General features: G+C 68.7%; 53 protein-coding genes (1 of these 53 only partly in view). 21 read left to right on the top strand and 32 right to left on the bottom strand.

All coding sequences use genetic code 11. The features are described 5' to 3' along the window. On the top strand, window positions 1–993 hold the end of the coding sequence (locus BRO63_RS13795) for a rhodanese-like domain-containing protein (RefSeq protein WP_256943302.1). The gene continues 1,152 nt to the left of window position 1, outside the view; 993 of the gene's 2,145 nt are visible here — the last part of the coding sequence; its start codon lies beyond the left edge, outside the window; the stop codon is at window positions 991–993. 25 nt (window positions 994–1,018) lie between these two features. Here the strand turns inward: BRO63_RS13795 and BRO63_RS13790 are convergent, their stop codons facing one another. From BRO63_RS13790 to BRO63_RS13765, 6 genes are all read right to left on the bottom strand, one after another. Next, window positions 1,019–2,392, bottom strand: coding sequence for a 3-deoxy-D-arabino-heptulosonate 7-phosphate synthase (locus BRO63_RS13790; protein ID WP_088140343.1), 1,374 nt, complete (start codon window positions 2,390–2,392; stop codon window positions 1,019–1,021). Between the two features lie 65 nt (window positions 2,393–2,457). Beyond that, a complete protein-coding gene (locus BRO63_RS13785) occupies window positions 2,458–2,943 on the bottom strand; it encodes a GlcG/HbpS family heme-binding protein (RefSeq protein WP_088140342.1) in 486 nt (161 codons plus the stop codon). Window positions 2,944–3,063: 120 nt separating this feature from the next. After that, the gene (locus BRO63_RS13780; RefSeq protein WP_373557777.1) at window positions 3,064–3,672 is read right to left on the bottom strand and encodes a response regulator transcription factor; all 609 of its coding nucleotides are present in this window, start codon (window positions 3,670–3,672) and stop codon (window positions 3,064–3,066) included. Window positions 3,673–3,689: 17 nt separating this feature from the next. Then, window positions 3,690–5,123 carry a sensor histidine kinase gene (locus BRO63_RS13775; RefSeq protein ID WP_088140340.1) on the bottom strand — a complete coding sequence of 478 codons (1,434 nt, stop codon included), beginning with the start codon at window positions 5,121–5,123 and terminating at the stop codon, window positions 3,690–3,692. 63 nt (window positions 5,124–5,186) lie between these two features. Continuing rightward, window positions 5,187–6,347, bottom strand: coding sequence for an HPP family protein (locus BRO63_RS13770; RefSeq protein ID WP_373557776.1), 1,161 nt, complete (start codon window positions 6,345–6,347; stop codon window positions 5,187–5,189). A 92-nt stretch (window positions 6,348–6,439) separates the two neighbouring features. Beyond that, complete coding sequence (locus tag BRO63_RS13765; protein ID WP_088140339.1) at window positions 6,440–6,892, bottom strand: MarR family winged helix-turn-helix transcriptional regulator; 453 nt, start codon at window positions 6,890–6,892, stop codon at window positions 6,440–6,442. Between the two features lie 80 nt (window positions 6,893–6,972). Between BRO63_RS13765 and BRO63_RS13760 the strand changes: the two genes are divergently transcribed. After that, window positions 6,973–8,760, top strand: coding sequence for a chloride channel protein (locus tag BRO63_RS13760; RefSeq protein ID WP_088140338.1), 1,788 nt, complete (start codon window positions 6,973–6,975; stop codon window positions 8,758–8,760). Here the strand turns inward: BRO63_RS13760 and BRO63_RS13755 are convergent. Then, window positions 8,746–9,639, bottom strand: coding sequence for a LysR family transcriptional regulator (locus tag BRO63_RS13755; protein WP_088140337.1), 894 nt, complete (start codon window positions 9,637–9,639; stop codon window positions 8,746–8,748). The two genes, BRO63_RS13760 and BRO63_RS13755, sit on opposite strands and share 15 nt — an antisense overlap. Before the next feature lie 130 nt (window positions 9,640–9,769). On the opposite strand from BRO63_RS13755, the gene argC reads away from it, so the two are divergent. Next, window positions 9,770–10,702 (top strand): N-acetyl-gamma-glutamyl-phosphate reductase, encoded by a 933-nt coding sequence (gene argC / locus BRO63_RS13750; protein WP_088140431.1) that lies wholly within the window; start codon window positions 9,770–9,772, stop codon window positions 10,700–10,702. Window positions 10,703–10,721: 19 nt separating this feature from the next. Here argC and BRO63_RS13745 read toward each other — a convergent pair whose 3' ends face one another. After that, window positions 10,722–11,621 carry a LysR family transcriptional regulator gene (locus BRO63_RS13745; protein ID WP_088140336.1) on the bottom strand — a complete coding sequence of 300 codons (900 nt, stop codon included), beginning with the start codon at window positions 11,619–11,621 and terminating at the stop codon, window positions 10,722–10,724. Between the two features lie 80 nt (window positions 11,622–11,701). Here BRO63_RS13745 and BRO63_RS13740 point away from each other — a divergent pair, with 80 nt between their 5' ends. The 4 genes from BRO63_RS13740 to BRO63_RS13725 are packed head-to-tail and all read left to right on the top strand — an operon-like array spanning window position 11,702 to window position 16,139. Next, window positions 11,702–13,324 carry an ATP-dependent acyl-CoA ligase gene (locus BRO63_RS13740; protein ID WP_256943311.1) on the top strand — a complete coding sequence of 541 codons (1,623 nt, stop codon included), beginning with the start codon at window positions 11,702–11,704 and terminating at the stop codon, window positions 13,322–13,324. Window positions 13,325–13,360: 36 nt separating this feature from the next. Further along, entirely contained in the window at window positions 13,361–14,674 is a 1,314-nt protein-coding gene (locus BRO63_RS13735; protein ID WP_059379722.1) for an MFS transporter, read from the top strand. After that, entirely contained in the window at window positions 14,671–15,819 is a 1,149-nt protein-coding gene (locus BRO63_RS13730) for a thiolase family protein (protein ID WP_088140334.1), read from the top strand. The genes BRO63_RS13735 and BRO63_RS13730 overlap by 4 nt, the downstream gene beginning before the upstream one ends. Further along, window positions 15,816–16,139: a hypothetical protein gene (locus BRO63_RS13725; RefSeq protein WP_088140333.1), complete on the top strand. Its 324-nt coding sequence runs from the start codon at window positions 15,816–15,818 to the stop codon at window positions 16,137–16,139. The genes BRO63_RS13730 and BRO63_RS13725 overlap by 4 nt, the downstream gene beginning before the upstream one ends. Before the next feature lie 12 nt (window positions 16,140–16,151). Here the strand turns inward: BRO63_RS13725 and BRO63_RS13720 are convergent, their stop codons facing one another. Both BRO63_RS13720 and BRO63_RS13715 read right to left on the bottom strand, forming a co-directional pair. Next, window positions 16,152–16,982: a TlpA disulfide reductase family protein gene (locus tag BRO63_RS13720; protein WP_088140332.1), complete on the bottom strand. Its 831-nt coding sequence runs from the start codon at window positions 16,980–16,982 to the stop codon at window positions 16,152–16,154. A gap of 29 nt (window positions 16,983–17,011) precedes the next feature. Then, window positions 17,012–17,776 (bottom strand): IclR family transcriptional regulator, encoded by a 765-nt coding sequence (locus tag BRO63_RS13715; RefSeq protein WP_256942906.1) that lies wholly within the window; start codon window positions 17,774–17,776, stop codon window positions 17,012–17,014. A 219-nt stretch (window positions 17,777–17,995) separates the two neighbouring features. On the opposite strand from BRO63_RS13715, the gene BRO63_RS13710 reads away from it, so the two are divergent. From BRO63_RS13710 to BRO63_RS13670, 9 genes are all read left to right on the top strand, one after another. After that, window positions 17,996–19,540, top strand: coding sequence for an acetolactate synthase large subunit (locus BRO63_RS13710; RefSeq protein ID WP_088140330.1), 1,545 nt, complete (start codon window positions 17,996–17,998; stop codon window positions 19,538–19,540). Between the two features lie 31 nt (window positions 19,541–19,571). Then, the gene (locus BRO63_RS13705) at window positions 19,572–20,366 is read left to right on the top strand and encodes an SDR family NAD(P)-dependent oxidoreductase (protein WP_088140329.1); all 795 of its coding nucleotides are present in this window, start codon (window positions 19,572–19,574) and stop codon (window positions 20,364–20,366) included. Window positions 20,367–20,396: 30 nt separating this feature from the next. After that, window positions 20,397–21,437 (top strand): WD40/YVTN/BNR-like repeat-containing protein, encoded by a 1,041-nt coding sequence (locus BRO63_RS13700; protein ID WP_088140328.1) that lies wholly within the window; start codon window positions 20,397–20,399, stop codon window positions 21,435–21,437. A gap of 19 nt (window positions 21,438–21,456) precedes the next feature. Then, window positions 21,457–21,942: a VOC family protein gene (locus tag BRO63_RS13695; RefSeq protein WP_088140327.1), complete on the top strand. Its 486-nt coding sequence runs from the start codon at window positions 21,457–21,459 to the stop codon at window positions 21,940–21,942. Between the two features lie 49 nt (window positions 21,943–21,991). Then, entirely contained in the window at window positions 21,992–22,594 is a 603-nt protein-coding gene (locus tag BRO63_RS13690; RefSeq protein ID WP_088140326.1) for an amino acid synthesis family protein, read from the top strand. Window positions 22,595–22,606: 12 nt separating this feature from the next. Next, complete coding sequence (locus tag BRO63_RS13685) at window positions 22,607–23,449, top strand: alpha/beta fold hydrolase (protein WP_088140325.1); 843 nt, start codon at window positions 22,607–22,609, stop codon at window positions 23,447–23,449. A gap of 57 nt (window positions 23,450–23,506) precedes the next feature. Beyond that, window positions 23,507–25,192: a bifunctional 3-(3-hydroxy-phenyl)propionate/3-hydroxycinnamic acid hydroxylase gene (locus BRO63_RS13680; protein ID WP_088140324.1), complete on the top strand. Its 1,686-nt coding sequence runs from the start codon at window positions 23,507–23,509 to the stop codon at window positions 25,190–25,192. Further along, on the top strand, window positions 25,189–26,784 hold the full coding sequence (locus BRO63_RS13675) for a sulfatase-like hydrolase/transferase (RefSeq protein ID WP_088140323.1): 1,596 nt from the start codon (window positions 25,189–25,191) through the stop codon (window positions 26,782–26,784). Before BRO63_RS13680 ends, BRO63_RS13675 begins: the two co-directional genes overlap by 4 nt. Window positions 26,785–26,916: 132 nt before the next feature. Beyond that, entirely contained in the window at window positions 26,917–27,879 is a 963-nt protein-coding gene (locus BRO63_RS13670; RefSeq protein ID WP_256943301.1) for a Bug family tripartite tricarboxylate transporter substrate binding protein, read from the top strand. Window positions 27,880–27,939: 60 nt separating this feature from the next. Here BRO63_RS13670 and argE read toward each other — a convergent pair whose 3' ends face one another. The 7 genes from argE to BRO63_RS13635 are packed head-to-tail and all read right to left on the bottom strand — an operon-like array spanning window position 27,940 to window position 33,481. Further along, window positions 27,940–29,091, bottom strand: a complete 1,152-nt coding sequence (gene argE, locus BRO63_RS13665) for an acetylornithine deacetylase (protein WP_088140321.1) — start codon at window positions 29,089–29,091, stop codon at window positions 27,940–27,942. Between the two features lie 12 nt (window positions 29,092–29,103). Next, the gene (locus BRO63_RS13660) at window positions 29,104–29,514 is read right to left on the bottom strand and encodes a RidA family protein (protein ID WP_088140320.1); all 411 of its coding nucleotides are present in this window, start codon (window positions 29,512–29,514) and stop codon (window positions 29,104–29,106) included. Between the two features lie 44 nt (window positions 29,515–29,558). Further along, window positions 29,559–30,302, bottom strand: coding sequence for an amino acid ABC transporter ATP-binding protein (locus tag BRO63_RS13655; RefSeq protein ID WP_088140319.1), 744 nt, complete (start codon window positions 30,300–30,302; stop codon window positions 29,559–29,561). After that, complete coding sequence (locus BRO63_RS13650) at window positions 30,299–31,258, bottom strand: agmatinase (protein WP_088140318.1); 960 nt, start codon at window positions 31,256–31,258, stop codon at window positions 30,299–30,301. Before BRO63_RS13650 ends, BRO63_RS13655 begins: the two co-directional genes overlap by 4 nt. Window positions 31,259–31,285: 27 nt before the next feature. Continuing rightward, window positions 31,286–31,948, bottom strand: a complete 663-nt coding sequence (locus BRO63_RS13645) for an amino acid ABC transporter permease (RefSeq protein ID WP_088140317.1) — start codon at window positions 31,946–31,948, stop codon at window positions 31,286–31,288. Continuing rightward, complete coding sequence (locus BRO63_RS13640) at window positions 31,938–32,618, bottom strand: amino acid ABC transporter permease (RefSeq protein ID WP_088140316.1); 681 nt, start codon at window positions 32,616–32,618, stop codon at window positions 31,938–31,940. The genes BRO63_RS13645 and BRO63_RS13640 overlap by 11 nt, the downstream gene beginning before the upstream one ends. A gap of 11 nt (window positions 32,619–32,629) precedes the next feature. After that, a complete protein-coding gene (locus BRO63_RS13635; RefSeq protein ID WP_088140315.1) occupies window positions 32,630–33,481 on the bottom strand; it encodes a transporter substrate-binding domain-containing protein in 852 nt (283 codons plus the stop codon). Between the two features lie 185 nt (window positions 33,482–33,666). Between BRO63_RS13635 and BRO63_RS13630 the strand changes: the two genes are divergently transcribed. From BRO63_RS13630 to BRO63_RS13615, 4 genes are all read left to right on the top strand, one after another. Then, window positions 33,667–34,539, top strand: a complete 873-nt coding sequence (locus BRO63_RS13630) for a LysR family transcriptional regulator (protein WP_054454549.1) — start codon at window positions 33,667–33,669, stop codon at window positions 34,537–34,539. 116 nt (window positions 34,540–34,655) lie between these two features. Further along, the gene (locus BRO63_RS13625; protein ID WP_054454547.1) at window positions 34,656–35,447 is read left to right on the top strand and encodes an amino acid ABC transporter substrate-binding protein; all 792 of its coding nucleotides are present in this window, start codon (window positions 34,656–34,658) and stop codon (window positions 35,445–35,447) included. A 144-nt stretch (window positions 35,448–35,591) separates the two neighbouring features. Then, entirely contained in the window at window positions 35,592–36,245 is a 654-nt protein-coding gene (locus BRO63_RS13620) for an amino acid ABC transporter permease (RefSeq protein ID WP_054454544.1), read from the top strand. Window positions 36,246–36,267: 22 nt separating this feature from the next. After that, entirely contained in the window at window positions 36,268–37,020 is a 753-nt protein-coding gene (locus tag BRO63_RS13615) for an amino acid ABC transporter ATP-binding protein (protein ID WP_088140430.1), read from the top strand. A gap of 63 nt (window positions 37,021–37,083) precedes the next feature. On the opposite strand, the gene BRO63_RS13610 is transcribed toward BRO63_RS13615, so the two are convergent. From BRO63_RS13610 to BRO63_RS13550, 13 genes are all read right to left on the bottom strand, one after another. Next, window positions 37,084–37,494, bottom strand: coding sequence for a hypothetical protein (locus BRO63_RS13610; RefSeq protein ID WP_143219473.1), 411 nt, complete (start codon window positions 37,492–37,494; stop codon window positions 37,084–37,086). Between the two features lie 16 nt (window positions 37,495–37,510). Then, a complete protein-coding gene (locus BRO63_RS13605; RefSeq protein WP_218824095.1) occupies window positions 37,511–38,296 on the bottom strand; it encodes an ABC transporter ATP-binding protein in 786 nt (261 codons plus the stop codon). An 8-nt stretch (window positions 38,297–38,304) separates the two neighbouring features. Further along, a complete protein-coding gene (locus BRO63_RS13600; RefSeq protein ID WP_088140312.1) occupies window positions 38,305–39,339 on the bottom strand; it encodes an iron chelate uptake ABC transporter family permease subunit in 1,035 nt (344 codons plus the stop codon). Then, the gene (locus BRO63_RS13595; protein ID WP_088140311.1) at window positions 39,336–40,325 is read right to left on the bottom strand and encodes a FecCD family ABC transporter permease; all 990 of its coding nucleotides are present in this window, start codon (window positions 40,323–40,325) and stop codon (window positions 39,336–39,338) included. The genes BRO63_RS13600 and BRO63_RS13595 overlap by 4 nt, the downstream gene beginning before the upstream one ends. Next, window positions 40,318–41,367 carry an ABC transporter substrate-binding protein gene (locus BRO63_RS13590; protein WP_256943300.1) on the bottom strand — a complete coding sequence of 350 codons (1,050 nt, stop codon included), beginning with the start codon at window positions 41,365–41,367 and terminating at the stop codon, window positions 40,318–40,320. The genes BRO63_RS13595 and BRO63_RS13590 overlap by 8 nt, the downstream gene beginning before the upstream one ends. 41 nt (window positions 41,368–41,408) lie before the next feature. After that, window positions 41,409–43,625 carry a TonB-dependent alcaligin siderophore receptor FauA gene (gene fauA, locus BRO63_RS13585; protein ID WP_088140309.1) on the bottom strand — a complete coding sequence of 739 codons (2,217 nt, stop codon included), beginning with the start codon at window positions 43,623–43,625 and terminating at the stop codon, window positions 41,409–41,411. A 104-nt stretch (window positions 43,626–43,729) separates the two neighbouring features. Further along, a complete protein-coding gene (locus tag BRO63_RS13580) occupies window positions 43,730–44,920 on the bottom strand; it encodes a multidrug effflux MFS transporter (RefSeq protein WP_088140308.1) in 1,191 nt (396 codons plus the stop codon). A gap of 177 nt (window positions 44,921–45,097) precedes the next feature. Continuing rightward, a complete protein-coding gene (locus tag BRO63_RS13575) occupies window positions 45,098–46,069 on the bottom strand; it encodes a helix-turn-helix transcriptional regulator (protein WP_179215094.1) in 972 nt (323 codons plus the stop codon). 102 nt (window positions 46,070–46,171) lie between these two features. Next, window positions 46,172–47,338, bottom strand: coding sequence for an aromatic ring-hydroxylating oxygenase subunit alpha (locus BRO63_RS13570; RefSeq protein WP_088140306.1), 1,167 nt, complete (start codon window positions 47,336–47,338; stop codon window positions 46,172–46,174). Window positions 47,339–47,375: 37 nt separating this feature from the next. Continuing rightward, complete coding sequence (locus BRO63_RS13565; protein WP_256943299.1) at window positions 47,376–48,161, bottom strand: siderophore ferric iron reductase; 786 nt, start codon at window positions 48,159–48,161, stop codon at window positions 47,376–47,378. Then, the gene (locus tag BRO63_RS13560; protein WP_088140304.1) at window positions 48,119–49,975 is read right to left on the bottom strand and encodes an IucA/IucC family protein; all 1,857 of its coding nucleotides are present in this window, start codon (window positions 49,973–49,975) and stop codon (window positions 48,119–48,121) included. The genes BRO63_RS13565 and BRO63_RS13560 overlap by 43 nt, the downstream gene beginning before the upstream one ends. After that, window positions 49,972–50,577 (bottom strand): GNAT family N-acetyltransferase, encoded by a 606-nt coding sequence (locus BRO63_RS13555; RefSeq protein ID WP_088140303.1) that lies wholly within the window; start codon window positions 50,575–50,577, stop codon window positions 49,972–49,974. The genes BRO63_RS13560 and BRO63_RS13555 overlap by 4 nt, the downstream gene beginning before the upstream one ends. A gap of 17 nt (window positions 50,578–50,594) precedes the next feature. Further along, entirely contained in the window at window positions 50,595–51,962 is a 1,368-nt protein-coding gene (locus BRO63_RS13550) for a lysine N(6)-hydroxylase/L-ornithine N(5)-oxygenase family protein (RefSeq protein WP_088140302.1), read from the bottom strand. A 307-nt stretch (window positions 51,963–52,269) separates the two neighbouring features. Here BRO63_RS13550 and gcvA point away from each other — a divergent pair, with 307 nt between their 5' ends. After that, complete coding sequence (gcvA, locus tag BRO63_RS13545) at window positions 52,270–53,187, top strand: transcriptional regulator GcvA (protein ID WP_088140301.1); 918 nt, start codon at window positions 52,270–52,272, stop codon at window positions 53,185–53,187. Here gcvA and BRO63_RS13540 read toward each other — a convergent pair. Together BRO63_RS13540 and BRO63_RS13535 are read right to left on the bottom strand one after the other, a co-directional pair. Next, complete coding sequence (locus BRO63_RS13540; protein ID WP_088140300.1) at window positions 53,120–54,655, bottom strand: efflux transporter outer membrane subunit; 1,536 nt, start codon at window positions 54,653–54,655, stop codon at window positions 53,120–53,122. The genes gcvA and BRO63_RS13540 overlap by 68 nt on opposite strands. A gap of 1 nt (window position 54,656) precedes the next feature. Next, window positions 54,657–56,595: efflux RND transporter permease subunit (locus tag BRO63_RS13535; RefSeq protein ID WP_179215093.1), on the bottom strand; the 1,939-nt coding region annotated here is incomplete at its 5' end.

Raw genomic sequence — 56,595 nt, 5'->3', positions numbered from 1 at the left:
CTGATCGACGCCGGCATACCCAACCGTGTCGCGTCGCTGCACAACGGCACCATGGAATGGCTGTTGTCGGGCCGCGAATTGGCCTATGGCAGGCATGCCGCGCTGCCCGAACCCGAAGGCCAGGCATTGAGCGCGGCCCGCCAGCAGGCGGCCGATGTGGCGCGCCGCGCGGGCATCGCGCATATCGATACCGCCGCCTTGCAGGCTTTCGAGGCGGAACAGGGCGTGCGCACGCTCTACAAGTTCGATGTCCGCACCCGCGAGGAATACGAGACTGGCCATCTGGAGGGCTGGCGCTGGGCCCCCGGCGGCCAACTGGTGCAGGCCACGGACGAGTACCTGGCCACGCGCCGCGCCCGCGTGGTGCTGGCGGATTGGGACGGCGTGCGTGCCCTGACCACCGGCGCCTGGCTGGCCCAGCTGGGCGCGGTCGAGGTCTATCTGTACCGGCCCGTGGCATCGGCTGCGTTGCAGGGTGGGCCGGAGCCGCGGCGCGTGCTGCGCCACCGCCCGGATGCGCCCGCGCTGCGGCCGGATGCATTGCGGACCGCGCTGGAGCGCGGCGAAGCCGTGCTGTTCGACGTGGATTCCCGGGTTGCATACGAGCGCGGCCACGTGCCGGGCTCCCGTTACACCGCGCCCGATCGCCTGGCCGAGTTCCTGCCCGAAGACCGGGACCGGACGATCGTGCTGACCTCCGCCGACGGCGTGCTGGCAAGCGTCGTGGCGGCCGAGCTGGCGTGGCGCAGCCAGCGGCCGGTGCGCTACCTGCTGGGCGGCACCCGCGCCTGGAAGGAACAGGGCCTGGAACTGGCGCGCGGCGCGCAAGGCGTGCTGACCGCGGACGACGACCAGAGCATCAGCCCCTATCTGTTGGACGACCTGGCTGCGCGGGATCAGGGCTTCCGGGACTATCTGGACTGGGAACTGGGGCTGGTGGCGCAGCTGGAGCGCGAAGGCAGCCAGGATTTCCGGTTGATCGCGCGGGAGTGAGCGGATCGGCCAGCGGGCGCAGGCTTCAGCGTGCGGCGCCTTCGATCGCGGCCATCAGGTCATCCGGGTGCGCCATCAGTTCGCGCGCCTCGCATAGCGTCGGGTACTGCTGCAGCACGCCGGCCCATTGGGCCGATTGCAGCAGCTGTTGCCAGACGGGGTCCAAGGTATCGGGGGCTGGGGCCAGGCCCTGCGTCAGCAGGCCGGCGTATTCCAGGCTGGGCGGCGCGGACAGCAGCTGCATGCGGCTGGCGGCGCTGAGCAGGCGCGGGATCGCGTCGGCCGGGCCGTCGCAGATATAGAGCACGGTGGTATCGAGCCGCGGGCCTTCGGCGGGCAACGCGCGCAGCGTCGCGCCGCGCAGGGGGAACTGCCCCTGGCGTGTACTGAAGGCGTAGTCGGTCTGGGGATCGGCCTGCGCCAGCAGGCGCAGCCCGCGCAACAGCCGCGGGAAGTCGGTGGCGGCTGCGTCGGCCGAGGCCTTGGCTTCGAGCAGCAGGCACAGATCCCAGGCCGGCGGCCCGCCATCGCCTTCGGCCCGGCGTAGCAGCGCGGCATCCCACTCGGTCTTGGCGCGGTCGGCGTTGGCGGGCATCGAAGGCGGTACGCGCATGGACGACACGGCCTGGTAGGCCTGGCTGCCATCGGCGTCATTGAGACGGTGCGCCAGGGCCTGGAGCGCCTGCAGCGCCTGCGCCTCGACGGCGTCGCCGCGCAACCGCGAGGCGTTGCCTTCGGCCAGGGCGGTGGCGCTGCCCGGGCGCGGGCCTTGCTGTTCCCACAAGGCGCGGTAGCGGCGCACGTCGCTGTCGGCGGTCAGGACGTCCAGGCGTTGCAGATGATCCAGCGCGGGGCTGGCGAGCAGACGGTCGAGAGCGGCGGAGGCCGGCTGGGCGTCAGCGGACAAACCGAGAAGCTGGCGCGCGGCTTCGGGCAGCGCCGTCCAGGACTCGGAAGCCGCCGCCGCTTGCAAGGCGGCCATCGCGTCGCGTGCGGGGCCTGCGGCCATGCGTTCAAGCTTTGCGGGATGGGCGATGGCGTTGGCGGCGGCGATGATCTCGCGGCGGTCCTGGGCGGCGCGCGCGGCCAGGGAGGCATATTCGCGCACGAGCGGCAGGCGGTGCCGCAGCAGCATCGCCTGGAACACGGGATCGCCGTCGGACTCGCGCAAGGCGTCGCGGATCAGGCGTGCTAGCGCGTCGAGAAAGGCCTGTTTGACCGCGGTCGGCGGCGCGGCGCCGGCTTCGAGCGACTGGCGCGCCTGTTCGATGGCGATGGCCAGCGCGGTCGCGGGCATGGCGCCCTCGGTAGGTATCTGTGAAATGGCCGGCACGCGATAGCGCCGGGCGGTGCGGCGCAGGATGGCGGCGAGCAGGGAGAGGGAGGGCGGCTGGGGCATGGCGCCCCAAGCCTACCGCGATGCCGCCGGCGCGGCAAACGCGCCGCGCCCAGGCCGGCAGCGGCTTACTTGAACAGCGCGGCGTTCTCTTGCAAGGCGGTGTCGGCGCATTGCGCGTCGAGGTTGCCACCGGGGGCGCCCGCCACGCCGATGGCGCCGATCACGGCCGAGCCGGCCTTGACGGGAACGCCGCCGCCCAGCACCAGGAAGCCCGGAATATCGGTCAGGGTGGCCGCGGCCGGGTTCTTCTGGACGTTCTCCAGCATCGTCAGCGTCGGGGTCTTGGCCGATGCGGCGGTGTATGCCTTGGCGCGGCTGGCCTCGACGGTGTGCGGGCCGGCATTGTCGGCGCGGGCGAAGGCCTTGAGCAGGCCGGCGCGGTCCACCACCGAGGCGCTCACGTTGTAGCCCTTGGCCTGGCAGGCGGCGACGGTGTCCGTGGCCAGCTTCTGCGCGTCGGCCATGGACAGGTTGCTCTCGTTGAGCACGGCGGCGTTGGCGGCGCCAGCGCAGGCGAACAGGGCGGCGAAAGCGATGAATTTGGGCGACATGTCTGGGTCCTTTGTGGGTCGGTGACAGGAACAGACAGATTAAAGAGGACGGCCGATCGGCGGTATTCGGTCGGCTACGCTGGGGCCTCCGTAGGGCTACGGAGGGTGCCTGCGCAAGTCCTAGCCCAGCAGCCCCGCATACTCGCGGATCAGCCCGGCCAGGTTGTCCGCTTCCAGCTTGGCGAAGACGTTGGCGCGGTAGGTTTCCACGGTGCGCGGCGACAGGTCGAACTCGCGCGCGATCTCCTTGTTGCTCAGGCCCTGGACGATGCGTTCCAGCACGTCGCGCTCGCGCCCGGACAACTTGTCCAGCCGTTCCTGCGCGGCCTGGGTCACGGCGAGCCTCTCGCGGCTGGCGATGTGGGTGCGCACGGCCGCCTGCACGGCGTCCAGGAAGACGTCGTCGTCCACGGGCTTTTGCAGGAACTCCATGGCGCCGCCCTTGAACGCGCGGCGGCACAGGTCCACGTTGGCGTGGCCGGTCAGCATGACCACGGGCAGGTCGGATTGCTCGGCCAGCCGGCTCAGCACGTCCAGGCCGCTGATGCCGGGCATGCGGATGTCCAGGACCACGCAGCCGATGGCCTGCGGATGCAGCTGGGCCAGGAAGGCCAGCGGATCGCCGTGGCCCTCGCTGCGCAGGCCGACGCTGCGCAGCAGCAGCGCCAGGCCGTCGCGCACGGCGTCGTCGTCATCGACCAGATAGACCAGCGGGGATTGTTCGAACATGGGAGATTCCTGCGTCGTCATGCGGCGGCGTGCGGCAGGCTTATCGTGAAGCAAGCGCCTGCCGGACTGAGATTGCGCACGGCGATGCGGCCGTCCATTGAGCCGGCCAGCGTTTCGCACAGCGCCAGTCCCAGGCCCATGCCTTGCGGCCGCGTGGTGTAGAAGGGAGCGAACAGGCGCGGCAGCGCGTCGGCGGCGATGCCGGGGCCGGTGTCGCTGACGCTGAACAGGTAGTCGTCGCCGTCGGCGCGGCCCTCCAGCGAGATCTGGCGCGGCCCGGCAACGTCGGCCAGCGCGTCGGCGGCGTTCTGCACCAGGTTGTGCAGGATCTGCTCCAGGGCCACGCGGTCGCCCAGCGGACGCACGCCGGGGCTGGCGTTGTGCCAGCTCAGCCGTATGCCCAGCCGCGCCAGTTCCGCTTCGCGCAGAAAGCGCAGCGACGCCACCAGCGCGTCGGGATCCAGCGCCACGCGCCGGGTGGGCGAACTGGGCTGCACCAGGGCGCGCATGCGGCTGATGATGTCGGCCGCGCGCTTGGCCTGTTCGGCGCTGGCCAACAGCGCGTGGCGCACCGCGGGGCGTTCGTCTTCGTCGTCCAGCAGCCGCTCGGCGGCGCGGGTCTGGGCCAGGATGGCGGTCAGCGGCTGGTTCAGTTCGTGGGCGATGCCGGCGGCCATTTCGCCCAGCGTGCTCAGGCGCGCCATGGCGCCCAGGCGTAGTTGTTCCCGTTGGCGGCGGGCTTGGGCGCGCGAGCGCTGCCAGGCCGCGGCGCCGGCCACCAGCAGCGCGCTGGCCAGGCCCCAGGCCAGCCAGGTGGCCCAGGGCCAGACGCCTGGGGTCAGCTTGCGCGTGCTGCGCATCTGGAAGGGCTGGCTGGCCGCGCCCAGCGGCTTTTGCAGGGCCAGGGGCCAGCCGAGGACGGCGGCATCGGGCTGCTTGTCCAGGAGGGGTAGCGGCGTCTGGTCCACGGTCAGGGTCAGGTTGGCCAGCCCGGGAGGAAAATCGGCCGCCGGAATCAGTTGGCTGGCGTCCAGCAGCAGGCTCCAGCCGGAAGGCGCCACCAGCCAATAGCGGGCGCTGTCCACGGGCAGCGTCACCGGCCGGGCCAGGCCGCGCGCGCGTTCGACGGCGGCCGCGAGGCCGGGAGGTTCCGCCATGCTGCCGCTCCAAGCGCCGCCAGGCAGGTAGCCCAGCCCCAGCAGTTGCGGCATGGCCGGCCGCAGGCTGGGATACAAACGTTCCGGCGCGGGGGGATGGGACAGGGCGGCCAGGGTCGCCAGCACGGCTTCATGCTGCACCGTCTTCTGGCTCAGCATGCGCTGCGCCACGCTGGTGCTCTGGGTGAAGCGTTCGTACTGGTCCACATAGTCCTGCCGCCCGATCCAGAAGGCGCCAAGGGCGAACAGGACCAGCCAGCAGAAGAAGGCGCGAGCGCGCGATAGGGGATTCACGCCTGAAATTATGCCTTGCGGCCGGTGCGGGCAGGAATCCGTAGGGCTACGGAGGGCTGGCGCTCAGGCCGCCAGCTTCTGGGCGTCCGGGTCCGGCGCCTGCGAACTGGCCGCGAGCGCGATCTGGTACAGCGCCGCCACCAGGTCCGATTGCGTCACCAGTCCGACCAGGTTGCGCGCTTCATCCAGCACCGGCACGCAATGCAGGCTGTCCGACATGGGGCGCGCCAGTTCGATGACGGGCAGGCCCGGGGTGGCGAAGGGGACTTCGCTGCGCATGCAGTCGGCCACCAGCAGGTCGGGCGCGGCATCCGCGTCGACGGCGACGGCGGCCAGCCGGGTCCGGCGCGCCAGCACGTCGCCCTGGCTGACCATGCCGGCGTAGCGGCCGGCCGAATCCAGCACCGGCAGGGCCTGCAGGCGATGCTTGTCGAACAGGCGCACGGCGTAGTCCAGCGGGTCCTGCGCCTGCACCGCGACCACGTCGCGCGACATGATGTCGGCGCAATGCACGTCGCCGAAGCGGCGCACGCTGGCGCGCATTTCCGCGGCCAGGACGATTTCTTCCAGGTCTTCCTTGCTGATGTCCAGCAGCTCGCCGCGCTGCGTGAGCGCGTCGTCCAGGTCGGCCAGGCTGAAGCCCAGGCGGGCGCTGGGCGCGAGGTCGCGGGTGTTGTGGCCCGCGGCCGGGTCGGCGTGGCGGCGCGGGTAGTTGCGCTTGAGCGCGCCATTGAAGACGACCGCGATGCACAGCAGGATGGCGGAGTTCAGCGCCACGGGCCAGAGCGCGAAGCCGTAACCCAGGCTGGCGACCGCGGGGCCGCCCAGCACCGCGGTCAGCGCCACCGCGCCGCTGGGCGGATGCAGGCAGCGCAACGAGAACATGGCGCCGATGGCCAGCGCCACCGCCACGGCGGCGGCCACGCCGGGCACGGGGATGAACTGGGCGCAGAAGACGCCGATCAGGGCCGAGACCAGATTGCCGGCCATGATGGACCAGGGCTGGGCGAGCGGACTGGCGGGGGCGGCGAACAGCAGCACGGCGGACGCGCCCATGGGGGCGATGAACCAGGGGCTGGCGTCGCCCAGCGCGTGGCGGCCCACCCATTCCGTGCAGAACAGGCCAAGCAGCGCGCCCAGCACGCCGTAGAGCTTCTCGCGTCCGTTGACGCCCACCGGCGCTGGCGCGAACGAGCCCAGCCAGCGCTTGATTGCTACACCCAAAACGATCTCCTCGCGCATCGATATGTCGCGGGGCGACAATTTATCACGCGAGGCAAAGCTGCGCTGCATAAGCTTATGCAGCAGAGCGTGGATCAGGCGTTGCCGGATTCGTCGCCGATGCGCGTGAGCAGGCGCGTGAGCAGCGGGCGCATGGCGCGCAGTTCTTCCAGATGCGAGGCCGACAGGTCTTCGAGCATGCGTTCGGCGCGGGCGGTCAGCACCACCTCGACGCGGCGGCCGTCCTCGGGATCGGCTTCGCGGCTGACCAGGTCCAGGCGCGCCAGCCGGCCCACCAGTTCGGCGGCCGTGTGGGGCCGGATCAGGAGGCGTTCGGCGATTTCGCCCACGTACAGGCCGCGGCGGCCGGGGGCGTTCTTGCGGGTGCCTTTGATCGCGAGCAGGGCCTGGTGCTGCTGCGGCATCAGGTCCAGTCCGGCGGCGGCGTTTTCGCTGAAGGCGGCAAAGCGGCGCAGCGCATAGCGGAAGTCGGCCAGGAGCTCGTAGTCCGTGGCGGTCAGCTGGGGTGGGGGCGAGGGCGGTTTCACCCGATCGATTCTAATATATGTCGTGATACGATATATATGACGTTTCGCAAATCCCTGCGCAATTCTTCCCCTCTTCGAACATGCCTCCCACTTCTTCCTCCGCCCGGGCCGCGCTGCGTCTGGGCGACTTCACCACGGACAAGCGCGTCGTCCTGCTCATGGGCCTGGCCGTTCCGGTCGGCCTGGCCAGCGTGGCCGCGGCCTGGGCCTTGCTGCGCCTGATCGCGCTGTGCACCAATCTGGCCTACCACCATCAGTTCTCGTTCGAGGACCAGCCCATCACGACAGGCCACCTGGGCCTGGCTTCCGTCGCCATTCCGGTGGTGGGCTGCCTCATCATCGGCCTCATGGCGCGCTACGGTTCGGAAAAGATCCGCGGCCACGGGATTCCGGAGGCGATGGAGGCCATCCTGATCGGCAAGAGCCGCATCCAGCCCAAGGTAGCGGTGTTGAAGCCGGTGTCGTCCGCCATCTCCATCGGCACGGGCGGCCCGTTCGGGGCCGAGGGCCCCATCATCATGACGGGCGGCGCCATCGGCTCCCTGCTGGCGCAGACCATCCACCTGGACGACGGCGAGCGCAAGACCCTGCTGGTGGCCGGTGCCGCCGCGGGCATGACGGCCATCTTCGCCACGCCATTGGCGGCGGTGCTGCTGGCGGTGGAACTGTTGCTGTTCGAATGGAAGCCGCGCAGCTTCCTGCCCGTGGCGATGGCCGCGCTGGTGGCCGCGGCCACGCGCGCCTTCATGCTGGATGGCGGGCCGATATTCGCGTATGCCGGTTCGCTGACGTTCACACCCGCGCATCTGCTGGCCTGCGCCGCCGTGGGCGTGCTGGCCGGGCTGGGATCGGGCGTGCTGACCTCCATGGTCTATGCGGCCGAGGACCTGTTCGAGAAACTGCCGCTGCATTGGATGTGGTGGCCGGCCTTTGGCGGCCTGGTCATTGGCCTGGGCGGCCTGATCGAGCCGGCGGCGCTGGGCGTGGGCTATGACAACATCCGCCATTTGCTGGCGGGCGACCTGGCTTTCCAGGCCGTGCTGCTGCTTCTGGCGGTCAAGGTCGTGATTTGGTCCGTGGCGCTGGGTTCGGGGACTTCGGGCGGCGTGCTGGCGCCGCTGCTGATATTCGGCGGCGCGCTGGGCGCGCTGGCCACGCCGCTGTTGCCGCAGGCCGATCCGGGCTTCTGGGCGCTGCTGGGCATGGCGGCGATGATGGGCGGCACCATGCGCGCGCCGCTGACCGCGACCCTGTTCGCGGTGGAGCTGACCGGCGACATGGGCGCGCTGCTGCCGGTGCTGTCGGCCTGCGTGTTCGCGTATGGGATGACGGTGCTGCTGCTCAAGCGCTCCATCCTGACCGAGAAGATCGCGCGGCGCGGCCACCACATCAGCCGCGAGTACCGCGTGGATCCCTTCGACCTGCTGCGGGTCAGCCAGGTAATGACCACGCCGGTCCAGACCCTGCCGGCCGACTGGACCGTGGCGCAGGCCATTGCGCATTTCACGACGGCGCAGCCGGTGCACACCAGCTATCCCGTGCTGGATGCCGAAGGCGTGGTGGTCGGCGAAGTCACGCGCGCCGACACGCTGGCCTGGGCCATCGACGACGAGCAGACCGGGCGCACGCTGGGTGAGGCCCTGCAAGGCCGCGACCTGGTGTACGGCCATCCCGAGGAACTGGCCAGCCAGATCGCCGACCGCATGGCCCTGACCGGCGCGGGCCGCGTGCCCATCCTGGACCGGGCCAACGGCCGGCTGGTGGGCATCGTGGGGCGCAAGGACCTGTTCCGTTCGCGCGCGCGCCGGCTGCGCGAGGAAAGCCAGCGCACCGCGTATTTCCGCCGCACGCCCTCAGCGGGCAGGTGAGGCGCGCAGCTCCCACAACACGTCCAGCACATGCCGGGTGGCTTGCTCGACTTGCCCGGCGCGGTGCGCGATACCCAGCGGGCGCCAAAGGGCTGGCCGCAGCACGCGCATCTCGATGCGCGGATCCGGCTGCGGCGCGGTGGCCTCGTGCGGCAGCAGCGTGGCGCCGTAGCCCGCGGCCACCAGGCTCTTGATGGCGTCGTTGTAGTTCAGCTGGATGCGGGCGCGCGGGTTCAGGCCGGCGGCGGCGAACCATTCGCCCGTCAGGCGCGAGAGCCGCGTGCTGGCATCGTTCAGGATCAGCGGCCGTTCGGCCAGCCAGGCCGGCGTCAGGCGCGCGGGCGCTTTCCAGCTGGCGGGCAGGAAGGCCATGACCGGGTCGCGCCGCCAGGGGCGCAGCACCAGGCCTTCCAGCGGCGGCTGGGGCAGGGCCACCAGGCCCAGGTCCAGCGAGCCGTCGGCCAGGCGCAGCAAGGTTTCCTGCGACGTCAGCACGGCCACCTGCACGTCGATGCCGGGATGGTTGCGCCCCAGCGTTTCCAGGGCCTGCGGCAGCAGATGGGCGATGGCGCCGGTGGAGGCGCCCAGCCGCACGCGCCCGGACAAGCCCTGTACCTGCCGCTGCACATCGTCCAGCGCCTGGTCGGCATCGGCCAGCAGCCGGCGCGCGCGTTCCAGCAGGGTTTCGCCGATGGCGGTGGAGCGGACCTGGCCGCGCTTGCGCGTGAGCAGCGGCGCGCCGATGCGCGCCTCCAGGTCGGCCACGTGCAGGCTGACGGTGGGCGGGGCCAGATGCAGGGCGCGCGCCGCGTCGGCGAACGAGCCCAGGTCGGCGATGGCAACCAGGGTGCGCAGGCGGTCCAGGCTGATTTCACGCATGTCGGTTTCGTTCAGGAAAGCTGAATTGGATAGTCATGATATTCGACTTTTGTTATCTAGCAGTCCGGCCGATGATGGAGTCCTGCGCCCGGAACCTTCCGGCGCCCCTTTGATCCAGGACGCAAGCGCCATGACCCAACCTTTAGTTTTCATCGACGGCGACCAGGGCACCACCGGCCTGCAGATCCACGAACGCCTGCACGGGCGCACGGATCTGCGGCTATTGACGCTGCCCGAGGCCGAACGCAAGGACCCGCAGCGCCGCGCGCAGGCGATCAACGGCTGCGATATCGCCATCCTCTGCCTGCCCGATGAGCCGGCGCGCCAGGCCGCCGCTTCCATCGTCAATCCCGCGGTCCGGGTGATAGACGCCAGTTCCGCCCACCGCACGGCGCCGGGCTGGGTCTATGGTTTTCCGGAAATGAACGCGGAGCAGGCCGGGCTGATCGCCCAGGCGCGGCGCGTCAGCAACCCCGGCTGCTATCCGACGGGCGCGGTCGCGTTGCTGGGGCCGCTGGTACGGGCCGGGCTGGTGCCGGCCGACTATCCGTTGGTCGTACACGCCGTGTCCGGCTATTCGGGCGGCGGGCGCGCGGCGGTGGACGCCTATGAAGCCGCGGACGGCGCGCCGGGACCGGCGTTCCAGCTCTACGGCCTGGGCCTGGCGCACAAGCACACGCCCGAGATCGAACGGCATGCGGGCCTGACGCAGCGGCCGGTGTTCGTACCGGCCTATGGCGCCTACCGCCAGGGCATCGTCCTGAGCGTGCCGCTGCAGCTGCGCCTGCTGCCGGCGGGCGTGGACATGGAGCGCCTGCACGCCTGCCTGCAGCAGCACTACGAGGGCGCAAGGCATGTGCAGGTCGTGGCGCCGCAGGACGCGGCCGCCCATACGCACCTGGATCCGCAGGCGCTTTACGGCACCAACGATCTGCGTCTGGCCGTCTACGGCAATGCGCAACACGGCCAGGTGCTGTTGACGGCGGTGTTCGACAACCTGGGCAAGGGTGCGTCGGGCGCGGCGGTGCAGAACCTGGACCTGATGCTGGCCGCGATGCGATAAGCGCCGCGCCCGCGCGGGCTCAGGCCGGGTCCGCCAGCGTCTCCACCACCAGGCGGCGCAGCCAGACGGTGCCCGGGTCGCTTTCGAAGCGGGCGTGCCAATGCACGGTCACGGACAGCGGCGGCAGGGCGATGGGCAGCGGGCGTATCTGGAACGCGTCGTCGTGGTTGAACCAGATCGCGGCCCGCAGCGGCAGCGTCATGGTGAGATCGGTGCGCCGCACGATCTCGGCCGCCGCCGAGAAATGCGGCAAGGTCAGATACGGCCTGCGCGGCAGGCCGGCTTCGCTCAGCACATCGTCCAGCAAGCGGTGCGCGCTGGCGCGCGAGGCCACCAGGATGTGGTCCAGGCGCTTGTACTGGCTGCGCGTCAGGCCCGCCGACAACACCGGATGGCCGCGCCTGCCCATGCAGGTGTAGCGTTCGCTGAACAGTTCGGCGTGGCAGGTTTCGCTGCCCAGCCCGGCCAGGTTGCCGATGGCGAGATCGACCTCGCCGTCTTTTAGCGCCTGCGGCAGCCGTTCCAGCGGGATCTCCAATACTTCCACCTGCAGGCGCGGCGCCAGGGCGTGCACGCGTTCCATCAGCGACGGCAGGAACACCATTTCACCGATATCGGACATGGACAGGCGAAAGCGGCGGGTGCTGCTGGCCGGCTCGAAGCGCTGCCGCAGGTTGACGGCTTCGGCGAAGCTGTTCATGCCGCGCTCTATGGGTTCGGCCAGGGCAAACGCGACCGGCGTGGGTTGCATGCCGGAGGCCGTGCGCACAAACAGGGGATCGTCGAATTTTTCGCGCAGACGCGCCAGCGCATAGCTCACGGCGGGCTGCGTCAGGTTCAGGCGCTGCGCCGCGCGCGTGACGCTGCGCTCGTGCAGCACGGTCAGGAAAACCCGCATGAGGTTCAGGTCGAATTCCATGCACGCCTCTTATATCAGCCTGATTTATAAGATAAATAATAGCCATAAATTTGACATATAAATAGTTGATTCCTAGATTAATTTCAAAGGGCTGGGGCAACGCTTGCCGATGGCCGCAACACAGGGGAAGCACCGCCATGCATGCGTTGACACTGCCGTCGTTGTTGCTGGAGCAGGGCGCCCGATGGGGCGAGCGCACATGGGTACAGGCGCCGGGCGGCGCGCTGCGCTACGGCGACGCGCCCGGGCATGCGGCGGCCTGGGCCGCGCGCCTGGCTTCGGCCGGCGTCGCCCGCGGCGACCGGGTCGGGCTGATGGCCGGCAACCGCCATGAATTCCTGTCCATCGTGCTGGGCTGCGGCTGGCTGGGCGCGGTGGTCGTGCCCATCAACACGGCGTCGCGCGGCATGCAGCTGCAGCACATCCTGGCCAACAGCGGTTGCCGCTTGCTGGTGGCCGACGCCGCGTCCTGTCCGGCGCTGGCTGCGCTGGACATGCAGTCCCTGGCCTTGAACCGCATCTGGCTGCTGGACGGCAACGCCGACGCGCTGCCGGTGCGCGCGTGTCCGCCACCGCCCGTGCCGGACACGCCGCTGCCGCCGGCGGCCGACGTCGGTCCGGGAGATACGCTGGCCATCCTGTACACCTCGGGCACGTCCGGCCTGTCCAAAGGCGTGTGCTGTCCGCACGCGCAGTTCTATTGGTGGGGCAGGATCGCCGCGCGCAATCTGGAAATCGCCGAGAGCGACGTGCTCTACACGAGCCTGCCGCTGTTCCATACCAATGCCCTGAACGCCTGCTTCCAGGCGCTGGTCACGGGCGCGACCATCATCTGCGACGAGCGCTTCTCGGCCAGCCGTTATTTCGATCGCCTTGAGGCTACGGGCGCCACGGTGACCTATCTGCTGGGCGCCATGGTGCCCATGCTGCTGGCGCAAGCGCCTGCCGCGGCCGAACGGCGCCACCGTGCGCGCATTGCGCTGGCGCCGGGAGTTCCCGAACGTTTCCATGCGGCGTTCGCCGAACGCACCGGCATCGCGCTGCTGGAAGGCTACGGCTCCACCGAAACCAATTTCGCGTTGGGCGGCACGCTGGCCGAACAGCGCCCGGGCACGATGGGGCGCGCCGCGCCTGAATTCGACGCGATGGCGGCCGACGAACATGACGCGGCGGTGCCCGACGGCACGCCGGGCGAGCTGCTGCTGCGTGCCCACGAGCCGTACGCCATCGCCACCGGCTATTTCGGCATGGACGACAAGACGGTGCAAGCCTGGCGCAACCTCTGGTTCCACACGGGCGACCGGGTGGTGCGCGATGCGGACGGCTATTTCCGCTTCCTGGACCGCACGAAGGACGCCATCCGCCGACGCGGCGAGAACATTTCCTCGTACGAGGTGGAGCAGGTGCTGCTGGCGCATCCGGCGGTTGCCGCGGTGGCAGTCTATGCGGTGCGTTCCGATCTGGCCGAGGACGAGGTCATGGCGGCGCTGGTCTACAAGGCCGGACAAGCCATTGCGCCCGAGACGCTGCTGGATTTCTGCCAGCCTCGCATGCCGTATTTCGCCGTGCCGCGCTATCTGCGCGTGCTGGACGATTTGCCGCGCACCGAGAACGGCAAGATCCGCAAGTTCCATTTGCGGGACGAGGGTATCACCGGCGACGCCTGGGACCGGGACGCCGTCGGCTATCGCGTGGCGCGCTGAGCGCCGCAGGTTCTTTCAAACAGACTAGGGGCGGCAATGACGATGGCATACAAGGGGGCGGCCGCGGCCGCTGGCGACGACGCGCGCAGAAAGCGCACGCGGCGCGTGGTGATGGCGTCCGTCGCGGGCAACGCGATGGAATGGTATGACTTCTTCATCTACGGCACGGCGGCGGCGCTGGTGTTCGGCGAACTGTTCTTTCCCAAGGGCACCGACCCGCTGCTGGGCACCATGGGGGCGTTTGCCGGCTTTGCCGTCGGCTTTCTGGCGCGGCCGCTGGGCGGCGTGATTTTCGGCCATATCGGCGACCGCTACGGCCGCAAGCTGGCGCTGGAATGGACCCTGGGCCTGATGGGGGCCGCGACTTTCCTGATCGGGCTGTTGCCCACCTATGACCAAGTTGGTTTCTGGGCGCCGGTAGCCATGGTGGTGCTGCGTATCCTGCAAGGCGCGGCCGCGGGCGGAGAGTGGGGCGGCGGCGTGCTGCTGATCAGCGAGGCGGTCGGAGGCAAGCGCCGCGGCTACTTTTCGTCCTTCAGCCAGTTGGGCGTGGCGGGCGGCTTCGTGCTGTCCTCGGGCGTCTTCATGCTGGCGCAGCAGCTGCCGCAGGAAGCCTTCATGAGCTGGGGCTGGCGCCTGCCGTTTCTCTTGAGCGTGCTGATCTTCGGCGTGGGCCTTTACATCCGCAAGCACATCCCGGAAAGCGATGAGTTCGTGCAAGCCGCCAAGACCGCCAAGCGCGGCATGCCGGCAGTCGAAGTGTTCCGCCGCTATCCGCGCCAGGTCTTTACCGCGATGGGGCTGCGCGTGGCCGAGAACGGCGGTTCGTACATCTTCCTGGCGTTTGCGCTGGCCTATGGCAAGTTCCTGGGCATCCCCAACGACGTCATGCTGGGAGGCGTGCTGGTGTCCATGTTCATCGAGCTGGGCACGCTGGTCTGGTTCGGCCACCTGTCCGACCGCATCGGCCGGCGCACGGTGTACCTGATCGGTTCGGCCGGCCTGGTGCTGGTAGCGTTCCCGTTCTTCTGGCTGGTGCAGACCAAGGAACCTGTGTGGATATTCCTGGCCTTCTTCCTGGGCAACACGGTCTGCCACGCCGCGATGATCGGCACCCAGCCGGCGTACTTCGCCGAACTGTTTCCCGCGGAAGTCCGCTATACCGGACTGGCGCTGGGGCATGAACTGGCTTCTGTTTTCGCCGGCGGCCTGTCGCCGCTGATCGCCATGGCGCTGCTGCGCAAGTATGAATCGGCAACGCCGGTGGCGTGGTTCCTGGTAGGGATGGCCGCGGTCACGGTGTTGACCTTGCTGCTGACGCGCGAACCGCCGCGGCAGGAATCGGCATGAGCGCGGCGCGCGGCCCGGGCATCGTCGGCGTGGGTGAAACGCCTGCGCTGCGCCATCCCGGCCCCGAGATCAGCACGGCCGGCCTGATGGCCGACGCCATCGCCCAGGCACTGGGCAGCGCGGGGTTGACGCCAGGCCGTGTGGACGGGCTGGGCGTGGCGTCCTTCACCTTGCGGCCCGACCGCGCGATCGATCTGGCGTGGCGGCTGGGACTGCGGTTGAACTGGTGCATGCAGGACGAAATGGGCGGCGCCAGCGCCATCAATCTGCTGCGCCAGGCGTGGCTGGCGTTGCAGGCCGGCCAGGCCGAGACCATCGTGCTGGTCGCGGGAGACCACTTCACGGGCGCCGATTTCGCGGGGCTGGTGCGCGGCTACAACCGCAGCGCGCAGGACTATCTCAGCCCCCTGGGCTGCGAGGGGCCGAATCCCTTGTTCGCCATGCTCACGCAACGGCAGATGGCGCATACCGGCCTCACGCGGGAAGACTATGGCGCGCTGTGCGTCGCGCAGCGGCTATGGGCGGCAGGCAACCCCAACGCGGCGTATCGCGAGCCCATGAGCCTGGCGCAATACCTGGCCGCGCCCATGGTCGCGCCGCCGCTGGGACGCCTGGATTGCGTGCCGGTGGTCAGCGGCGCTTGCGCGCTGGTGCTGAGCGCGCGTCCGGCGGGAGTCAACGTGCGGCTGCTGGCCAGCGATGCGCGTTACAACGGCGACCAGCAGGAAGGCGACGGATTGCAGACCGGCATCGCGGCGTTTGCGCCAGCGCTCTGGCAGGGCGCGGGCCTGGGACCGCAGGATATGGATGTACTCAGCGTCTACGACGACTATCCCGCCATGGCGCTGGCGCAGCTCTGCGATCTGGGCTTGGCCCGCGAGGACGATCTGCCGGGCTTCATCGCGCGCCGCCTGGCCACCCGCGACTTGCCGGTCAACACAGCGGGCGGCCAGTTGTCCGCCGGGCAGGCGGGCACGGCCGGCGGCATGCATGGCCTGGTCGAAGTGGTCCGCCAGTTGCTGGGGCAGGCCGGGGAAAGGCAGGTGCGCGGCGCGCGCCACGGCGTGGCTACCGGCTACGGCATGGTGCAGCTGCGTTACGGCATGTGCGCCAATGCGGCCGTGCTGGCGCGGGAGGAAGCATGAGCGTCGACGTCAGCCTATGTTGCAGCTGCGGCCATCTGGTCTATCCCCTGCGGCTGTGGTGCCCGGCTTGCGGCCATGGTCAGGCGCGCGCGGCGGCGGTGGAGCAGGCGGAGTTGCAGGCCTGGACCGAGTTGCCGTCGCGGGACGGCGCGCCTGCCGCAATCATCGCCACGGTCCGGGCGCTGCCCGCAGGACCGGTCCTGGTCGTGCGGCTGGAAGAGCCGCCCACCCATGCGGGCCAGCGTTTGTGGCTATTCGAACGCGATATGGACGGGCAGCCTTTGCCTTGGGCCCGCGTCGCGGCAGAACCGCAGATCTGAAACGTCCACGCCTCAATCGCCGCTGGCCGGCGCCTGGATCGCCTCCAGGCGCTGTGCCAGCGAAGCCGCCGACAGCTCGCCCACGCGCAGGTCCACCAGCCGTCCCTGGGCGTCCAGGAACAGCGTGGCGGGCAAGCCGCGGTTGCTCATCTGGCGCGAGGCCGCGCCTGCGGGATCGAGCAGCACGTTGCGCAGCGACGGCGCGTGCTGCGCCAGGAACGCCGTGACGTCCGGCGGCGCTTCGGCCTGGTTCAGGAAGACGAAATTCACGTCGGGATGCGCCGCTTGCGCCGCGGCGAAGGCGGGCATTTCGCGGCGGCAGGGCGGACACCAGCTCGCCCACAGATTGATGACGGTGGGCTTGCCCTGGTAGGCCGCGAGCGCCGCGGGCGCGCCGTCCAGCTGGCGCAAGGCCAGCGCGGCCAGTTCGGGCTGGGCCTGCGGCGCGGGCGCCAGCCAGCGGCCGCCGCCTATCCAGACCGCGCTGGCCAACGCCAGCGCGCCCAGCAGCGCGGGCCGCGGCGCCTGGCGGCGCAAGGCCGCGTACAGCGTGTAGAGCCATGCCGCGGCAAGCCCGGCCATGCCGGCCCAGCCGCCATCGCGCAGGTCCAGGATCCGGAGCGGATTCTCGATGAAGTGGTCCTGGAACTGCCAGACGAAGCCGAGCCGGGCAACCACCAGGCCGATGATGAGCGCGCGCCACAACACCGTGCCGGTGTCGGGCCGGGACTGCTGCCTGCGGGTCAGCAACCTGGCGGCCAGCAGCCCGACGGCGGCGGCAACGATGAGGACCAGCAGGTCCGAGGGAAAGACGAGGGGACCGATGCGGATAGCGGGTGTCATGCGTGAACCTGGAACTGGCGCGGCGGGGATCAGGCCGCTTGCTGCAGCTTGGCCGGCGCCTGGGCGATGCGGCGGGTGATTTCGGTGGCAGCGCGGCAGACCAGGCCGGCCAGGTAGTCCTCGCGGAAGGCCGCGAAGGCGTCCTGCATGCCGATGAGCGTGATGCTGCCCAGCACATGGTTCTCTTCATCGAAGATAGGCGCGGCGATCCCGGTCTTGCCGGAATCCAGTTCGCCCGACGAGATGCAATAGCCGGCCTTGCGCACTTGCAGCATGGCCCGGGAAAAAGACTTCCAGTCCTGCCCCAGCCGCTGCATGTCGGGCGCATCGGCGTGCTCGTCGTAGACGCGGCGCAACTGGCGCGGCCCCAGATTGGCCAGGATCACGCGGGCGGTCGCGCTGCGCAGCAGCGGCATGTGCCGGCCGCGGCCGAAGTTCAGGGCCTGGGTATTGCGCCCCGCCTGCTGGTGCACGTTGATCACCTTGTCGTCGTAGCGCGCGCTCAGCAGCACGTCCAGCCCGGTCTGGCCGGACAGTTCCTCGATCAGGTCGCGGCTGACCGTCAGCATGGGGTCGTACTCCCGCATCTGCAGGTCCAGCGCGATGATGCGCGGACCCAGCGCGTAGCCGGCGGGCAGGCGCACCAGCAAGCCGCAGGCGCACAGCTCGCGCACGTAGCGGTAGGCGGTGGCGGGCGCGTAGCCCTGCAACTGGCAGATGGCGTCTACGTCCAGGACCGGCCGGTCGGGCTGAAAGAGGTCCAGGACATCGAGCATGCGGCGAAGACTGTTCATGTGTGTGAGGCGTGGGAAGGCAGACGTGCTGCGAGGGTGCACCAAGGGGCGCGTATTGGCAAATCGCCCCGCCGCGCGCGGCGCGCACGCGTGTGCATAGGACTTTCCTGCAGATCTATCAAATAGATAATTCTAATAAATTATCAGACATCAATCCGCCAAAAGAAATTGCACATTTATCAAATTACGATAAAGTAGCAAAAAAAGGAGGCGGTAATCATGACCGGAGCTAGTGCCTTGCTGGAGGCTCTGCGCAAGCAGGGCGTGGAAGTCTGTTTCGCCAATCCCGGCACCACCGAGCTGGATCTGGTGCGTGCGATGGAGGAGGTGCGCGGCATGCGCTGCGTGGTCGGCCTGCAGGAGAACGTCTGCACCGGCGCGGCCGACGGCTATGGCCGCTTGGCGGGCAAGCCGGCCGCGACGCTGCTGCATCTGGGGCCGGGCTTCGCCAATGGCATCGCCAATCTGCACAATGCTCGGCGCGCCCGCACCCCCATCGTCAACATCATCGGCGACCACGCCAGCTGGCACCTGGAATGCGACGCGCCCCTGACTTCCGACATCGAGTCGCTGGCGCGCCCAGTGTCCGGCTGGGTGGAGCGCATCGCGTCCGCCCAGGACGCCGCCGGCGCTGCGTGCGCCGCCGTGCGGGCCAGCCTGGCCGATGGCGGCCAGGGCGCGACGCTGATCTTTCCCGCCGACTTCCAGGCGGAAAGCGTGACGCCGGATTCGGCGGACGCTGCCGCCGAGGCTGCTGCGCAGCCCGAGACCTTCGACGCCGCCGCCGCATGGCAGCGCCTGAGCCGCGCGCAAAAGCCGCTGTTCCTGCTGGGCGGGGGCGGTCCCGCCAGCGGCCTGGGAGGCCGCGCGCAGATTGCCGCCGCGCGCCTGTGCGCGGCGCTGGGCGGTAAGGCTTACGCCGAAACCTTTCCTGCCAGATCGGAACGCGGGCAGGGCCTGCCGGACTTCGACCGGCTGCCGTACTTTCCTGAACCCGCGCGCGCCGCGCTGGACGCCGCCGATCTGGTGGTGCTTGTTGGGGCACTGCCGCCCGTTACCTACTTTGGCTATGCCGGCCATCCCAGCCGTCTGGTGCCGGCGGAACGCCTGCTGGAACTGGCGGCTCCCGGCCAGGACGCGGCCTCGCGCCTGGAAGCGCTGGCCGAATTGGCGGGCGCGCCGGCCTTCGAATCCGCCGCCGCGCCGCTGCCCGAGCCTGCACCAGGCGCCTTGACGCCGCAATCCATCGCCGCCGTGGTGGCACGGGCCTTGCCCGCAGACGCCATCGTCTCGGTCGAAGGCGGCACCTGCGGCTATCCGCTGTATGCCGCGTCCGCCGGCGCCGCGCCGCACACCGTGCTGACCAATACCGGCGGCGCCATCGGCCAGGGCTTACCGGTCGCCATGGGCGCCGCCATCGCCTGCCCGCAGCGACGCGTGGTGGCGGTGCTGTCCGACGGCAGCACCCAATACACGATCCAGGCGCTGTGGTCGCTGGCGCATGAAAACCTGCCGGTCACGGTGCTGATCGCCGCCAACCACCAGTACGCGATTCTGCGCAACGAGCTGCGCCGCGGCAACGCCGTGCTGGGCGAACGCGCCGCCGAACTGACCGCGCTGGACCGCCCGCGCATCGACTGGGTGGGGCTGGCTTCCAGCTACGGGGTGCAGGCCAGCCGCGCCGCGACCTCTGAAGAACTGGCCGCGCAGCTGGAATCCGCGCTGCGCCAGCCGGGACCGGTCCTGATCGAGATGGCGCTGTAGGCGCCGCCATATATACAAGGAGCATCAAAGCATGGACTTGCAACTCAAGGGGAAGGTCGCGGTGGTCACGGGCGGCAGCCTGGGCATCGGGCGGGCGGTGACCGAAGCGCTGGCGGCCGAGGGCGTGCGCGTGGCCATCGTGGCGCGCCGCCAGGCGCAGCTGGACGAAGTGGCGGCTGAAATCACCCGCGCCACGGGGGTGGAAGTGCTGGGCGTGGCGGCCGACGTGTCGGACACGGCCCAGGTCAACGCCATGATGCGGCGCGTGGCCGAACACTTCGGCCGCATCGACATCCTGGTCAACGGCGCTGCCCACCCGGGCGGCCTGGTGCGCAGCGAGATCGACGAGGCCGATCCCGAGGGCCTGCTGGAAGACATCAACATCAAGGTGGTGGGCTACATGCGCTGCGCCAAGGCGGCCGCGCCGCACATGCGCCAGGGCGGCTTTGGCCGCATCGTCAACATCGGCGGGCTGACCGGGCGCGGCAGCAAGCAGCTCTCGGGCATGCGCAACGTGGCCATCTGCCACATGACCAAGACGCTGTCGGACCAATTGGGTCCGCACGGCATCACGGTCAACGTGATCCATCCGGGCGTGGTCGAGACGCCCCACATCCATGAACTGTACGAAAAAGAAGCCGCCAAGCAGGGGCTGACTCCCGCCCAGGTCGAGGCCAACTATGCCAAGGCCACGCCCATACGCCGGGTGCTGCAGCCGGCCGAGATCGCCGACGCGGTGCTGTTCCTGGCGTCGCCGCGGGCAGGGGCCATCACCGGCGAATCGCTGGGGGTGGACGGCGGCATCACGCGCGGCATTTTTCTTTGAACCGCTGAACCTCATTCGGGGAGTCTGGATATGCAAGGCACGATACTGGTCGGCACGGCCGGCCAAGGAATACTGCGCAGCGTGGACGACGGCGCCACCTGGCACCGCCTGGGGCTGAAGGAAGCCATCGAGTTCGACGGCACGGTGCGCAGCCTGGCCGTGGACCCGGCCGATCCGCGCCGCGTGTTCGCCGGCGCCGACGCCGGCATGTGCGTCAGCACCGACGGCGGCGCGCATTTCACGCGGGTGGACAGCCCCATGAACGGCATGACCGTCTGGGCCATGGCCATCGACCCGACAGACCCGCGGCGCATGTATGCGGGCACCGGCGCGCCGTCGCGCGCGGCCATGTTCCGTTCGGTGGACGGCGGCGCCAGCTGGCAACGCCTGTCGCCCGAACTGCCGGAATTCTGCCGCGGCGTGAACCGCCCGCGCATCCTGTCAGTCTGCGTCGACCCCGACGACGGCCGCGAAGTCTGGTTCGGGGTCGAGGAAGGGGGCCTTTGGCACAGCCGAGATGGCGGCGATAGCTGGTCGCGCCAGGACGAAGAAGGCAATGCCGATGCCATCGCCAACCCCGACATCCATTGTGTGGCGGTGCTGCCGGCCACGGCCAGCGCGTCCAAGGCCGCCATGGTTCTGACCGTGAACTCCGTCTACCTGAGCGAGGACGGCCGGCGCTGGGACGGCGTGGCCTCCAAGTCGCGCTTTGACGGCATGTACTACACCCGCACGGTGCAGGCGCTGCCGGACGATCCCGACACGCTGCTGCTGGCCATCGGCGACGGCACGCCCGGCACGCGCAGCAGGATCTACCGTTCGTCCGACCGCGGCCGCAACTGGCAGCCGGCGCTGCTGCACACGCCGCCCAATTCCACCTTCTGGGCCTTCGGCGTGCACGCCGCCGACCCGCGGCTGGCGTTCGCCGGCACCAAGTACGGCCATTTGTTCCGCTCCACCGACGGCGGCCGCAGCTGGTTCAAGGAATGGCGCGACTTCAGCGAAATCACCGCCGTGGCCTGGACGCCGTACGCCGCGCCCGTGACCGCGCATCCCCAATCCATCAACTGACAACCCGCCCGAGACCGCCATGTCCACCAACACCACGCTTGCGCCGGCGGACCGCCGGCCGCGCATCGCGCGCACCCACCTGGCCCTGTTCGTGCGCGACCCGTTCGCGTCGGCGCCCTGGTACGAATCCGTGCTCGGCATGCAGGAGACCGCGCGCGGCGAGCAATGGGTGTTCCTGTCCTTCGGGCGCAAGCACCATGACATCGCCCTGATCCGCGCGGCCGAAGGCGAGCCCGCCCGCGGCCCCGTCAACATGCAGCACTACGGGCTGGAGATCGAGGGCGACGTGGACGAGCTGCGCCGCCTCTACGGCATGTTGCTGGCCAAGGGCGTGGAGGTGGTCAAGATCACCGACCACAAGGTCGGCTATGGCCTGTATTTCACCGACCCCGACGGCCACCGCTTCGAGTTCTTCTGCGAAACCGTGCATGGCGACGAAGAGGGCAAGCGAGTCCTGCATGACCACAACGCGCCCAGCGTCCCCATGACGCTGGATCCTCTTTGACAGCCCGCGCGGCGCATCCCTTCCTGATTCCTCACTTTCTGGAGCATCCATGAGCAACCCCAACTTCGGTCCCTACCGCATCCGCAAGTGGTATTTGCAAATCGACGACACCCTGGCTACTGAAACCGGCGAACCGGCCGACGGCGAGCCGCTGCGCAAGATCGTCATCGCGGCCGCGCTGCACAACCCCTATGCGGGACGCTTCGAGCGCGACCTGTCGGGCTACGTCGAACCCTCGGGCATGCTGGGCGAGGAATTCGGCCGGCGCATCATTGCCGCGGCCGGTGGCCAGCCACTGGAAAGCTACGGCAAGGCCTGCGTGGTGGGCACCGACGGCGAATACGAGCACGGCAATGCGCTCTTGACCACCATCTTCGCCGAGCCCGTGCGCGCCGCGCTTGGCGGCGGCAAGGCCTGGGTGCCGTCCACCGGCAAGCGCGGCGGACCCGGTACCGTCATCGACATTCCGCTGGCGCACAAGGACGCGCTCTATGTCCGTTCGCACTACGACAGCGTGACTGCGCTGTTCGGCGACGCGCCCAACCGCGACGAAGTGCTGATCGCCTTCGCCTTCGCCACCCGCGGCCGCCTGCATGCGCGCCTGGGCGGCATCCCTGCCAGTGAAATCCAGGGCAAAGACGGACTCTGCTGAAAGGAAGCCCACATGCAACGCCGCGACACCGACATCGCCGTCAACGGCATGACCCTGCATCTGACCGAGTGGGGTCCGCGCGAAGGGCGCCCGCTATTCATGTTGCACGGCATCCGGGGCTACGCCGAGACCTTCGCCGGCATCGCGCAGGCCTTGCAGCCGGACTTCCGCGTGCTGGCCTATGACCAACGCGGGCGCGGCGCCAGCAGCTGGGATCCGGAACGCAACTACTACACCGACGCCTACGTCGATGACCTGGCGGGCGTGGCCGACGCCCTGGGCCTGGACCGCTTCGACCTGCTGGGCCATTCGATGGGCGGCATTGCCGCCATCGTGTTCGCCGCCCGCCATCCGCAGCGCGTGCGGCGCCTGATCGTCGAGGACGCCGGTCCCGCCGCCTTCGAAGGCAGCGCGGGCGCGGCGCGCATCCAACGCGAACTGCGCGAGACGCCCGAGTCCTTTGCCGACATCGCCGCGGCGCGCGAATACCTGCGCGCGCTGCGGCCCAGCGTGACCGAGGCCGCCCGCGAGGAACGGCTGCGTCACATGTTGAAGGAGGACGGGGCGGGCGGCTGGACCTGGCGCCACGACCATGCCGGCATCGCCGCCACCCGGCTGGACCCCGATCCCGCGCGGGTGGTGGACCTGTGGCCGCAGGTCCAGGCGCTGGGCTGTCCGACCCTGGTCGTGCGCGGCGGGCGCTCGGACTACCTGCAGGCCCAGACCGCCCGCGACATGGCGGCGCGCAACCCGAACGTGGAGTGGGTCGAGATAGACGGCGCCGGCCATTACATCCATGACGACCGGCCGGCCGCCTTCGAGCAGGCCGTCGGCGGGTTCCTGCGGCGCGCCTGAGGCGAGCCCAAGGCGCAACCCGCCAGGCACTAGACAAGAATCCAAGGGAGAGCCGAGATGGCGCATATCGTAGAAGTGCCGGTGCTGGTGGTGGGCGCCGGGCCGGTCGGCGTAACGCTGGCCAATCTGCTGGGCAGCTATGGCGTGGAAACGCTGGTGCTGGAACGCAACCAGGACGTGCTGGACTATCCGCGCGCGGTGGGCCTGGACGACGAGGCCATGCGCACCTTCCAGAGCGCGGGGCTGGCCGATGAGATGCTGCGCGACATGATCCAGAACGTGCCCATGCGCATGTACACGCGGACCAAGCGCTGCTTTGCCGAGATCCTGCCGGCCACGCGTGAGTTCGGCTGGTATCGCCGCAACCTGTTTTCGCAGCCGCTGGGCGAGCGCACCCTGCGCGCCGGGCTGCGCCGCTTTCCCCATGTGACGCTGGAACTCGGCAGCGAGCTGCTGTCGCTGACGCAGGACGAACGCGGCGTCACGGTGCGGGTGCGCGATGCCGAGGGTGCGGAGCGCGAAATCCGCGCGCAGTACCTGCTGGCCGCCGACGGCGGCCGCAGCGCGGTGCGCGAGCGCATCCTGCAATTGCCCTTCGACGGCAACACGCATCCGCGCAAATGGGTGGTCATCGAATGCGACCAGGACCCCCTGGACGCGCCTTACACGGCGCTGCATTGCGAGCCGCGCCGCCCCTATGTCTGCCTGCGCCTGCCTTACGGCCTGCGGCGTTGGGAGTTCATGCTGTTTCCCGGAGAGGACGGCGAGCAGATGCTGCAGCCCGAAAAGGTGCGGGAACTGCTGCGCCACCACGTCGCCGACCCGGCCAGGCTCAACGTCATCCGCGCGCGGGTCTATACCCACAATTCGCGGGTGGCGCGCAGCTTCGTCGCGGGCCGGGTCTGCCTGGCGGGCGACGCCGCGCACCTGACCCCGCCCTGGATCGGCCAGGGCCTGAACGCCGGCCTGCGCGACGCCTTCAACCTGGCCTGGAAGGTGGCCTGGATCGTGCAGGGCCGCCTGGACCCGGCCGCCTTGCAGAGCTACCACGACGAACGCCACAGCCATGCCCGCGCCATGATTTCGTTGGCCGACATGTTCGGCGCCATGCTGTCGCAGACCAACCCGGTGCTGGCGGCGCTGCGCGACGCGTTCTTCCTGTCGATCAGGAACATTCCGAAAATCCGCGACTATGTGCTGCAGATGAAATTCAAGCCCATGCCGCGCTACAGCCGCGGCGTGGTGGGCGACAGCGCCGACAGGACGCAGCGCGAGTGCATCGGCCGCATGTTCATCCAGCCGCTGGTGGAAGGCGAGAACGGCGCCACGGAACGCCTGGACGAGGCGCTGGGCGCGGGCTTCGCCCTGATAGGCTGGCGCCGCGATCCGCGCGCCGGGCTGCCGCCGGCCCTGCGGGCGCAACTGGACAAGCTGGGCTGCCGTTACGTGGCGGCGCAGCGCGCGCGCAGCGGCTGCGATCCTGACGAGCTGCAGGCCGAGGCCTTGCCCGTGCTGCAGGACACGGAAAACGCGCTGCACTTCTGGTTCCAGCGCACCCGCGCGGACTGGGTCCTGGTGCGTCCGGACCGCTACGTCGCGGCGCTGGGTAGGCGCCAGGACGCGGCCGACGCCCTGGGCCGTTTTGCCGCCCGCTTCGTACCCGGAGCAGGCCAGATGGCCGCCCCGTCCGCGGACAGGCCGGCGCACGCGTCCGGGGCGATCCTGAACGGAGCACAGCCATGAACGCATCCGTCCAGCCCGCGGGCAACCCGGTGCGCAACGTGCTGTTCATCATGTGCGACCAGCTGCGCGCGGACCATCTGTCCTGTTATGGCGGAGCCGGCGCCTTGCGCACGCCGCACATCGACCGCCTGGCGCGCATGGGCGTTCAGTATGACCGGGCTTACGTGACATCCGCGGTCTGCGGCCCGTCGCGTGCGTCCTACTACACCGGCCGCTATCCGCTGTCGCACCGCGTCACCTGGAACCGCGTGCCGCATCCGGTGGACGAATGGTGCCTGGGCGAATACCTGGCCCAGGCCGGACTGCCGCTGCACCTGCTGGGCAAGACGCACTTCGTGCCCGACCGCGCCGGCTTGCGGGGCAAAGGCTATGCGGCCGAGGACGAACAACGTTTCCTGCAAGGCGGCTTCGTGCCCATCGAGCGCTACGACGGCCATTTCGAACTGGCCCAGGACAGCCCGTACCGCCGCTACCTGCGCGAACGCGGCTACGACAGCGAGCGGCCCTGGGAAGACTACGTGGTGGGCAGCCAGACCGCCGACGGCAGCATCGCCAGCGGCTGGCTGATGCGCAACGCGCCGCTGCCCGCCCGCGTGGACGCGGCCGACTCCGAGACGGCCTATCTCACGGACCGCGCCCTGGACTTCATGCAGGGGCAGGGCGACCAGCCCTGGGCGCTGCATCTTTCCTACATCAAGCCGCACTGGCCGTACAAGGCGCCGGCGCCATACCACGCCATGTATGGCGCGGAAGACTGCGCGCCGCCGGTGCGTTCGCAAGCGGAACGGGAGCGTCCGCATCCGGTGCATGGCGCCTACCAGCGGCTGGAAGAGTCGGAGTCCTTCGCCCGCGACGAGGTCTGGCGCAGCATACGGCCGGTCTACATGGGACTGGTCAAGCAGATCGACGACCAGGTCGGCCGGCTGCTGGACTACCTGGAGCGCAGCGGCAGGCTGAAGGACACGCTGATCCTCTTCACCTCGGATCACGGCGACCACCTGGGCGACCACTGGCTGGGCGAAAAGGAGTACTTCTACGACAGCGCGATGCGCGTGCCTTGCCTGGTCCATGACCCGGCGCCCGCCGCCGACGCGACCCGCGGCACCCGCAGCGACGCCTTCGTCGAATGCATAGACATCGTCCCCACGGTGCTGGAGGCGCTGGCGCTGCCGGGGCAGGAACACCGCATCGAGGGCCGCTCGCTGCTGCCGGGGATCCGCGGGAACGCCGACGCGGCGCCGCCCGCGCGCGAGTACGTGGTGGGCAGCCTGGACTACGCCTATCGCGAGGCGCGCCTGTTCCTGGGACGCGGCGAGCGCGAATGCACCGGTCTCATGGTGCGCGACGAGCGCTACAAGTATCTGCATTGGCAGGGCTATCCCGCGCAGCTGTTCGACCTGCGCGACGATCCGGGCGAGCTGCATGACGTGGGCGCCGATCCGGGCATGGCGCCGGTGGCCGCACGGATGCGGTCCGCGTTGCTGGACTGGCACCAAGGCCTCAAGCGCCGCGCCACCGAGACCGACGAGGAAGTACGCGAGCGCACGCATGCGCACGAACGGATGATGGGCATTCTGATCGGCCGCTGGTGAAGCGGACCGGTCCTGATCTGGATTTCCAGCCGCCCGGGCCCGTCCTGGCCCGGAGCGGCAACTCAGTCGCCGGACGCTTCCGGAACGACATATACAAGGGGAAGTACCATGGGATCGCCGTACCGTTGTTGTTTGCAACCCGTATTGTGGGCCGCGCTGGCGCTGTTGCCGGCGACCCAGGCCGCGGCCCAGGCCTGGCCCTCGGACACCGTGAAGATCGTGGTGCCGTATCCGCCCGGCACCGAACCTGACGTGCTGGCCCGCGACCTGGGCAACCGCCTCTTCAAGGAGAGCGGCAAGACCGTGGTGGTGGAGAACCGCCCCGGCGCCAACGCCATCATCGGCAGCGACTACGTCGCCAAGGCGGCGGGCGACGGCAATACCCTGCTGATGGTGGACCGGCTGGCGCTGGAGACCAACCCCTTCCTCTACGCCAAGGTGCCGTACCGCTGGCAGGAGGATTTCAAGCCGGTCACGGACCTGGGCCAGGTGCAGCTGTACGTGGCGGTCAGCAATGCCTTTCCGGCCAAGACCTACAAGGAATTCATCGACTACGCCCGGGCCAATCCGCAGCGCATCAATGTCGGCACCGGCGGCCAGGGCCATGTGAACCATCTGGGCATGGCCATGCTGGCCAGCGCCGAGGGCGTGCAGTTCACCTATGTGCCGTTCAAGGGCGTGGCGCCTGCCATGACCGCGACCATGGCAGGCGACGTGGACAGCGTCATGGCAGGCGGCCTGGCGGTGTCGGAACAGTACAAGGCCGGCAAGATCCGCGTGCTGGTTGCCGGCGCCTCGCAGCGGGCCGCCATGATGCCGGACGTGCCGACGCTGCAGGAGGCGGGCGGCAAGGCCGGCAGCATTCCGTCCACGGTCTTTACCCTGTTCGCGCCGGGCAAGACCCCGGACGCGCTGGTGGCGCGGATCAACCAGGCGGTGACGGCGGTCACGGCGGATCCCGCGTTTCGCCAGACCTACGAAGCGCGCGGCCTGCTGGTGCGCGGTTCCACGCCCGAGGCCACGCTGGCAGCCATGAAGGATGAGGCCGGCCGCTATGAAACCCTGATCAAGTCCGCGGGCATCAAGCCGGATTGAGCGCGGAGTCCGGGCGTCGCCGCGGGCGGCGTCCGGGCGCGTGGAAACGCGGGGCTGGCGCTATAGCGCCGTCAGCAGCCGTTCCAGGAATGCATCGCACTCGGCGAGTTGCGCGCGCGAGATGAACTCGTCGGGCTTGTGGGCCTGCGTGATGGATCCCGGGCCGCATACCACCACGGGCACGTCCAGGTGCCGGGTGAACAGCCCGCCTTCGGTGCCGAAAGCCACCTTGGTCTTGCCGGTGGCGGCGGGCAGCAGCGATTCCACGAAACGCACGGCCTCGCTGGCCGGATGCGTGTCCAGCCCCGGATAGGCGTTGACCTGTTCTATCCGGATATCCGCGGCGGGCGCGCGCAGGCGGGCCTGATCGCGGATGTCCTCGGCCGTCTGGCGCAAGGGCGCAAGCAGCGCGTCGGGATCGTCCTGGGCCAGATGCCGGATCTCGAAGTCGACCACGCATTCGTTGGGCACGATGTTCAAGGCTCGCCCGCCGTGGATGCAGCCCGCGTGGACGGTCGCGTAGGGCACCTCATAGGCCGGGTCGCGCGCGCCATGGGCCTGCAGCGCGTCCTGCAGGGCGCGCATGGCGCCCACCATGTCGCACGCCAGATGGATCGCGTTCAGCGCCCGCGGCGCCAGCGCGGAATGGCCTTCGAGTCCCTGGCAGACGGCGCGCAGGGCCATCTTGCCCTTATGGCCGGTGGCGATCTGCATGGAGGTCGGCTCGCCCACGATGCACAGCGCGGGCCGGGTGGGCGCCATTTCCATGACGTCCAGCAGCCGGCGCACGCCGACGCAGCCGATCTCCTCGTCGTAGGACAGCGCCAGCTGCAGCGGCCGCCGCAACGGGCGCTGGCTGGCCAGCAGCATCGCATTGACGGCACAGGCCACGAAGCCCTTCATGTCCGCCGCGCCGCGTCCGTACAACAGTCCGTCGCGCTCGGTCAGCGCGAAGGGCGGCACGGTCCAGGCCTGCCCGGCGGCGGGCACCACGTCGGTGTGTCCCGACAGCAGCACGCCCGGGACATCGGCGGGGCCGACGGATGCGTGCAGGTTGGCGCGGGTGCCGTCATCGCTGCGCACCAGCGTGCAGGCTATGCCGTGCGCCGCCAGCAGTTCGCGCACGGTCTCGATCAGCGCCAGGTTGGGCGTGAGGGTCACCGTGTCGAAGGCGATCAAGCGCGCCAGCAGCGCCTCGGAGGCGGTAGGCATGACGTTGCCGCCTCAGCCGGGAATGACGGCCGTCACGTCGATTTCCACCAGCCACTCGGGCCGGGCCAGGGCTGAAACCACGATGCCGGTGGACACCGGGAACACGCCCTTGAGCCAGCGGCCGACCACGTTGTAGACCTCTTCGCGGTAGCGCACGTCGACCAGATAGACGGTGAGCTTGCAGATATGCGAGAGTTCGCTGCCGCATTCCTGCAGCAGCATGGCGACGTTGGCCATGGCTTTTTCGGCCTGGGCGGCGACGTCGCCGACGCCCACCGATTCCCGGGTGTCCAGGTCCTGGCCGATCTGGCCGCGCAGGAACACGGTGTTGCCGGCGACCACGGCCTGGCACAGGTCGTTGTCCAGGCGTTGTTCGGGATAGGTTTGGCGGGTATTGAATTTGCGGATGCGGGTGTGGGCCATATTGAGTCCTGATGCGGCGGATGGATCTGGCGGCTATCCGGCCGTCAGTGGGGAAGGATCTTGGAAAGAAAGCGGCGCGCCTGAGGGCTGGCCGCGTCGCGGAAGAAGCTGTCCGTGGGGCTGTCCTCGATGATGGCGCCGTCTTCCATGAAGACCACGCGATTGGCCACGCGTCGCGCAAAGCCCATTTCGTGGGTGACGACCATCATGGTCATGCCTTCCTCGGCCAGCTCCACCATCACGTCCAGCACTTCATTGACCATCTCGGGGTCCAGCGCGGAGGTCGGCTCGTCAAACAGCATGGCCATCGGATCCATCGAGAGCGCGCGGGCGATGGCCACGCGCTGCTGCTGGCCGCCGGACAGCTGCCCCGGGTGCTTGCCCGCATGGGCGGACAGGCCCACGCGTTCCAGCAGCGCGCCGGCCTTGGCGCGGGCCGAGCCGATGTCCCGCCCCAGCACGATCTGCTGCGCCAGGGTCAGGTTGCGCATGATGTCCAGGTGCGGAAACAGCTCGAAGTGCTGGAACACCATGCCGACCTTGGTGCGCAGCTTGGGCAGGTCGGTGGCGCCGGTCACGGAGGCGCCGTCGATCAGGATGTCGCCGGCCTGGATCGGTTCGAGGGCGTTGACGGTCTTGATGAGGGTGGATTTGCCGGAGCCGGACGGCCCGCAGACCACCACGATCTCACCCCGGTTCACGCGCGTCGAGCATTGCTTGAGCACCTGATGGCTGCCGTAGAACTTGTCCACGCCGCGGATTTCGATGATGGGGGCGGGCGCGTTCATTTGTCGTAATGCCCTGCGCGGATGGACGCGCCGATGAGATTGAGGATCAGCCGGCCTGCCGTGATGCAGGAAATCTGGTTCAGATCCTTTTCGGGCTGGATTTCAACGATGTCCATGCCCACCACGCGGCCCTTGCGCACCAGGCCGTGGATCAGCTTGCGGGCCTGGACGAAGGTGACGCCGCCGGGCGCGGGGCCCGCGACCGCCGGCATGGTGGCGGGATCCATGCCGTCGGCGTCGATGGTCAGGTAATAGTTGCCGCCATCCGGAATGCGCTCGAGCACCGCGTCCATGCCGATGTCATGGAGTTCGTAGGCGGTGACCAGTTCGGCGCCATAGGCGCGCGCCGCCTCCAGCTCTTCCGGGCGGCCGCTGCCCTGGGCGCGCAGGCCGATCTGGATGATGCGGTCCACATGCACCATTTCGGAGGCGCGCCGGATGGGGCTGGACAGCCCGTCGCGCACGCCGTTGACGTCGTCGCGCCAGTCCAGGTGGGCGTCGATGTGCACCAGCGTGATCGGACCCTGCTGGTCCAGGCCGCGCAGGACCGGCGTGGTGATGCCGTGGTCGCCGCCCAGCACGATGGGCACGGCGCCCGCGGCGGCGATGCGCCGCACCGCGGCCTCGGCGCGTTCATAGTGCTCGCCGCGGGGCTTGGACAGGTCGGGGATGATGTCGCCGCAATCGACGAAGCGGATGTCGTCGCGGCCTTGCAGCAGCGGCCCGTCGATGTCGAAATCGTAGTGGCCGGGGCGGCGCACCACGCGGTCGGTCGCCTGGCGGATCGCCGTGGGCGCATTGGTCTGGTCGTTGCTGAAGTCCGCGGCCGAATAGGGCGAGCCGTAGGGCATGCCGAGCACGGCGACATCGGCCTGCAGGTTGTCCAGGTCCAGCGCCAGCGTGGAGTACAGCAGGGTGGGGTGGCCGGTGCGGGGAGGGACCGTATAGGTGCTCATGTTCTCGTTTCCTTGATGGTGGGAGGATCAGGCCTGGCGCGTCTTGCGGCGGACCAGGGTTTCCAGGCGGCGCCCCGTGCCGGCCATCAGCACGCTGCACACCCAGTAGATGAGGGCGGTGGTGCCCAGCACTTCCAGGTAGGCGAAGGTGTTGGCCGTGAGCAGGTTGCTCTGGTAGGTCATTTCCGGCAGGCTCATCACCGAAAAGATTGCCGAGTCCTTGAACATCATGATGACCAGGCTGGTGGTGGGCGGGATGAGAAAGCCGAACAGCTGGGGCACGACGATGTGGCGCTGCGTCTGCCAGTAGGTCATGCCCAGCGACAGGGCCGCGCTGGTCTGGCCGCGCGGCACGCTCTTCAAGGCCGCGCGCAGCACCTCGCAGAAGTAGCCGCCGGTGTAGAAGGCGGTGCAGCCGATGGCGACCGACATGGCCGAGGCCGGCACGCCCAGCTTGGGCAAGCCGAAGAACGACAGGTACACGAGGATCAGGTACGGAATGTTGCGCACCAGTTCCACGTAGGCCAGGGCCACGGGCCGCAACAGGCTGCGCGACTGCGCGGCATAGGCCGCGATCGTGCCGATCAGGATGCCCAGCGGAATGCCGATGAGGCTGACCAGGGCGGTGATCCGCAGGCCCTTGAGCAGGACGGGGACGGACTGCCCGACGATGGAGAGATCAATGGGCATTGGGCAGCATCCTGGACACGCGGCGCTCGCACAGGCGCGAGGCGGCCGACAGGCAGAAAAGAATGATGAAGTACACCGCGGCCGTCACGGTGAACACCTGCAGCGGCAGGTCGCTTTGCAGCGTGGCGTTGCGCGCCACCGTGGCCAGCTCCGGAACGGCGATGATGGACATCAGCGACGAGGCCTTCAGCAATATGGTGAGTTCGCTGGTCAAGGGCGGGACGGCGCGGTAGAACACCTGCGGCAATAGCACGTGGCGCCAGATCTGGCGGCTGCGCATGCCGAGCGCGCGCGCGGCCGCCACCTGGCCGGGCGACAGCGTGCCCAGCGCTCCGCGCAGGATCTCGACGATGTAGGCGCTGGTGTTACAGGCGAGCGCGCCGATCCCGGCCGCCAGCGGCGAAACCGAGATGCCCAGCAGCGGCGGCACCACGTAGTAGGCGATCAGCATGTGGATGAGCGCGGGCGTGCCGCGTATGGCGCTGACCCAGAACATGACCAGCCCGCGCAAGGGCGCGTAGGGGGACAGGCGCGCCAGCAGCAGCGCGACCCCGAGGCAGATGCCGATGGCGAACGCCGCCACCGAAGCCGCCAGGGTGATCGCCGTGCCCGAGACGACACCGTGCAGGAACGGCGCCAGGGCGCCGTTCTGATTCAACCAATCCAGCATGGGAGGTCCGCCTAGATCGCGCCGTCAGGCAGGTAGTTGGCGCGCGGCGTGTCCATGGGAGCGCCGAACCACTTCTTCTGCAGCTCCAGCAGCTGGTTGCTGGCGCGCAGCTCGTCGAAGGTGTCGTTGATGAACTGGCGGATTTCCAGGTCCTTGGGGTTGGCCACCCATGCCAGCAGCTTGGCCTGGCCGATCTCGCCGGCGATGCGGAACGCCCCCGGCTGCTTGCGCATCTGCACGGCCGCGATGTTCGAGGGCATCAGCGCCACGTCCACGGTCTTGTTGGCCAGCGCGTTGGAGACGTCCGGGTAGGCCTGGAACAGCTTGGTGTCGGCATAGCCCTTGCCGTTCTTTTCCTTCAGCCGCTTTTCGAATTCCTCGGCCACCGGCTGGGAAGACGACCCCATCTGGGTCCCGATGATCTTGCCGGCGATATCCGTGTCCTGCTTGATGGACGCGTCGTCCACCCGCACCATCAGCACCGAGCGCACCACGCCCACGGGCTGGGTGAAGGCGAAGCGGCGGGCGCGTTCCGGGGTGATGCCCACGCTGGTCGCGACGAAATCGAACTTGCGCGACATCAGGCCCGGCAGCAGGCCCTGGAATGGCAGGTTCATCTGTTCCAGCTGTACGCCGAGCTTGGCCGCCATGAGCTGGAGCACGTCGTGCCCATAGCCCACCACCTTGCCGTTTTCGACGAATTCGAACGGTTCGTAAGCGGCTTCGGTGCCCACGGTCAGCTTGCCGCGCTTCTTGATGTCGGCCAGCGATCCGCCCTCGGCGCAGGACAGCGAGGGCAGGGCCAGCGTGGCCCCGGCTGCGAGCGTGGTCGCGACAAAACGCCTTCTGGACAGGTTCTGCATGATTTTTCCCTTGTATGTCGTCATGGTTCCGGCACCGGGCCGGCGGATATCCCTTGCGGGAATTGCCGGGGTCTGCGCCCCTGGACGCCAGTGCTGGGCCCACTGTATCTGCCGGGTTGGGTTGTGAAAAATGATTTTTTTAGTGGTATGGTTTCAAAAACCAATACCTTTCCAGAGCCGCCGCCTTGTCCCGTCCCGAGTTCACCGAACGCGACCTGCGTTCCCTGCGGATCTTCTGCGCCGTGGCCCAGGCCAATGGCTTCGCGGCGGCGGAAAAGCAGTTGCACATGTCCAAGGCGTCCATCAGCCGGCACGTGCGCGAGGTCGAGGAAACCCTGGGCGTGCGGCTATGCGACCGCGGGCCTTCGGGCTTCGAACTCACGCAGGCGGGCAAGGTCGCCCTGGAACTGGCGCGCGATGCCCTGAAATCGCTGGAGCGGATCCGTCCCGAAATCGATGCGGTGCGCGGCGTGCTGTCGGGCACCCTGTCCATCGGCATGGTCGAACACGTCATCACCGACGCCGACTGCCATATCCCTGAAGCCCTGGCGGCCATGCGTGTCGAAGCGCCCGACGTCAAGGTCGAACTCACCGTCATGACCTTCAACGAGTTGGACCAGGCGCTGCGCGAGCGGCGGGTGCAGGTCGCCATCCGCGGCATGTACCGGCGGGAAAGCGGCTTCAACTACCAGCGGCTGTTCATCGAGCGGCACCAGATCTTCGTGGCGCGCGGCAGCGTACGGCAGGCCCGCGACCTGCCGCTGGTCTACCGTTCGCATCCTTTCGTGCACGACGCGCTGGGCGTCTACGGCTTTGCCCGCGGGCCGGAGGCCACCGGGCTCGAGGCCATCGCCATGCTGGTGTCGTCCGGCCACTGCGTGGGCCTGCTGCCGGCCCACTATGCCGACTCGGTCTCGCGCCGCCACGCCTTGACCCGCCTGCCGGGCGGGCCGACCTACGAGAATACGCTCTGCGCGATCACCGAGGTGTCGCGCCCGGGCTCGCGCGCCGTGGAGCTGTTCCTGCGCCTGCTGGAGCGTTTCCACCCGGCGCAATAGCGCACGCCGGCCCGGGGCGACGCCCACAGTCGCGGGGGAGGCTAAAATACCGGCTCGCGGCTTTTTGACTGGCCATTCCGGCATTCTTCATTCTTGCGCCCGGCGCATCCATAACGATGAAAAAACTGACAGCTGTACTCCTCGCTTCCGCAACCGCGCTGCTGACCGCTTGCGGCCCCAGCGACAATGCGCCCGCCGCCAGCGCGCAGGCGCCCGCCGCCGCCAAGAAGGTCGTGGTTGGCCTGGATGACAACTTCCCGCCCATGGGTTTCCGCGACTCGAACAACCAGATCGTCGGTTTCGACATCGACATGGCCAAGGAAGCCAGCAAGCGCCTGGGCCTGGAAGTGGAGTTCAAGCCCATCGACTGGAGCGCCAAGGAAGCCGAACTCAACGGCAAGCGCGTCGACGTGCTGTGGAACGGCCTGACCATCACCGAAGAGCGCAAGAAGAACATCAGCTTCACCGCGCCGTACATGGCCAACCACCAGATCATCATCGTCGGCAACGCCTCGCCCGTGAAGCTCAAGGCTGACCTGGCCGGCAAGGTCGTCGGCGCCCAGGACGGCAGCAGCGCCACCGACGCCATCGCCAAGGATCCGGTCGCGGCCCAGATCAAGGAAGTCAAGAAGTTCGGCGACAACGTCACCGCCCTGATGGACCTGGCCGCCGGCCGCCTGGACGCCATCGTGGTGGACGAAGTGGTGGGCCGCTACCTGATCAGCAAGCGCGCCGGCGAATACCGCGTGCTGGACGAGAACTTCGGCACCGAAGACTACGGCGTCGGCGTGCGCAAGGACGACACCGAGCTGTTGGGCAAGCTGGACAAGACCCTGGATTCGATGAAGCAGGACGGCACCGCCGGCCGCATCGCCACCCAGTGGTTCGGCGCCAACATCATCAAGTAAGGGGCGGGCGGCGTCCGCGGCCATCCGGCCCGGGCGCCCCGGCCTGTATTTCGCAGCCCGCCGCGGCGCCGATGCGCCAGGCGGGCTTACTCATGAAACGATCTTGCCCCGGCGTCCACCGACGCTGACGGCGCGAACCCAAGCATGGACTACGTACTCTCCCTATTGGGGCCATTGGCGCAAGGCGCGAAAGTCACCTTGACGCTGTTTTTCATCACGCTGGCGCTGGCCGTCCCGCTGGGCCTGGTGCTGGCGCTGGTGCGGATCTCCAAATGGCGGCTTGCCAGCAGCCTGGTCAACGGCTACATCTGGCTCATGCGCGGCACGCCGCTGATGCTGCAGATGCTGTTCATCTACTTCGCGCTGCCGTTCGTGCCCGTGATCGGCATCCGCCTGCCGGACTTTCCGGCCGCCGTGGTGGCCTTCGCGCTGAACTACGCCGCCTATTTCGCCGAGATCTTCCGCGCCGGCATCCAGTCGGTGGACCGCGGCCAGTACGAGGGCAGCAAGGTCCTGGGCATGACCTATCTGCAGACCCTGCGCCGCATCGTGCTGCCGCAGATGGTGCAGCGGGTGCTGCCGCCCATGAGCAACGAGACCATCACTCTGGTCAAGGACACCTCGCTCATTTACGTGCTGGCGCTCAACGACATTCTGCGCACGGCGCGCGGCATCGTGCAGCGCGACTTCACGACCACGCCGTTCCTGGTCGCCGCCGCCTTCTATCTCATCATGACGCTGATCCTGACGTGGTTCTTCCAGCACATGGAAAAGCGCTATGCCAAATATGACCAGTAATCCTCCGTCCGCGCGTCCCGTCATGATCGAGGCCCGCGAAATCATCAAATCCTTCGGCGCCAACCGCGTGCTGGACCGGGTATCGCTGAGCCTGGGCCAGGGCGAAGTGGTCGCCGTGATCGGGCCGTCCGGTTCCGGCAAGAGCACCTTCCTGCGCTGCCTGAATCACCTGGAAACCATCGACGAGGGCAGCATCGAGGTCGAAGGCGAGGCCATGGCCCGCGCCGTGCCGGGCGGACACAGCCAGTACGCCAGCGACGCCGACGTGCGCCGCATCTGCCGCAAGATGGGCATGGTGTTCCAGTCGTTCAACCTGTTCCCGCACATGACCGTGCTGCAGAACATCATCGAGGCGCCCATTACCGTCAAGGGCATGACCCGCGCCCAGATCGTGCCCAAGGCGGAAGAGCTGCTGCGCAAGGTCGGCCTGTTGAACAAGCGCGACAACTATCCGACGCGCCTGTCCGGCGGCCAGAAGCAGCGCGTGGCGATCGCCCGCGCGCTGGCCATGGAACCGGACATCATGCTGTTCGACGAGCCCACCTCGGCGCTGGACCCGGAACTGACCGGCGAAGTGCTGCGCACCATGAAGCAGCTGGCCGACGAACGCATGACCATGCTGGTCGTCACCCATGAAATGGGCTTTGCGCGCGAAGTCGCGCACCGGGTCATCTTCATGGACGAAGGCCGCATCATCGAGGAAGCGCCCTCGGCCGACTTCTTCCGCGCGCCGCAAGAGGCGCGTAGCCGCGAGTTCCTGGCGCATATGCTCTGAAGCGCCGGCGTCGCAGGAAAAAAGCCCGCTCAGGCGGGCTTTTTCATTCGACCACAGTGCTTGTCACTGCCGGGCGATGCCCAGGGAAGAGCGGACCGTCTCCGCAATGAGCGCAAAGGGCAGCGTCTGGGCGCTGCGCGGGAGTTTGACGGAACTGAAGCCGTCGGCCAGCCAGCCCGCCACGGCCTGGTCCGGACGCTCTTGCGGGGAGGCCGCGGCCATTGCCTTGGGCACGGAGATGGCAAGCAACAGGGACTCTTTCTTCGCGTAGTACCTGGCGCTGGAGGACAAGCCTTCTGGCGCGTAGTCGGTGATGCTGCCGCCGATCCACATTTCCACGTCGATGGTCCGCAGGCCGGCGACCGCCAGGTCGACCAGCGCGGACTTCAGCCTGGGCCGGAGCAGGACGATTCCGGCGAGCCAGGACACGCCGGCCTCCGGGCCGCCCATTCTTCCACTCAAGGAAACTTCCATTGACACTCCTGAAAAGCTAGCGTGAGCGCCGGGGCACGACCATGGGGCTGCCGGTCTCGGGATCGGGCATGACGCGGCAATCCAGATCGTAGACCTGGCGCATCATGTCCTCGGTCACGACCGAACCGGCATCGCCGTGCGCCGCGATCCGCCCATCGCGCATCATCACGATCCTTTCGGCGTAGCGCAAGGCCAGGTTGAGGTCATGCAGGACCACCACCAGTGTGCGGCCAGCGCGATGCAGCCGGGCGCACAGCTCCAGCAGGTCCAGCTGATGGCGGATATCCAGGAACGTGGTGGGTTCGTCGAGCAGCATGATGCCGGCTTCCTGGGCCAGCACCAGCGCCAGCCAGGCGCGCTGGCGCTGGCCGCCGGAAAGCGTGTGCACGGGCTGCGCGGCAAGTCCGTCCAGATCGGTCGCCGCGAGGGCGGCGTCGACGGCGCTGGCGTCCGCCGCCGACCATGGCCGCAGCAGGGACTGATGCGGATAGCGGCCGCGGGCGACAAGGTCGCGCACGGTGACCATCTCGGGCGCGATCGGGTTCTGCGGCAGGTATGCCAGGCGGCGCGCCACCGATTTCCGGCGCAGGGTGGCGAGGTCGGCGCCGTCGAGCAGGGCCTGGCCATGGCCGGGAGGCACGGCGCCGCCCAACACGCGCAAGAGCGTGGACTTGCCGCAGCCGTTGGGACCCAGGATCACGGTGAACGAGGCCGGCGCAATGTCCAGCGTCAAGCCGTCCAGCACGCGGCGGTCGCCGTAAGACAGGCTCACGTCCCGGAGCTGGAGGACGGGGGCGGGCATTGCGGTAGTCACGTCGAGACCTTGCGCCATTCGAGCAGCAGCAGAAATGCGAGATAGAGACCGCCGATCCCGGCGGTAAGAACGCCTACCGGCAAGCCATTGGCGCCAGCCGAACGCGACAGCAGATCCGCGCCTGCCAGCAGCACGGCGCCGGTCAAGGCGGCCAACAGGGGCTGCGGACCGCTGGCCGGGACGCAGCGCCGCGCGATCTGCGGAGCCGCGAGCGCAATGAAGGCGATGGGACCGGCCACGCTGACGGCCGCGGCGGCGGCCAGCACGGCCAGCAGCGTCGCCGCGAGCCGGCTCGGTCCAGGGGCGACGCCCAAGGCGAGCGCCACGTCGTCGCCCATTTCCAGCAGCCGCAGGCGCGCGCCCAGGCCAAGCGCCAAGGGCAGCAGCACCGCGCAGGCCGAGCCGATCAAGGCAACATCGTTCCAGGTCTTGCCGGCCAGATTGCCGTTGAGCCAGGTGGCGGCCAGATGCGCCTGTTCGCGGCGCAGATTGGAGAGTCCGTACTGCACGAAGGCGAAGGCGACGGCGGCCACTGCGATGCCCGCGACCACCATGCGATGGGGCGCGGAAAACCCGGCGCCGGATCCGAACCAGACTCCCGCCGTCGCCAGCAGCGCGCCGCCCGCGGCGCCCCAGGCCAGCGGCATCGCGCCCGGCCAGACCATCGTCACCGCCACGGCGCCCGCCGAGGCGCCCGCCGTGAGGCCGATGATGTCGGGACTGCCCAGCGGGTTGCGGGTAATGCTCTGGAACAGCGCGCCCGACAGGGCCAGCGCGGCGCCGGCGCCCAGCGCGGCCAGCGCGCGCGGCAGCCTGACGGTATAGACCAGCCAGTGCTCGATCGCCGTGCCGCCGCCCGCCAGGATGCGTCCGATCCGGGACCAGGCGGGTCCTTGCTCTCCCGCCAACAGGGCGCCGGCAATCGATGCAATCGCCAGCGCCGCCAGCAGCGAGGCGTAGGCCAGCGCGCGTGGCGAGTAGGGGAGCGACAGCCAGGCACCGACGCGCAGCGTGCGCCGCTGGCCGCTCACGGGCGGCTCCCTGGCCGGCGGCGCAAGGCCGCCAGCAGGAACGGCGCGCCGAGGAACGCGGCCACCACGCCGGTCAGCAGCTCCGCCGGCGCGCGCAACAGGCGCGCCAGGATGTCGGCCGCCAGCATCAGGATGGGGCCCAGCAGCAGGCAGTAGACGAGTTGCCAGCGCAGGTCGGGCCCGCCGATGCGGCGGGCAATATGCGGAACGGCCAGGCCGACGAAGGCGATGGGGCCCGCGGCCGCAGTGGCGGCGGCGGCCAGCATGGCCACGCCGAGCAGGCCCAGCGCGCGGTACAACCCGGCGCGCACCCCCAGCGCCCGGGCAAGCGCCTGCCCCAGCGCCAGGACGTTCAAGGGCCGGGCCAGTGCCAGCGCCAGCAGCAGGCCGGCGCCTATGTAGGGGGCGGCCCGGGCCACTTCGGCCATGGAGCGTCCCGCCAGCGAGCCGACGGCCCAGAACCGATAGGCGTCGAAAATGTCCTCGCGCAGCAAGGCCACGGCCTGCACGTAGGCGAACAGTACCGCGTTGACCGCCGCGCCGGCCAGGATCAGGCGCACCGGCTGCAGGCCCCGGCCGCCCGCGCCGATCAGGTATACGGCCAACGCCGCGGCCAGTGCGCCGGGCAGGGCCGCCCAGAACGGATGGGCCGGCAGGCCGCCGAGCGCGAGAGCGGTGGTCACAATGGAGGCGGCGGCGCCGGCGTTGACGCCCAACAGCCCGGGCTCCGCCAGCGGATTGCGGGTCAGGGCCTGGATCAGCGCGCCAGCCACGGCCAGCGCCGCGCCGGTCAACACGGCCAGCAAGGTGCGCGGCATGCGCGAGGCGACCACCAGGGCGGCGTAGCCATCATCGGGCTGGAACAGAGCTTGCCAGACCGTGCCGGGCGACAGGTTGCGTGAACCGAGCCAGAGACTGCCCAGGATGGCGGCGGCGAGCAACAGACAGGCCGCGCCCAAGCCGGCTGCATGGGCCGGCTTATTCATTCTGGGCTCCGGGTCCAGCTTCGGCCCGCTCGGCTGCCGCGGCCAATGCCGGCGCCAGCTTGCCCAGCATCCACGCCACGGCCAGCGGCGTGCCCGAGGAAGAAGCCATGAGCAGCGCCGGGTCGCTCAGCGCCACGTAGGCGCCGCGCTTCACGGCGGGGATGGAGGCGTACAGCGGCAGCGCCGCGGTCCGGTCGCGCTCCTGGGGGGTGTAGAACCAGGATACGAGCACGTCGACGTCACCCAGCGCGTCGGCATGTTCGAAACCCAGGTAATGGGCGAAATGGCCGGCGCTGGCGTGCAGGCCCCGCATGGACGGCGCCAGTTTCAGGCCCATGGCGGCGATCGTGTCCACGCGCGGATCCCCCGCCACATAGGCCGCGAAATTGCCCGAACCCAGGTCGGCGCGCACATACGCGAAGGTCTTGCCGGCCAGCACGGGGTGGTCGCGCGAGGCCTGCGCCAGCGCACCGCGGATCTGCGCCTTGAGCGCCGCGGCCTGGGCGCGCCGGCCCAGCGCCGCCGCGATCAGGTCGATCTGCGCATCCACCGGGGTCAGGAATGGCTGTTCCGGATAGGCCACCACCGGCACCAGCCGCGACAACTGCGCATAGGCTTCGGCGCTGACGCCGGAAAAAGGCGCCAGCACCACGTCCGGCCGCAGGGCGACGATGGCTTCGACGTCCAGTTCCGGAAACATGGCGATGGCCTGCGGCAGTGGCGCGCCGCGGGCCTCGATCGCGGCGCGCACCCAGGGCCAGTAATGGTCGGCGTCGCCGCCCCAGTCGGCGCGGCCCACGCCCACCGGCACCACGCCCAGCGACAGCGCCAGATCGTCGGCGCCCAGGCCCAGCGTGACCACGCGTTGGGGCGGCGCCGCGATGACGGCGCGGCCCAGCGCGCTCTCTATCGTGACCGGAAAACCATCGGCCTGGGCAGCCGGTGGCGCTGGAGCGGCCGGCGCATCGGCGGCGCGGTCGCAGGCCGCCAGGGCGAGCACGGCCAGGCAGGCCGCGCCGGCCCGCAGGATCGCATGGTTCAAGCGTGTAAGGCTTAGACGCATCGTGCCGGCAATTCCCCCGATCAATATTGGGCCCTGAGCGTCAGCATCACGTTGCGCGGCGCGCCCCACCAACCCTGGCTGAAAAAGCCGATCTGGTCGTAATACTTCTTGTCGAACAGATTGTTGACGTTGAGATTGGCGGAAACGTGCTTGCTGAACTCGTAGCGCGCCATCAGGTTCACCAGCATGTAGCTGCCTTGCTCCACGTCCACGTTGCCGCGCGGGCTGGGGGCGGCCTGGTACATGCGGCTTTGCCAGTCCACGCCGCCGCCCACCGTCAGCCGGTTCAGGTCGCCGGGCAGGCGGTAGGTGGTGTAGAGCTTGAACAGGCTGCGCGGATGGCTGGTGTTGATGGGCTTGCCGTCGGCGTCCTTGGCGGTGAAATGCGTGTAGCTGGCCGCGATGTTCCAGTTGGGCATGATCTGCCCGGTGGTTTCCAGCTCGAAGCCTTCGACCTTGGCGCCGGATGCCGCGCGATAGGCCTGCGTGCCGGGCATGCCTATGACGGACTCGCCGGGAATGGCCTGGGCCAGGTTGTTCTGGCGGGTCTGGTACAGCGAGACGGCCGCGTCCAGCAGGCCGTCCAGGTAAGACGCCTTCAAGCCGATCTCGTAGCTCTTGCCGTCGATGGGCGGCAGGATGGAGCCGCTGGGCGAGCGCGCGTTCTGCGGCTGGAAGATCTCGGTATAGCTGGCGTAGGCCGTGTAGGTCTTGTTGATGTCGTAGATCAGGCCCGCGTAGGGCGTGAACTGGTCGTTGATCTTGTATTGCCGCTTGCTGCCGAAGTAGGTCTGGTTGGTCTCCCAATTGCTCCAGCGTCCGCCCACGATCAGGTGCAGCGGATCAGCCAACGAAAACCGGCCCACGGCGTAGGTCCCGGTCTGCTTGACCCGCATGTCGTCCGCGGGCGTCTTGCGGCTGGACCAGGTCGGTTCGGCGATATGGTCCTGGCGCCAGTCGAAGAAGCTGCCGATGGCGGGCTTGGCGCCGACCATGAGGTACTGGCCGATGTCGCTGTGGTCGTTGACGCTCATCCAGCCCAGGGCCAGTTCGTGCTTGCGGCCGAACAGCTGGAACGGGCCCGACAGCGTCAGGTTGATGTCGTCGCGCGAGCGGTCGCCATCGTAGTTGTTGAAGCTGCTGCTCATGCCCGTGCCGCTGGTCCGGTCCGGATAGCCGCCACGGTAAAGCTGCTTCATGCGGTATTCGCCCTCGTTGTGGCTATAGGCCGCGCGCGCCTTCCAATCGTTCGCGAAGCGGTGGCTCAGGTCCACGAAGGTGGTGGTCGATTCGGTGTCGATGCGCGCCCAGCGCGTGTTGTTGGCCACGGACCGGTTGAAGTCGGTGCGCGAGCCGTCCGAATAGAACAGCGGGAAACCGCTGCCGAAACCGTTGCCCTGGTTGCGCTGATACTCCAAGCCGACGGTGAGCAGCGTGTCGGGAGTGAGGTCGGCGCTGATCACGCCGTATAGCGTACGCTTGCGCGAATCCAGGAACGTGACGTAGCTGTCGCCCTGGCTGTAGGCGGCGACGAAGCGCGAGCGGATGCGTCCGTTCTCCGTCAGCGGCACGGACAGGTCGGCGTCGCCGCGCACGTAATCCCAACTGCCGGCGCTGGCGCTGCCGGACAGCGCGAACTCGCGCAGCGGCTTCTTGCGGATGAAGTTCACCGCGGCGGAGGGATTGCCCGAGCCGGTCATCAGGCCGGTGGCGCCGCGCACGATCTCCACCCGGTCGTAGATGGCGGCGTCCATGTCGGTGGAGCCGTAGTTCCATTGGCTCAGGATCGGGGCGTTCAGACCGTCGAACTGGAAGTTGTCGATGGCGAAGCCGCGCGCCGAGAACGACAGGCGGTTGCTGTCGCTGCGCGTGACGGAGATGCCTGGCGCGCTGGCCAGGATGGAACCGGTGTCCTGCAAGCCCTGGTCCTCGATCTGCTGGCGGGTCACCACGCTGACCGATTGCGGGGTCTCCCGCGGCGACAGCGTCAGGCCGGTTGCGGTGCTCATGGCCTCGGTGTTGTAGGCATGGGTGCCTTCGGTGGTGCCGGGCACGCCGGCGCCCCGGACCGTGACGGCCGGGAGTTCGGCGGGCTGTTCGGCGCCGGCTGATGAGCTGGATTGCGCGTTGGCGGCGTGGTAGGGCAAGGCTGAGCACAGCAAGGCCGCGCGAACGGCCAGGGTAAGCAGATTCGCCCGGCGCCTAAGCGCGCGCGGCGGGGACAGTGCGGGGGACATGAACACAAGCTCCGGCTGAAAAATTTGGTAATGAGAATTATTGTTTTTGCAGGAGACTTGAACGTATGCCGGAAGATGCGATGCGTATGCCGAACGCCGCCGCATCAACCCGAGCGGGCGTTCGCCAAAGGCGCGGACTGCCGTTGCAGCCAGGCCCAGCCTGCCGCGCTCGCGGCGACGCAGGCCAGCATTGCAAGCGCCAGGCCCAGGGGCCGGCCGTACACCAGGGGCACGCCCCAGCCGCTGGCTACCGAAAAGGCCAGCATCTGGGCGAAGCCGAGGACCGAGGCGGCGGTGCCGGACAGGCCGGGCGCACGGGCCAGGATGTGCAGGGTCATGGCCGGGACGCACATGGCCAGGCCGCAGGTGTAGATGGCGGGCAGGATGACCGCCCAGGGCAGGGCGGGCTGTCCGGCGCTCGCGGCATACATGACGCTTGCCAGGCAGCTGCCGCCCATCAACAGGTAGGCCAGCCTGGTGATGCGGTGGTCCGTCCAGCGCCCGGCCTTGCGCGCCGCGAACAGCGCGCCCGCCATGGCGCCGATCACGAGCGGCACGAACAGATACGCGAAATCCGTTACGGGCAGGCCCAGGACGTTGGCGATGAAGTCCGGCGCGGCGCCGATGAGGAAGCCCTGGGCCGCGAAGATCAGGCTGAAGGCGGCGGCGAGCGCGACGAATCGCCGGTCTGCAAGGAGCGCGCCGTAGCCGCCAGCCAATGCGCGGCACGACAGCGGCCTGCGCCGGCTGGCGGGCAGGGTCTCGGGGAGCCGCCAGGCGCATAGCGCCCAGGCCGCCGCGGCCAGGGCGGCAAGCATCACGAAGACGGCGCGCCAGCCCAGCTGCGCCGCCAACTGGCCGCCGATGATGGGCGCCAATGCCGGCGACAGATTGAATACCAGGATGAGGTAGGACATGACGCGCTGCGCCGCCGGCCCTTCGTAGCAGTCGCGCACGATGGCCTGGCCCACCACGATGCCGGCGCCGGCGGACAGGCCCTGCAGCGCCCGCGCCGCCAACAGCCAGCCGAAGCTCGGCGCGGCGGCGGCCAGCGCGCTGCCGCCGATGTAGCAAACCAGCGTCGCCAGGATGACGCGGCGCCGGCCCAGCGAATCCGACAGCGTTCCATGCAGCAGCAGCATCGCCGCGTAGCAGAACATGTAGACCCCCAGGGTCAGCTGCACGGTTTCTTGCGGCACGCCGAACTCCCGCTCCAGCGCGGCGAAGGCGGGCAGATAGGCATCGATGGTGGCGGGCGCCACGCAGGCCAGCAGGCCCAGCATCAGCACCATCATGGGAAAGGAAGTCGGTTTGTCGGGGCGGGGCACGGCAGCGTCCGGGGCAGGGGCTTCCCGGGGCGGGAAACGTCGCCTCATGGTCGCCCGCCAGCCGCGGCAGGATGAATGGGCAACGCCGCAAGAACGATGGATGCCGCCGAAAGCCGCGGGTCGGGGCGCTCACGGCCGCCCCGCTCAGTTCAGTTCGCTGGGCGCGACGCCATAGCGCTCGCGGAACGCCGTGGCGAAATTGGTGGCATGCCGATAGCCCACGCAGTGGGCGGCCTGCTGCACGCTGCAGCCGCGAGCCAGTTGCTCGCGGGCGACCTCCAGCCGACGTTCCCGCAGCCAGCTGAACACGGAGCATTGATAGGCGGCGCGGAACTTGGCGCGCAGGGTGCTGGGGCTCATGCAGGCCAATTTCGCCAGGTCATCCAGGGTGTGCTCTTCGCCTGGCGCGCTGTGCAGCCGTTCCCGCACGCGTTCCAGCAACTGGCGGTCGCGCTGCGACAGCGTGCCAGGTTCGGGCTCCTGCTGGTCCAGCGCAGCCAAAGCATGCGCCAGAAGCTGCGCGCCGACGCCTTCGCGCAGCATGGCGCGCAGCGGATCGTCCCAACGGCATTCCAGCAGGTGTTCGATGGACTGCATCAGATGCGCCTGCACCTGCCAACGCCGCAGCCGGAAGGCGGGCGTGCGCAGGGCTTTGCGGATCCGATCGCTGATCGGGTCGTCGTCCGCGGCGTCCGGCTCGGACAGCGACAGATTGACGCTGCGCAGCCGCTGGCCGGCATGGTGGATGCCGGTCATGGCGACCGTATCGCCGTAGGCGGCGCTGATGCCGCTTTGGGCCACCAGCGGCAGGTCGTCGTGGTGGCCGACGCGCGCCTGAGCCTGGCCCTGGAGCATGACGATGGCCGAAAAGCGGGGCGTCATGACCGAAGTCGATTCGTAGTGGTGATGCACCAGCACGTCGGACATGACCAGCGTCAGGCCGGGGCGAATGGCGTGTTCCTCGACGCGGCCTTCGGCGATGCAAACGGTGTCCGGATCGGCGCTCGCGGCCTGGAATCCGGGCAACTGATAGTGGAAACCGTTATGGCCGCCCAGGCGGTTGAAATCGGCGACGGTGAATCGGACGGCGGGGAAGGAGGGATTCAATGGCGTCACTCGCGCTGCGGGTTGAGTCCCCCGGATGTCGGCCAGGGGAAGCGGCGGGGTCTAAATGAGAATAGCATATATTCGCATTGATTCAAGGGCTGTCAGTGGCGCTCAGGGCGCGGCGCAATCGCCCAATTGCTCGCCCATGGTGCCGCGGTACCACTCGTGGAAGTGCAGCATGCCGTCCTCCATGGGAGACTGGTACGGACCGCTCTCGCTGACGCCGCGCCGCAGCAGCGCGCGTCTGCCGGCATCCATGCGTTCGCCGATTTCGTCGTCCTCGACCGCGGTTTCCATGTAGGCGGCGCGTTGCGCTTCGACGAATTCGCGTTCGAACAGGGCGATTTCCTCGGGATAGTAGAACTCGGCGATGTTGACCGTCTCCTGCGGGCCCTTGGGATAGAGCGTGGATAGCACCAGCACGTGCGGGTAAAGCTCGATCATGTGGGTGGGAAAGTAGGTCACCCAGATCGCGCCGAAATCGGGAGGCGAGCCATCCCGGTAGCGCATCAGAGTGCCGTGCCAGTCGCGGTACACGTCGGAACCGGGCTTCTCCAGGGCATCGTGCACGCCCACGCGCTGCAGGCTGCGGCGCTTGCCGAATTCCCAGCTCAGGTCCTCGCAGGTGACGAAGCGCCCGAGGCCCGGGTGGAACGGCCCGACGTGATAGTCCTCCAGATAGACCTCGATGAAGGTCTTCCAGTTGTAGTTGCATTGATGCACCTCGACGTGGTCCAGCACATAGTCCGAGAAGTCGAACTCGGGCCGGGCGAACAGGTCGCCCAGGTCCGCCAGCGGGTCGCCCGGGCCCTCGAACAGCAGGCCGTGGCAGCGCTTGAGGGGAAAGCGCGGCAGGTTCAGGCAAGGCGTGCTGGGGAATTGCGGCGCGCCCAGGATCTGGCCGCGATTGTCATAAGTCCAGCGGTGCAGCGGGCAGACGATGTTGCCGCCCGTGGCCGACAGATTGCCTGCCGGCTTGCCCGGCCCGGTGACGGCGCCTGTCTCGCCGCCCAGGATCAGCGACTGGCGGTGGCGGCATACGTTGGATATCAGTTCCACGCCGCCGGCGCCGCGCACGAGGACGCGCCCGCCGTCCTCGTGCGGCAGCCGGCGCCAGTCGCCGGATTCGGGCACGGCTTTCTCATGCCCGACATACAGCGGCGAGCGCTTGAATATCACTTCCTGTTCGCGGGCGTACAGGTCTTCGTCGAAATACGCCCGCACGTGCAGCGGGCTGAGCGCCTGCTCGACGTGTGCCAGGCGGCCTATGTCCGTCATGTCCGACTCCTTGTGCCTTGCGCAAGGCGGCCGCCTGTCAGGCGGGCTCGACGCTCTCGGCGTCGATCCGGGCGATGCGTTCGGCAAGATCCAGTTTGGGGCAGGTGCTGCAGTAGTCGCCGTCGCTTCGGCGGAAGTGGTGACAGCAGACCTGCCGGTCCACGGCGATGGCGGGCAGCGACCGCCGCTGATAGCTCAGATAGCCGCTGCGGCCCGTGATGCCCAGGCGCGCAAGCCAATCGGCCGCCGCTGCGGCGGCCCAGGCGTTGTCCGCGGCGCTCACGCCCGTTCGAGCCGCCAACAGGGCGGACAGGACGCAATCGGCCTGCATGCAGGCGGCCGCCCGGGGATTCAGGCGCAGCGCCGCGCCCAGCTCGCGGTGGAACAAGGCGCCGATCTCGCGCAGCTGCGTGGCGGCCGCGTCCAGCCGTTGTTCCAGGCCGCCGTGCAGGGGTTCATGGCGTTCCATGGTGTAGCCGGCGATGAAGCCGTTGGCGACCGGCTGGCTGAGCCGGGTCAGATCCGGGACGATGCCGCTGCGGTGCGCGGCGATCACGCAGAGGTATACGGGCTGCCAGATCAACAGGCCCCAGCAGCGCAGCGCCAGGTAATGCGGGCCGGCTTCCGGATGGCGCTCGCGCCACCAGTCGCGCAACCGCGCTATGGCATCGGCGTTGCTCGCGCCCGGACGGATGCCGGGCGCGGCCGGGGCGCCCACGCGGCCATCCAGGCCGGGCACCAGGCGGCCCGCCAGCGCCAGCAGATCGTCCAGTTCGCGGGTCACGCAAGGGCCTGCGCGGCGTCGGCGGTCCGGTCCAGCCATAGCGGCCGGTAAGGCGCCACGGGGTTGGGCAACCTGGGCGCCATCTGGAAACTGCCGATGGGATCGGCCAGATTGACCATCTGCAGGTTGTTGGCGAGCTGCAGGCGGTTCAGGCACGAGTGGATCATGTCCGGCGCGTACAGGTCGTAGCGGCGGTACTTTTCCAGCCGTTGCGGGTGCGCCTGCTGGTAGGCTGCGATACGGCCTGCGACCAGCTCCCAGAAATCGTCTTCCTGCATGAGGCCGGTGTCGGCCAGGACCTGGGATAGATGGCGGAAATAGCCCTCGAACACGTCGACGAAGATCGTCAGCAGCTTGTATTCCTCGGGCACGTCCGCCGCCAGGCGGCGCGCGTTCTCGGGCAGGTCGGCCTGCGGGTCGAGGATGGAGGATTCCTCGGCGATGTCCTTCATGAAGGCGCGCACGGGCACATGGTCCCGGATCACCAGGATCACGTTCTCGCCATGCGGCATGAACACCAGGTCGTGGGCGTAGAAGCAATGCACCAGCGGCGTCAGGTAGGCATCCACATAGCGTTCCAGCCATGCGGCGGCGCTCAGCCCGGAGGCGCGGATCAACGCGGGCAGCAGGGCTTGGCCCTGCGGGTCCACGTGCAGCAGCGCTGCCATCGTCATCAACCGTTCGCCGGGGCCGATCAGCGCCTGCGGGTTCTCGCGCCATAGCGCCGAGAACATCTTCTTGTAGGGCGTGTCGACGGAAATCGCCGCTTCATAGTAGTAGTTGCGGAATCCCAGGCTGGCCGCCTCGCGCAGGATGGTGAAGCCGTTGGCCCTCAGCCAGGGGTCGGACGCGATCAGGCCGTGGAGGTATTCGTTGATGGCGGGCGTGCCCGACATGTAATAGGGCGACAGCCCGCGCATGAAACCCATGTTCAGGATCGACAGCGAGGTCTTCACGTAATGCTTGCCCGGCTGGCTGATGTTGAAGAAGGTGCGTATCGATTGCTGCGCCAGGTAGTCGTCTTCGCCGTAACCGAGGCATACGATCTTGTGTTGGGCCACGTAGGGCGCGAACGCCAGCGACAGCTTGTTGAACCACTGCCAGGGGTGCGCCGGCATCAGGTAGTAGTCGGCGGGATCCAGCCCCTGGCCTTGCAGCGTGGCGGCGTGGCGCGCCATGGCATCATCGCCCAGCTCGCCGCGCAACAGGCTGGCGTAGTCCATGGTGGACAGGCATGCGAAATGCGCGTTGTCCTTGTGCACCGCCAGCCACATCACGCGGATCGGGGTGGCGGCCTCGGGCGCATAGGCGTGGTAGTCCTCGGCGTCGAAACCCAGGCGGCCGTTGTTGGCGACGAAGCTGGGGTGGCCCTCGATCATCGAGGTTTCGATGGCCTGGTAGTCGGCCAGCGCGAGTTCGGCGGCGGGCAGGCAAGCGCGGGTGTGCTTGTAGGCGGCGCCGTGCAGCGTGCTGGCGATTTCGTCCAGATAGATGGGGAGCCGGTCTTCCGGAATGCGCAGCCTGTCGCGGATCTCGATCACGAACTGCAGGGCGTCCAGGGGCGCGGGCGCGCCGGCGGTGGTCCTGGCGATCGAGTCCGCGCGGATGCGCCAGTGGCGCATCGCCATCAGTTGCGCGTCGTAGCGGTACTCGACGCGGCCGTCCGCGAGCGCGAGGCGATAGCGGTCGAAACCGGGCGTGTCCGCCGGGCCCAGGCGTTCGGGCTGCAGCAGCCCTTCATGGGTGTACTCGGAGATGGCCTTGCGCACGAGCAGGCGGTTGACCTTGGCCCAGACTTCCGGCTCCAGATGGCTGGCGACCTGCGCGGGATGGGGGGTGGCATGCGGGTTCATGGGGTCGACTCCTGGTATTGGGCCTGTTCGAACTGAGTACGCGTGCAGAACGCCAGGCTGGCGGTCTTGGCGCGGAAGCGGGCCTGGCCTGAGTAGGTAAATCCCATGGCCAGGTTGAGCGTGTGGATCTTGGCGTTGTTCGCGTCGGGCTCGACCACGATGCGCGCGGCATTCAGCCGGTCGAACATGAAGCGCATCACGAAGGCGAATACCTGCCGGCTGAAGCCCGGGACCCGCAAGCGCGGCGGGCCGATGAAAAGATGCATGCCGAGGTCGCCGGGCCGCACCGCGTAGTGTTCGCCGACTTCGTCGCGCGCCGGGTCGTAGCACTCCACCAGAAAGGCCGGCTGTCCGTCATGGCTGCCGAGCCAGGCGCTGGCGTGCCCGCTGCCGCAAAGGGCCTCATAGAAGTCGCGCACCTGATCTTCGTTGTGCTGCTGCATGGACCAGAAGCGTGCGTAATCCATGGAAAACCATTGCCGCAGCAGTGCGGCGTCGGCGTCCGGAACCAGGGGGCGCAAGGCGAGTCCCCGGCCTTCGTCGTAGTGGTCGCGCGACTGGCGCACGACCTCGCCCAGAAAGGTGGCTGTCATCGTGAGCATGCTGGCTCTCCGCAAGATCAGATGGTGGCGGCACGATGGCCGTCCATCATGGGCATCGGCTCCGGCATGCCGAGGCGATGCGCCAGCACGCCGTTCTCCGGCGGGCGGAAGTCCTGCAGCGCGGTGCGGGGCTCGATGGCGTAGTGCTCCACGCCGGTCAGGTCGCGCAGTATCTGCGAGTTGCGGTAGCAGCAGAATCCCAGGTCGGGATTCGTGACGCCATGGCTGAGCAGCCCGGTGTTCTGCACGAAGATCTCCGTGCCGGCGCGGTCCACGGCGTAGTTGTGGGCGATGCGGTAGCCGCCCCCTTCATCCCAGGCGATCCGGTCGCTGATGGGGTTGACGCAGGCGGGGATGCGCGGGGCGTAGCCGGTGGCCAGCACCAGGCCGTCCGTCACGTGCTTGAACGGCTGGCCGGTGTCGACGTGCATGAAGTCCAAGTGGTAGCGGCCGGTGGCGCGCTCATGCCGGCTGGCGCGCAGTTCCGCGCTGGTGAGCAGCGTGTAGCGGCGGTCGCCCGCGCGGATCTTCTCGTCCAGGAGGTCGTATATCTGGTTGATCAGCGAGGCGTTGATGCCCTTGTACAGGCTGCTTTGCTCGCGCAGCATCTCGCGCCGCCGGGCTTCGGGCAGGTCGTGGAAATAGTCGGTGTAGTCGGGAGAGATCAGTTCCAGCGTGAGCTTGGTGTTCTCCATCTGGAAGAAGCGGGGCGAGCGGGTGATCCAGGTCAGGCTGTAGGCGTGCTTGGCGCTGTCGCGCAGCAGGTCGTGGAACACCTCGGCCGCGCTCTGTCCACTGCCGACGATGGTGATGCCTTGCTTGCGCTGCAGCTGGGGCTTGTGGCGCAAGTAGTCGGCGCTGTGGACGTAGGGCGCAGTGCGCGGGTCGCAGCATTCGGGCAACTGGGGTTGGGTGCCGAGTCCCAGTACCAGCTTGCGGCAGCGGACCATGAAGCGCTCGCCACTGACGGCATGCTGGCCGGTCACGAGGTAGGCGCGGCTGTCCGGATCGTGCAGCACGCTCTGCACGTCGTGATTGAAGCGCAGGTTGGGCAGGCGGGCCGCCACCCATTTGCAATAGCGGTTGTACTCGGCCCGGTTCAGGTAGTGGTTTTCGCGCATGTAGTAGGAATAGATGCGCCCGGTCTGCTTGCAGTAGTTCAGGTAGCTGTACTCGCTGCGCGGATCGGCCAGACTCACGAGGTCCGCCAGGAAGGGGTTCTGCAGGGTGGAGTCCTCGATCAGCATGCCGGGGTGCCAATCGAAGCCTGGCTTCTTGTCCAGGAAAACCCCGCGCACGCCGGACAAGGGCGCGGCCAGGCAGGCGAGACTGAGGTTGAACGGGCCTAGACCGATGGCGGCGAAGTCATGGATTTCACGGTTCATATGGGATCTGCCTTTTGCCGGAGCCGGCATTGCGTGAACATGATTCTCTTCCGGGGATGATTATCATTTTCAATATGGTCACTCTAGCAAATGCCGATTTATTGCGGTGTCTTGCCTGTGTGTTGCAGGCGGCACCCATATGCAGCGTGGCGTATCGCATAGGGACGGCCACCGGATCTGGGCTTTTCAAATAAGCACAGCTATTTCCATGATCGGATGGCTGAAGACGGAGATCATGTCTTATGATTGCTGTCTAGGAGCGGATGGGTATGATTTTGAAGATAGTTTTTCTAAATCGAGAATGTTTATGGGCGCCGTGATGCCACTGCTCGCGCTGCGAGCGTTCACCGAAACCGGACGCCTCGGCAGCCTCAAGGCGGCCGCCGAAGTGCTGGGCGTGACCCCAGGGGCGGTCAGCCAGCAGATACGCCTGCTGGAAGACCGGCTGGGGCTGGCTCTGTTCGTGCGCGAGCGTCACGGCGTGCGGCTGACGGAGGCAGGCGCTCGCGCCTATCCGGGGCTGATGCGCGCCTTCGACCAGATCGAAAAATCGCTGGCGCTGCTCGAATCCCATGCCGCGCAGCGCACCCTGACCGTCAGCACGGTGCCGTCGTTCGCTTCGTCCTGGCTGGTGCCGCGCATGGGCCGCTTCTCGGCCTTGCATCCGGACATCGAGGTCCGGGTGGAGGCCTCGTCGCAATTGGTCGATTTCAAGCGGGACCGCATCGACGTGGCGTTGCGGCATGGCCTGGGGCATTACCCCGGCTTGTCGACGTTCCGGCTGATGACGCCGGTGCTGCTGGCCGTGGCCAGCCCGGCCACGCTGGCGCAAGGCCCCGCCATCGAGCGTCCCGAGGACTGCCTGAAGTACCCGCTGCTGCAGGATTCCGACCGCGCGGACTGGGCCTTGTGGCTGCAGGCGCACGGCGTGGACGCAGGGCAGGAAGCGCAGCGCGGCCCGAGCTACGAGGACGATCTGCTGCTGCTGCGGGCCGCCGCCGCGGGGCAGGGCATCGCGCTGGTGCAGGACACGCATGCGCGCGAGGACATCGAGGCGGGCCGGCTGGCCATTGCCTTGGACCAGCCCTGGCCCGCGCGTTTCGCTTATTACGTGGTCAGCCGGCCGGATGCGGTGCAGCGGCCGGAAGTGCAGGCGTTCATCGATTGGGTGAAGGCGGAAGCGGCGGCGATGGAGCAGGCGCCGCAGGCGCTTGCGACACGCTGAGGGACGCGCCGGGCAGCGGCGTGTCCCAGCCGCCGCCCAAGGCCCGGATCAGCCTGACGGTGGTCCGCGCCTGATCGCCATCCAGCCTGGCCGAGGCCAATTGCTGCTGCAGCAGGTTGCGGTCCGCATCGATGACGTCAAGCTGGGTGTGCGTGCCGGTTTCGTATTGCAGGCGCGACAGGTCGGCTGAACGCTGCGCGGCCAGCCGCGCACGGTCTTGCGCGGTTTGCTGGGCCGCCATGATGCGCAGATGCATCAGATTGTCCTCGACCTCCCTGAACGCGTTGAGCAGCGTTTCCCGGTAGCGCGCCGCTTCTTCTTCATGGACCGCGCGGGCGGCATCGAGGTCCGCCTGGCGGCCGCCGCCGTCCAGGATCGGCAGCGATAGCGCGGTGCCCAGGAACGGACCCAGAAGAAAGGTCCGGCTGGACCATTGGAACAGCTGGCTCAGGCTGGATGACTCGAATCCGGCCGCCCCGGTCAGTTCGAGCCGCGGAAAGAAGGCGGCGCGGGCCGCGCCGATGCGGGCGTTGGCCGCGGCCATGGCGCGTTCGGCGGCGGCAATGTCCGGACGGCGCTCCAGCAGCGCCGAAGGCAGGCCGGGGGGAATGGCCAGCGCCATGCGCCGTAGCGGGTCAGGCGGCAGCGAAAAATCGGCCGGGGCCTTGCCCAGCAGGATTGCCAGGGCGTGTTCGGCGCTGGCGCGCAGGCGTTGCGCGCCCAAGGCGTCGGTGCGCGCCGCTTCCAGTTCTGCGCGGGCGCGCTCGACCTCAAGCTCGGCGCCATCGCCAGCCTCCAGGCGCATCAGGCTCAGTGCAAGGCCGCGTTCCCGCAGGTCCAGCGTTTGCCGATAGATGTGGTGCTGGGTGTCCAGTTCCCGGATCAGGAAGTAGGTGTCGGCGACGTCGGCCTGCAAGGCCAGCAGCGTCAGCCGATACAACGCGCCGCTGCGAGCCTGTTCCGCCGATGCCGCGCCGATCGTCGATGAGACGCGGCCGAACAGATCGGCCTCATACGCAACCGCAGCGTCTGCGCGCCACAGCGTCCTGGTCGAGGCCGGCCCGTCGTCGCGTTCGCTGTACGAGGCTGGCGATTCCCGCAGGCGGGTCGGCCCGAAGCCCGCGTCGAGCCGGGGAAACAGCGCGGACTGCGCCTGCCTGTGCTGGGCGCGCGACAGCTGCAATCGTGCGTAAGCGGCTTGCAGCGTTGGATTGGCGTCTTGCGCGGCGGTCTGCAAGGCGTTGAGCGCGGGATCCTGGAACAAGGTCCACCAGGCGCCGCGCAGCGCGTCGTCGGCCGGCTGGGCGGTGGTCCAGGCGCCCGCCGATTCCGCGGGCGCATGCTTGTAGGCGGAGGGGATAGTGCCGGTGTCGGGGGCATGCGCCGGGCGCAGCGAGCACCCGGCCAGCGCCAGCGCCGACAGCGTCAGTCCGAAGCGCATGGCGCAATGAGTCAAGGCATAGGTCATGTTATGGATTTCCCGGCAAGGCGGCGGTCTGGTCGGCGCCGCGATCCGACCCGGCGGGCGCGCCGCCGGCAACAAGATTGCGGCCGAACCGCGCATAGACGGCAGGCAGCACGAATAGCGTGAACAACGTGCCCACGAGCAAGCCCGCGACGAGCACCGTGGCGATCGCGCGCTGGCTGCCCGCGCCGGCGCCGCTGGCGAACAGCAGCGGCATCAGGCCACCGACCATGGCGGCCGTCGTCATCAGGATGGGGCGGATGCGGGTGGCGGCGGCCGCTCGCACCGCGCGGACGCGGTCCAGTCCCCTGAGCCGCTGCTCAACGTTGGCGAATTCCACGATCAGGATGCCGTGCTTCGTGATCAGGCCGATTAGCGTGACCAGTCCGATCTGGGTATAGATGTTGAGCGTGGCATGGCCGAAGAACATGGCGGCCAGCGCGCCGCAAGCGGCAAGCGGAACGGTGGTCAGGATCAGCAGCGGATCGCGGGCGCTCTCGAACTGAGCGGCCAGCACCAGGAAAATGAAGGCCAGGGCAAAGGCGAACGTCAAGGCAAAACCGCCTTGTTCCTGCAGGTACTGCCGCGATTCGCCCAGGAAGCCGGTCTGGAATCCCGCCGGCAGGCTGGCGGACTCGGCCTGCAGGAAGGCCACGGCCTGGCCCAGCGGAACGCCTGGCGCGGGGATCGCGACCAGCGTGGCGCTGTTGAGCTGATTGAACTGCGTGAGCGCATTGGCCTCGACGCTTTTCTGCAGCGAAACCACGGTGGACAGCGGCACCTGGCCGCCGCTGGCGGTCCTGACGTGGAACAGGTCCAGCGACTCGGCGTTCAGGCGCAGATTGCGCGGCGCCTGGGGGATCACGTCATAGGAGCGCCCCTGGGCGCCGAAGCGATTGACGTAGGATTCGCCGACCAGGCGCGCCAGGGTGTCGCCAATCTCTTTCATGCTCAGGCCCAGGTCGTGGGCCTTGGAACGGTCGATCCGCACCAGCGTGGTCGGGTTGCTGAAGGTCAGGTCGGAATCCACGAAGGCGAACTGGCCGCTGGCGCGCGCCGCCGCCTTCAGTTTTTCCATCTCGTCATGGACCGCCCGGTGACCTTCCGGCGTGGACAACACGAACTGCACCGGAAAGCCGCCGACGGAGCCGGGCAGGGGCGCAGGCAGGAAGGCGGATCCCGCAATGCCCTCGATGCCGGGCAATGCGGTCTGCAGGTCGGCCATGATGGCTTCGGCGCTGCGGCTGCGCGTTTCCCACGGGTTAAGCATGACGCCCGCCCAGCCCTTGTTGAGCGCGCCGCCGGCGCCGGACACCATGTAGACGGTGGCGGCTTCCGGCAGGGCAAGCAGCGCGGCCTCGACCCGCTTGGCCTCGCCTTCCAGGAACTCCAGGCTGCTGGCCTGGGGGCCTTTCATGTCTACGATGATTTCTCCCTGGTCTTCGGCGGGGGCGAGTTCCGACTGCACGCCGTTGAACAGAATAGGCAGGCTCACCAGCACGCCAGCGCCGGCCAGCAGCACCGGCCGCGTGTCGCGCAGCACCCGCTCCAGCACGCGCTCATAGGCGCCCACCAGTTTGGCGGTCGCATGTTCCACCGCGACGGCATAGCGGCTGGGCGCCTGCCGGCGCATCAGCCGGGAGGCCACCATGGGAGATACGGTCAGCGCCACCACGGCGGATACCATGACCGCCGCGGCCAGCGTGAAGGCGAATTCACTGAATAGCGCGCCCGTCAGGCCGCCGATCAGGCCCAGCGGGGCGTAGACCGCAACCAGCACGGCGGCCATCGTCAGCACGGGGCCGACGATTTCGCGCGCGCCGTTCATGGCGGCATCCAGCGGAGATTCGCCTTCCTCCATGCGCCGATGGACGTTTTCCACCACGACGATCGCGTCGTCCACCACCAGGCCGATGGCCAGCACCATGGCCAGCAAGGTCAGC

Source organism: Achromobacter xylosoxidans (genome assembly GCF_002192695.1).
GTDB classification, from domain to species: Bacteria; Pseudomonadota; Gammaproteobacteria; order Burkholderiales; family Burkholderiaceae_B; genus Achromobacter; species Achromobacter xylosoxidans_C.
The sequence above is the reverse complement of the archived record's forward strand: the minus strand, read 5'-3'. Positions and strand labels throughout refer to the sequence as shown.

Bases quoted from the DNA above. Each gene is read 5' to 3' on its own strand.
- BRO63_RS13560 (WP_088140304.1), bottom strand. From the start codon at position 49,975: ATGAACCCGCATGCCACCCCCCATCCCGCGCAGGTCGCCAGCCATCTG.
- fauA (WP_088140309.1), bottom strand. From the start codon at position 43,625: ATGTCCCCCGCACTGTCCCCGCCGCGCGCGCTTAGGCGCCGGGCGAAT.
- BRO63_RS13745 (WP_088140336.1), bottom strand. From the start codon at position 11,621: ATGGAATTCGACCTGAACCTCATGCGGGTTTTCCTGACCGTGCTGCAC.
- BRO63_RS13735 (WP_059379722.1), top strand. From the start codon at position 13,361: ATGACGATGGCATACAAGGGGGCGGCCGCGGCCGCTGGCGACGACGCG.
- gcvA (WP_088140301.1), top strand. From the start codon at position 52,270: ATGGGCGCCGTGATGCCACTGCTCGCGCTGCGAGCGTTCACCGAAACC.
- BRO63_RS13635 (WP_088140315.1), bottom strand. From the start codon at position 33,481: ATGCAGAACCTGTCCAGAAGGCGTTTTGTCGCGACCACGCTCGCAGCC.
- BRO63_RS13645 (WP_088140317.1), bottom strand. From the start codon at position 31,948: ATGCCCATTGATCTCTCCATCGTCGGGCAGTCCGTCCCCGTCCTGCTC.
- BRO63_RS13685 (WP_088140325.1), top strand. From the start codon at position 22,607: ATGCAACGCCGCGACACCGACATCGCCGTCAACGGCATGACCCTGCAT.
- BRO63_RS13650 (WP_088140318.1), bottom strand. From the start codon at position 31,258: ATGAGCACCTATACGGTCCCTCCCCGCACCGGCCACCCCACCCTGCTG.
- BRO63_RS13690 (WP_088140326.1), top strand. From the start codon at position 21,992: ATGAGCAACCCCAACTTCGGTCCCTACCGCATCCGCAAGTGGTATTTG.
- BRO63_RS13785 (WP_088140342.1), bottom strand. From the start codon at position 2,943: ATGTCGCCCAAATTCATCGCTTTCGCCGCCCTGTTCGCCTGCGCTGGC.
- BRO63_RS13555 (WP_088140303.1), bottom strand. From the start codon at position 50,577: ATGCTCACGATGACAGCCACCTTTCTGGGCGAGGTCGTGCGCCAGTCG.
- BRO63_RS13570 (WP_088140306.1), bottom strand. From the start codon at position 47,338: ATGACGGACATAGGCCGCCTGGCACACGTCGAGCAGGCGCTCAGCCCG.
- BRO63_RS13675 (WP_088140323.1), top strand. From the start codon at position 25,189: ATGAACGCATCCGTCCAGCCCGCGGGCAACCCGGTGCGCAACGTGCTG.
- BRO63_RS13565 (WP_256943299.1), bottom strand. From the start codon at position 48,161: ATGGCTGGACCGGACCGCCGACGCCGCGCAGGCCCTTGCGTGACCCGC.
- BRO63_RS13725 (WP_088140333.1), top strand. From the start codon at position 15,816: ATGAGCGTCGACGTCAGCCTATGTTGCAGCTGCGGCCATCTGGTCTAT.
- BRO63_RS13595 (WP_088140311.1), bottom strand. From the start codon at position 40,325: ATGAATAAGCCGGCCCATGCAGCCGGCTTGGGCGCGGCCTGTCTGTTG.
- BRO63_RS13700 (WP_088140328.1), top strand. From the start codon at position 20,397: ATGCAAGGCACGATACTGGTCGGCACGGCCGGCCAAGGAATACTGCGC.
- BRO63_RS13620 (WP_054454544.1), top strand. From the start codon at position 35,592: ATGGACTACGTACTCTCCCTATTGGGGCCATTGGCGCAAGGCGCGAAA.
- BRO63_RS13680 (WP_088140324.1), top strand. From the start codon at position 23,507: ATGGCGCATATCGTAGAAGTGCCGGTGCTGGTGGTGGGCGCCGGGCCG.
- BRO63_RS13625 (WP_054454547.1), top strand. From the start codon at position 34,656: ATGAAAAAACTGACAGCTGTACTCCTCGCTTCCGCAACCGCGCTGCTG.
- BRO63_RS13760 (WP_088140338.1), top strand. From the start codon at position 6,973: ATGCCTCCCACTTCTTCCTCCGCCCGGGCCGCGCTGCGTCTGGGCGAC.
- BRO63_RS13580 (WP_088140308.1), bottom strand. From the start codon at position 44,920: ATGATGGTGCTGATGCTGGGCCTGCTGGCCTGCGTGGCGCCCGCCACC.
- BRO63_RS13790 (WP_088140343.1), bottom strand. From the start codon at position 2,392: ATGCCCCAGCCGCCCTCCCTCTCCCTGCTCGCCGCCATCCTGCGCCGC.
- argE (WP_088140321.1), bottom strand. From the start codon at position 29,091: ATGCCTACCGCCTCCGAGGCGCTGCTGGCGCGCTTGATCGCCTTCGAC.
- BRO63_RS13755 (WP_088140337.1), bottom strand. From the start codon at position 9,639: ATGCGTGAAATCAGCCTGGACCGCCTGCGCACCCTGGTTGCCATCGCC.
- BRO63_RS13550 (WP_088140302.1), bottom strand. From the start codon at position 51,962: ATGAACCGTGAAATCCATGACTTCGCCGCCATCGGTCTAGGCCCGTTC.
- BRO63_RS13710 (WP_088140330.1), top strand. From the start codon at position 17,996: ATGACCGGAGCTAGTGCCTTGCTGGAGGCTCTGCGCAAGCAGGGCGTG.
- BRO63_RS13540 (WP_088140300.1), bottom strand. From the start codon at position 54,655: ATGACCTATGCCTTGACTCATTGCGCCATGCGCTTCGGACTGACGCTG.
- BRO63_RS13705 (WP_088140329.1), top strand. From the start codon at position 19,572: ATGGACTTGCAACTCAAGGGGAAGGTCGCGGTGGTCACGGGCGGCAGC.
- BRO63_RS13655 (WP_088140319.1), bottom strand. From the start codon at position 30,302: ATGAACGCGCCCGCCCCCATCATCGAAATCCGCGGCGTGGACAAGTTC.
- BRO63_RS13660 (WP_088140320.1), bottom strand. From the start codon at position 29,514: ATGGCCCACACCCGCATCCGCAAATTCAATACCCGCCAAACCTATCCC.
- BRO63_RS13605 (WP_218824095.1), bottom strand. From the start codon at position 38,296: ATGCCCGCCCCCGTCCTCCAGCTCCGGGACGTGAGCCTGTCTTACGGC.
- argC (WP_088140431.1), top strand. From the start codon at position 9,770: ATGACCCAACCTTTAGTTTTCATCGACGGCGACCAGGGCACCACCGGC.
- BRO63_RS13730 (WP_088140334.1), top strand. From the start codon at position 14,671: ATGAGCGCGGCGCGCGGCCCGGGCATCGTCGGCGTGGGTGAAACGCCT.
- BRO63_RS13615 (WP_088140430.1), top strand. From the start codon at position 36,268: ATGATCGAGGCCCGCGAAATCATCAAATCCTTCGGCGCCAACCGCGTG.
- BRO63_RS13695 (WP_088140327.1), top strand. From the start codon at position 21,457: ATGTCCACCAACACCACGCTTGCGCCGGCGGACCGCCGGCCGCGCATC.
- BRO63_RS13610 (WP_143219473.1), bottom strand. From the start codon at position 37,494: ATGGAAGTTTCCTTGAGTGGAAGAATGGGCGGCCCGGAGGCCGGCGTG.
- BRO63_RS13780 (WP_373557777.1), bottom strand. From the start codon at position 3,672: ATGTTCGAACAATCCCCGCTGGTCTATCTGGTCGATGACGACGACGCC.
- BRO63_RS13720 (WP_088140332.1), bottom strand. From the start codon at position 16,982: ATGACACCCGCTATCCGCATCGGTCCCCTCGTCTTTCCCTCGGACCTG.
- BRO63_RS13715 (WP_256942906.1), bottom strand. From the start codon at position 17,776: ATGAACAGTCTTCGCCGCATGCTCGATGTCCTGGACCTCTTTCAGCCC.
- BRO63_RS13640 (WP_088140316.1), bottom strand. From the start codon at position 32,618: ATGCTGGATTGGTTGAATCAGAACGGCGCCCTGGCGCCGTTCCTGCAC.